Origin of the sequence: Rhodoplanes roseus (assembly GCF_003258865.1) — a bacterium.
Taxonomy (GTDB): domain Bacteria; phylum Pseudomonadota; class Alphaproteobacteria; order Rhizobiales; family Xanthobacteraceae; genus Rhodoplanes; species Rhodoplanes roseus.
The window spans coordinates 1-53,380 of the sequence record NZ_NPEX01000009.1 but is presented as its reverse complement, the minus strand read 5'-3'; the positions used below and the strand labels follow the sequence as shown (position 1 = coordinate 53,380).

Here is a 53,380-nt window from a genome sequence, read left to right as displayed (position 1 = left end):
GGCGCCGACCGTGGCCGGCGCCGGCCGCCTCTACCGGGCCGCGCTAGAGACTCTCGATGTAGAAGCCCTCACCCTTGACGTCGCCGTCGCAGAGCTTCTGGAGCTTCTGGACGAGACCGCCGCCGTCCTTGGCGCGCGGATTGAGCGACATCTTGTCGAAGGCCGCCTCGTTCTCCCAGACCGTCGCGATGCCGTACATCGTCGGGTCCTTCTTGGACTTCATCAGGCCGAAGCCGACGAGCCCCTCGATGACTTCCCTCGGCTTCTTGCCGTCGCTGGGAAGCATCTCCTTTTCGAGAAGCGCGCGCGCCTCTTTCTCGCTGCCAGCTTTGACGTGACAGCGCGAGATAGTCATGAACATGCAAGCCACGGATTGATCTCCAGCCACAGGGACGGGTTTTCACTTACCACGACCACAAAAACGCCGCAAGACTTTCCACTCCTGTCTCGAAATATTTATTTATCCGGATATGAAAGACGAAGAATAGTTTCCCGATCTTAACTTGCTGCCTAAAATCCTCGCATGCAGAGACGCGCTCCGCCTACCGAAACACTCGAACAAGTACTTGATCACGCAATTCGAACCAAGTATGCATGCCCGCACGATTCGATTCGTGTGAGTCTCCTTCCAAAAGTATGGTCGACGTCCGATGCAACGGAGTCGGTCGCGGGACAAGGTTTCGGATGGACACATCCGAGATAGCGGCGTCCTATGGTCTGGTAACCAGCAGGTTAATTCCAGGATAGCCGCCCCTATGCCGAGCCCGATGCCCCAGAATAAGAGTGCCGCGCTGTTCTTCGCGGATGGACACTGTTTTTACGACGATGACGCGAAAACCCCTCGCCCGGGCGACGGCCGGCGGCCTTCCGGGTCAGGAGAAGGGCTCGACGAGGGGGAAAAGGCTGCCCCGAATCGGGCTGCCGACGGCGAGGTCGACGTCGAACCCCTCGGCGGCCAGACGCTCGACCACCGAGCCCCCGTGTGGCGCCAGCACCGCGGTCTCGTCGACCCAGCGGGTGACCATGCGGCGCGTATCGTGAGTCAGCCTGTTGCCGGGCGATCCGTGCAGCGTGCGGGCGTGGAACACCAGGCAGTCGCCGGGTTCGAGATCCCAGCCCAGAATCTCGTAGTCGTCGCGGTTGGCCTCGATATCGGGCACCAAGGAGAAGACGGCCTTCTCCGACAGGTCGAAGCGGCCGTGATACTTGTCGTAGAACTGCTCCACGGCGGGAAGCGAAGCGTTCCCGTTGTCGAAGTAGCTCGCCGGCATGAACAGGCGGTCCCAGCGGTGCGAGCCGCGCACGAACTCCAGCGTGGCGTCACGCGGGATCGGATCGAGGGCGACCCAGATCGAGCAGAACGGCCCGAGCACGACATTGTCGTGATGCCAGGGCGTCCGCACCGGCGTGCCCGGGACCTTCACGAACCAGGTGTCCTGCAGCAGCCTGACCTTGTCGACGCCCAGGCACTGCGCCGCGATGGCTGCCGCCGGCGACTCGAGCGCAAACCGCTCGAACTGCGGGATCTGACGGCGCGCCCAGAGGTCGGAGTAGAAGCCGCCCTGCCCCTCCGCCGCGAAGCGCTGGAACATCGTCGTCGGATGCTCGAGATTCCGGCGAATGCCTTCAGCCGCGAGATCGATCCAGACCGGATCGAAGGCACCGCGCAAGCAGATCGCGCCGTCCCGGTCGAGTGCTTCGATCACGTCACGAGGAAGGCGTGCCGCCTGGGCCGGCATGGATCGTGCTCCGATGAGAGGCGTGAAGAAGACGCATTCGAGGCAGTGAGGCCATTGATAACTCGGCACTCACCAATCACTCGTTACTCAGAGCAGACACAGGCCATAGGACACGCGTGACGGGACCATGAGAGCAAAGATTCGACACGCCTGCGCGATGCGACATCTCGTCGCGGTCGAGTGCTGGTTCCGCTGCGGAGGGCCGGCGTGACCGACCCGATCCGGACTTTGCATACAACCCAGCCCCCACCACACACGGCGGCGGCGCCGCTGGTGCGGTGGATGCGCCGGCCCCATGGTGCGGCGCATCTGATCGTCGCCTTTCCGCATGCCGGAGGCTCGGTCCTCTCCGGCGCCCGGCTAGCCCGGTCTCTACCGGATCGGGTCGGTTTCGCCACGGTCGCGCTTCGCGGTCACGATCCGCTGATGTCCGACGAACCGGACCGCGACCTGAACACCATCGCCCGGCAGATCGCCGAGGAGATCGCGGCGATCGCGCCTGCTTGTCCTACAAAGCTCGTCCTGCTCGGGAACAGCTTCGGCGCCCTGCTCGCTTTCGAGGTGGCGCGGGAGCTCGAACTGCGGCCCGTGAACGCTCACGACCGGCCCGACCTGCATCTGGTCGTGTCGGGTTTCAGGTCGCCGAGCCTGCCGCCGTCCGACCCGCCGTTGCACCGACTGCCGATGACGCATCTCCGGGCCGAGCTGAACGAGCGGGTCGGACAGATCTTCAAGGATCTCGATCCGGTCGCGTCGGATCGCCAGGACGCCGCGCTGCGGGCGGATCTCGAGATGTGCGAGACCTATCGGCTGTCGACGCCGACCCGGCTGCATTGCGCCGTCACGGCGATCCACCTGCTGCGCGACGTTTCGGTCTCGGCCGAGGAGCTCGCGGCCTGGCAGGAGGTCGGTGCGACGCCGATCCGGATCGTCGCGCTGGATGCCGGCCATTTCCCCTGGCTCGACGCCGCCCCGGCCCTGGGCACCCTGCTGACCCGCCTGTTCGACCTGCGCGACATGGAGCTGCGCGACACGGACCTGCGCGACACGGACCCGCGAGAACCGGACCGGCCGGAGACCGACGCGCCTCTCGCTTTCGGCGACACGGTGAAACCGGCCGCGTCGGCATCGCTGCAGCGGACACGCGGGCGGTTCGGCGAGGCCCCGGGGCCGTGACGGCGTCAGGTGCCCCTCACCGTTCATACTTTGGCTTGAAACCTCGAAGGGCGTCCATGTCCATCCTGCAACTCGACTGGCTCAGGAAGCACGACACCGCGGATGAGCTCCAGCACAGGCTGCGGCGCCTTTACGGGCTGGTCTGCGACCGTCTCGCCTTGACCAACGACGCGAGCTTCATCGAGGCCGCGATGGCCGCCGATCCCGACGAGGCGCGGCGCGACCCGGTGCGCCGCCTCGTCCGTCACGTGTTCACCTACAAGCTCGCGCTCCCGAGCGGCGCCTGGGGTCTGCTCGGGCTCGGCCTTCTGCATTCCGTGCTGCTCGAGGTCACCCGCGAGGACGGCCGCAAGCCCCCACCGGTGCGCATTCGGCGTGAGGACGCCCGCGATCTCGCCGGGCTCGCCAGCCGGCTGCAACTGCCCGAGGTGAGTCCGGAGGACGTCCGCCGGGCCGCCGCCTTCGTGGAATACCTCCTCGCCACGCAGGGACCGAGTGGGCTCCTCGGCTTCGGGCACGCCATGGGAGTCGACGGGTCGGTCGACATGGCGAGCCGGGCTGTGGTCGGCATCTCGGCCGGCGCGCTCGAGGTCGCCTGGCAGGAAACCATCAAGTCCGGCCACTCCGACAAGTCTCCGGCCTACCTGATCATGTGGGTGACGCGGGCCGCGACGCGCTACAAGACCCTCCTCGCCCTGTTCCTGATCGCCAACGCGGTCCAGATTCTCTACGCCGTCAAGGTGCCGGTCTGGCTGCAATCGCTGTTCGACGAGGGCATCAAGGTCAGCAACGTCCACGTCATCGAAACCTACCTGATGTACCTGACGGTGGGCTTCCTGTTCTCGTCCGCCTTCGGCGTGCTGCTGGACTACACGGTGGCCCGGCTCGGACCGCGCATCGTCAACGACATGCGGTCCCGCATGTTCGACAAGATCAACAACATCGACGCCCGCGAGCTGGCCAGCTCCGACACCGACGAGATCATCGCCGACTTCTCCAACGACCTCACCGTGGTGGAGAAAGCTGTCATCTGGGCGGTGCCGGGCCTGTTCTCGAAGGGCCTGATCCTGATCGGCTCCGTCGTGGTCGCCTTCACGCTCGACCGGCAGCTCGCCGTCGCGACACTCGTGTCGCTGTTCCTCGCCTTCTGGCTGCCCCGGGAGTTCAGCCGCCGCGCCGTGCGGCGCAACTACGAGCGCGGCGCCGAGGACGCCAAGCTCGCCCATATCGTCAAGGAGACCCTGCTCATGCAGCGGGTCGTCCGCATCTTCGGCCTGCGGGACATGCAGTCGAGCCTGTTCTCGGCCCAGCTCGGCCAGCTGTTCACGTCGAGCTATCATCAGTATTTCTCGTCGGGGATCGTCGGCCGCATCACCAGTTTCGGCGTCAGCGCGGCGCAACTGCTAGTGATCGGCCTGGGCGCCGTGCAGTCGGTCGAGGGCGTGGTGTCGTCCGGCACGATCGTCGCCTTCATCACCCTGCTGCTCACGATCGGCGGGGCGGCCGGCTTCATCGGGGCGCAACTCCCGTTGCTGATTCAGGGCATCGGCGGTCTCGAACGCGTCGAATCTCTCCTGCGCAAGCCCGACGCCATCCCGGACCCGGAGAAGCCCGAGCGGCTCGACGGCCCGGTGCGGACGGTCAGCTTCGACCGCGTCAGCTTCAGCTACGACGGCGGCAGCAAGGCTCTCGACCAGATGTCCCTGTCCTTCGACTGCCCGAAGCACGTGATGATCGTCGGTCCTTCGGGGTCCGGGAAGAGCACGGTGCTGCGCCTGATCGAGAACCAGTTCTCGCCCTCGAGCGGGCATGTCAGGCTGAACAATGTCGACCTGCGGATGCTCGGCGAGGAGCAGATCCGCTCGCTGATCTCCCTGGTGCCGCAGGACACGCTGCTGTTCCAGGCGTCCGTGCGGGAGAACATCCGCCGCGGCAAGCTCGACGCCACCGACGACGAGGTCGTGGCGGCCGCCAAGGCCGCCGACCTGCACGACATCGTCATGGCACTGAGCGACGGCTACGACACCGATGTCGGCGAGGGCGGCAGCAAGCTGTCCGGTGGCCAGCGCCAGCGCGTCGTCATCGCCCGCGCGCTGCTTCGCAACCCGCAGATCCTGCTGCTCGACGAGCCGACCTCGGCACTCGACCCGACGAGCCGCGCCGCCGTGCAGGAGACGTTGCGGAAGATCGGAGTCGGCCGGACCGTCCTCGAGGTCACGCACGACCTCACCCAATGCGAGCACGCCGAGCTGGTTTGCGTCGTCAAGGGCGGGCATCTGGTCGAGACCGGGACGCACGCCGCGCTGCTCGCCGCCGGTGGCGTCTACGCAGACCTCTGGCAGCGCAGCGTCATCGCCGGATCGGAGGCCGCGGTACCGCGCGCCGTGCTGCTCGAGCGGATGCGGACGCGGCCGCTGCTCAAGAGCGTGCCGGAGACTTTCCTGGAGACACTGCTCGACGCCATGACGGTCGGATCGATCCCGGCCGGGACGGTCCTGGCCGAGGAGGGTCGGCCGGCCGAGCGCCTCGTCTTCATCACCCAGGGCGAGGCCCAGGAGAGCATCCACATGCCGGACGGCACCGTGCTGCCGGTCGCCGTGCTGGAGGCCGGCGACGCGGTGGGAGACTATGCGGCGCTCGAAAACGCCGAGGAGCCGACTAGAGTCGTGACGCGCACGCCGTGCCGGGTGCTCACCCTCGATCGGAAGTCGCTTCGCACACTGCTCGACCAGTCGCCCGAGGTGGAGCGCCTGATCGTGCCGGCACTGACCACCCGCTACGACGCGATGATGGAGCATTTCGCATGGCGGAAGCTGCAGGATCTGGCCCAGCAGCAATGAGTGCGGCCATCGCGGGCGACACCGGACGCGAGGCTCGCTCGATCGCCGCCCGGCTGGCGGCGCTCGCCGCGGATGCGACGGGCGGCTGGTCGATCACGTTCCTCGACAGCGTCGGTGCCGTCGCGGAGCGCCGGTCGGCACCCGCCCTGGCGGCACGAACCGCGAGAGTCGCGGCCTTCCTCGAGCAGGCGAGCGCACCCGGCGACCCGTTGCTGCTGGTGTTTCACCCCTGCGTCGACTTCCTGGTCGCATTCCTCGCCTGCCAATGGTCGGGGCGCCTCGCCGTGCCGATCAATCCGCCTCGCCGGCATCGGCTGATCGAGCGGCTCCAGGGCGTCGCCGCCGACTGCGGCGCCCGTCTCGCCCTCACCGGCGGCGGCGTCGCCGAGTCGGTCGGACGATGGCGGGCCGACAGCCCCGTCCTCGGCGCCCTCCGATGGCAGGATCTCGACGCGCTGGCGGATGGGCCCGATGTGATCGGCCCGGATGCCGGGACCGCCGCCCTCGCGGCCCCGCTGCGCGACGTCGACCCGGACGCCATCTGCTTCCTTCAATACACGTCCGGCTCGACGGCGCTGCCCAAGGGCGTCGAGGTCAGCCATCGCAACCTGATCGCCGACCTCGTCCGCATGGAAGCCGTATGGGCGATCTCGCCCGCCAGCACCATGGTCACGTGGCTGCCGGCCTTCCACGATCTCGGCCTGATCTTCGGGCTCCTGCAGCCGCTGTTCTCCGGCTGTCCGGTGGTGCAGATGGCGCCGAACAGCTTCCTGCAACGGCCGTCGCTGTGGCTGGAGGCGATCACCCGGTTCCGCGGCACCCATACGGCGGCGCCGAGCTTCGCCTATGACCTGTGCAATCGCCGGATCACGCCGGACCAGCGAAACGGTCTCGACCTGTCGTCGCTGACGATGGCGATGAACGCGGCCGAACCGATCGATCCGGGGGTCGTCGAGAGCTTCGTCGCCACCTTCGGCCCGCACGGCTTTCGCCGCGAGGCCTTCGCACCGGCTTACGGGCTCGCGGAATCGACTCTCGCCGTCACGGCGAGCCCGACCGGAGCGACGCCGCGGATGTTCGGGCTCGATCCCGCCGCCCTCGAGCAGGGCCGCATCGTCGAAGCCGAGCCGTCCGCCCCGAAGCGGCGCCTGGTCGCCGGGTGCGGCGCGCCGCTGGCCGACGTTCCGGTCGCCATCGTCGATCCGGAGACGCGGCGGCGGCTGCCGCCCGACCGGGTCGGCGAGATTTGGGTCGGCGGACCGACGATCGCCCGCGGCTACTGGCGCCGCAGCGAGGAGACCGCGGCCACCTTCGGGATCCGCATCGCCGGCGAGGGCGATCGGGACGGCTATTTGCGCACCGGCGACCTCGGCGCACTGATCGGCGACGAGCTGTGCGTCACCGGACGCATCAAGGACCTGATCATCGTCAACGGCGCCAACCATTATCCACAGGACATCGAGCGAGTCGCGCAGGCGGCCCATCCCGCCCTGCGGGTGGGCAACGGCGCCGCGTTCAGCGTCTCGGACCCGCACGGCGCCGAGCAGGTCGTGCTGATCCAGGAGCTCGAGCGCACGCAGCGCCGTGCCGATCCGGCGCCGCTGTTCAGCGCGATCAGCACCGCGGTCTGGCAGGAGCTCGAGTTGCGGCTCGCCCGCATCGTGCTGGTGGAGCCGGGTGCCGTGCTGCGGACGTCGAGCGGCAAGATCCAGCGCTCGGCGAACTGTCGTGCATGGCGCGACGGCAAGCTCCCGGTCGTCGCCGAGTGGCAGCCGGGCACGAACCAGCGGCTCGACACGGCGCCGGCGCCCGCGCCGGCGCCACCGGACGTCGCGGCTGACGATCGCATGGCCATCGCGGCGGACGACCGGGCGGCGCTGCGGCCCTGGCTGCGCACCTGGCTCGCCGACAGGCTCGGGCTCCCGGCGGGTGACCTCGCGCTTGATCGCGGCTTCGGCGAGCTCGGGCTCTCCTCGATCGACGCGGTCGAGCTCGCGGCCGCGCTGGGACGGCGTTGCGGCCGCACGCTGCCGCAGACCTTCGCGTTCGACTGCCCGACCGTCGAGGCGATCGTCGTCGAGCTGTGCGGGCCGGCGCATGCCTCCGATTCTCCAGTGGCCGCGATGGCCGCCGAGCGGCCCGCGCGTCCCCGTGGCGATGGCGCGGCCGAAGCCGCCGCCGTCGCGATCGTCGGACTGAGCGCACGGGTGGCCGGGGCCGCGTCGGCGGTGGACTTCGCCGCGATGCTGTTCTGCGCCGGGACCGGGGTTCGGCCCGCCCCCGCCGATCGGCCCGACGCCGCCGGGCTGCCGCCCGCCGGCTATGTCGACGGCGTCGACCGGTTCGACGCCGGCTTCTTCGGTTTGCGCCCGGACGAGGCCGACGCGATGGACCCGCAGCATCGCCTTGCGCTGATGCTCGCCTGGCACGCCCTGGAGGACGCCGGCTACGCCGATCCGGCGAGGCGCCCACGCCGCACCGGGATCTTCCTCGGGCTCGGCGCCAACGACTACGAGACGCGCTTTCGTCTCGACGAGGCGCTGTCGCCGTCGACCATCCTGGGCAATGCGGGTAGCGTCGCCGCGGGGCGCATCGCCCATTGGCTCGACGTGACCGGGCCGGCGCTGGTCATCGATACGGCGTGCTCGTCGTCACTCGTCGCCGTGCACGCCGCCTGCCGGGCGCTGCGGACCGGCGAATGCGACCTCGCGCTCGCCGGCGGCGTGAACCTCGTTCTCGATCCGGCCGTCACCGACGCGCTCGCCGCCGCCGGCATGCTCGGGCCCGGCCATGCCTGCAGGACTTTCGACGCCGCCGCCGACGGCTATGTGCGCGGCGAAGGCGGCGCCCTCGTCGTGCTCGAACGCCTCGCCGACGCCGAGCACCGGAGGGACCGCATCCGCGCCGTCCTCCGCGGCAGCGCCGTCAATCACGACGGGCGGGCGAGCGCGCTGACCGCGCCGAGCCGCACCGCTCAGCATGCCGTCGTCACTGCCGCGCTGGCGGATGCCGGTCTCGACCCGGCCGACGTGCAGGCGGTCGAATGTCACGGCACCGGCACCCCGCTCGGCGACCCGATCGAGGTGCACGCCCTGGCGGACGCCTATGGGCCGGGCCGCACCGCGCCGCTGCTGATCGGATCGGTGAAGACGAATATCGGCCATCTCGAAGCCGCCGCCGGCATTGCCGGCCTGGTCAAGACGGTGCTGGCGCTGGAGGCCGGCCGCCTGCCGGCGACCCTGCACCAGTCCCGCCCCAATCCGCGCATCGCTTGGGACGACCTCCCGGTCCGCGTGGTGGCGGAGACGACCGACTGGCCATCCGGCGCCCGCCGCCGCGCCGGCGTGAGCAGCTTCGGCTTCAGCGGCACCAATGCGCATGTGATCGTCGAGGCGGCACCCGAACAGGCGGTGCGGTGCGCCGACCTCGACGATCCGGCCGACCGCACGGGTGGCGTCCTACCGTGCATCCTGCCGCTGTCGGCGCACGATCAGGACGGGCTGCGCCGTCTCGCGGCGGCGCTCGTCGACCACATGTCGGCGCATCCGGAGATCGGCTTGGCGTCGGTCGCCACGGCACTCGCGGTCGGGCGCGGTCGGTTCCGCCATCGCGGCGCCGTCCTGGCGCGGCGGCGCGACGAGGCGATCGATGGGCTGCAGGCGATCGCCGACGGCGGCGAGCCGGCGGCCGGCGCGATCGGAACGACGCTCCCGGAGCGACCTCGCGTCGCCTTCCTGTTCTCGGGCCAGGGCAGCCAGTGGCCCGGCATGGCGGCGGACTATCATGCGGCGGACCCGGCGTTCAGGGCCGCCGTCGATTCCGCCGGTCGCCGGCTCGGCATCGATCTTCCGGGCCTGATGACCGATCCCGCGGCCGGCGACCGGCTGACCGACACGGCCCACGCCCAGCCTGCGCTGTTCCTGCTCGAGCACGCGCTCGCGGTCCGGCTCGCGGCGTGCGGCGTACGGCCCGATATCCTCGCCGGGCACAGCCTCGGCGAATGGTCGGCGGCCTGCATCGCGGGAATGGTGTCCTTCGACGACGCGCTCGACGCGGTGGCGACGCGGGGGCGGCTGATGGGCGCGCTGCCCCGGACAGGCGCGATGGCCGCCGTCTTCGCGCCGCCCGAGCGCGTCGCTCCGCTCGTCGAGCGCCATCGGCCGCATCTCGACATCGCCGCCGTCAACGCGCCGGACGAGACCGTCGTGTCGGGCGACCACACCGCCGTCGAGGCGCTGTGCGCCGAACTGAGCGCGGCCGGCATCGGCGTCCAGACGCTGCGCACCAGCCACGCCTTCCATTCGCATCTGATGGACCCGGCCGTGGCGCCGTTCGTCTCCGCGGTCGGCCGCCTCCCCCTCGGCCCGCCACGGGTGCCGGTGGTGTCGAACGTCACGGCGACGACCGAGGCGGCGTTCACGGACCCTGCCTATTGGGGCCGCCAGATTCGCGCCCCGGTGCGCTTCGCCGACAGCCTCCAGGCGATCGCGGCGCACGGCGCGACCATCGTGGTCGAGATCGGCCCCGCCGCGAGCCTGCTGACCCTCGCACAGCGTGCGCCGGGTTTCGCCGGCAAGGACACCCGCTTCGTGCCGACCATGCGGCGCAACCGCGCTGCGACCGAGACGATGGCGCTCGCTCTGTGCCGGCTGTTCGTCGCGGGTCTCGACATCGCCTGGCCGACGCTCGCTCCCGCCTCGGCGCGGGCGTCCCTGCCCGGCTATCCGTTCGCCGACGAGCGGCACTGGATCGCGGCCGTGCCGCGCGCCGGCCGATCACGCCCGGAGCCGCGCATCGCCGTCGCGGCGCCGGCGTCGACGTCGTTCGCCGCACCGGCGCATCCCCTCGCCGAGGCGGAGGTTCGGGCTGCCGTCGTGGCCGGACTGAAACGCAGCCTGCAGCTCGACGACGCGGCGGTCACGAGCGACACCGGCTTCTTCGCGCTCGGCGTCGACTCGCTCGCCCTCACCGAAGCGCTCGCGAGCATCGAGCGCCGCTGGAGGATCGGAATCCCGCGCCGCGAGCTGTTCGAGAACCTCGGCACGCCGCGGGCGCTGGTTGACCGTGTCGTGCGCGAGGCGCTGGCCAAGGCTGCCGCGGACCCGACCGCGCCGGCGCCGGGCCAATCGACCGCGCTGCCGTCCGCCCTGCGGCCGCACCCGATCGTGCCGCCGCAGCCCGAGCCGACACCGCCGCCCCAGGCGCTCGACGAGCGGGCGCGCGGGCTCGTCGCGGATTTCGCCGCTCGCTACGTCGCCCGCAGCGCCGCGTCCCGCCGCCAACGCGAGCATTTCGGCGGCGTGCTGGCGGACGCCCGCGCAGTCGCCGGCTTCCGCCCCGACACCAAGTCGATGCTCTACCCGATCATCGGTGTGAAGGGCGCCGGCAGCCACGTCGGCGACGCCGACGGCAACGACTATGTCGACCTGACCATGGGGTTCGGCGTCCAGCTCCTCGGGCACAATCACCCGGTGGTGGTCGAGGCGATCGGCCGGCAGCTCGCCGAGCAAGGCCTGTTCCTCGGGCCGCAGGCCGATAAGGCCGGCGAGGCCGCGGCGCTGATCGCCCGCGTCACCGGCAACGAGCGCGTGGTGTTCTGCAACACCGGCACCGAGGCCGTGATGACGGCGCTGCGGCTCGCCCGCCACGCGACCGGCCGCAGCCGCGTCGCCATGTTCGCCGGCTCCTATCACGGCCATTTCGACGGGACGCTCGCCCGGACCGGACCGGACGGGGTCGGCGCGCCGCTCGCCGGCGGCACGCCGCCCGGCATGCTCCACGACGTGATCGTGCTGGACTACGCCGACCCGCAGGCGAGCCAGGCCGCCCTCGAGGCCGTCGCCGGTGATCTTGCGGCCGTCATCGTCGAGCCGGTCCAGAGTCGGCGGCCGGGTCTCCAGCCGCGCGATTTCCTGCAATGGCTGCGCGACTTCACGACACGGGCCGGGATCGCCCTGATCTTCGACGAGGTGCTGCTCGGCTTCCGCGTCGCGCTCGGCGGCGCCCAGGCCTGGGCGGGCGTGCGCGCCGACATCGTCACCTACGGCAAGATCGTCGGCGGCGGCCTGCCGATCGGGGTGGTCGCCGGACGCCGCACTTTCCTGGACGGCATCGACGGCGGCGTGTGGCCCCTCGACGGCGCCGGCGGACCCGCCATGGAGCGGACCTTCTTCGCCGGCACGTTCAACAAGAACCCGCTCACCATGGCGGCAGCCGTCGCCGTGCTGCGTCACCTGGAGGCCGAGGGTCCGGCCCTGCAGGAGCGGTTGAACGCGCGCACCGCGGCCTTCTGCCGGCGCCTCGACACGGCCCTCGCCGCCGAGGGCCACGCGCTGCGGGTCGAGCAGTTCGCGTCGCTGTTCCGTTTCAACGGCGGCGGCGACCTGTTCTACAACCAGCTCGTCGCCCGCGGCGTCTATGTCTGGGAGGGCCGCACCTGCTTCCTCTCGACGGCGCACACGGACGCGGATCTCGATCACGTCGCCGCCGCCGTTCTCGACAGTGCCCGTGCGCTGCGCGAGGCCGGGCTGATGCGCTCCGCGGATCGGCCCGCCTCGGGCGCGCCCGCTGGTCCGTCTCCCGGCCCGTCCGACATCACCGTCGCGACGTCGCCCGGCCAGCAGGCGCTTTGGGTTCTCGCGGCCTTCAGCCCGGAGAGCGCCGCGGGCTACAATCAGTCGCTGGTCCTGAGGCTGCCCGGCGTGCCGGACGCGGCCGCGATGGGCGCCGCGCTCGCCGACCTGATCGCCCGCCACGAGTCCCTGCGCATGGGCTTCGCCGACGGTGGAGCGGAGGCGACGATCGCCCCGGCCGCCGTCGCGACCCTCGAGGAGGTCTCGCTCCCCGACGCCGGCGCGGCCGCCGCCTGGGTGAGCGACGCGGCGACACGGCCGTTCGATCTCGCCCACCCGCCGCTCCTGCGGGCCGCGCTGCTGCGGGTCGGAGGCGACCGCGCCGACATCGTGCTCATCCAGCCCCATATCGCGACCGACGGCTGGTCGATGCAGGTGCTGGCCGACGAGCTCGCGAAGCTCTACGTGGGCCGTCTGGCCGGGGTTCCGGCCGACCTGCCGACGCCCGTGCCCTATCGACGCTTCGCCGACGCCGCCCGCGCCGTCGCCACGGATCCGGCGGCCGAGGCTCATTGGAGAAGCGTATTCGCGACGCTGCCGCCCGTCCTGGACCTGCCGTCCGACCGCCCGCGCCCACCGCTGCAGACCTTCGCCGGCGGACAGGTGCGCCACCGCGTGCCGGCGGCGCTCGCCACGGCACTCGGCGAGCAGGTGCGGGCGAACAGCTGCTCGCTCTTCACGCTGTGCCTCGCCGCCTACGGACGTTTGCTGTCGGAGCTGTCCGGAGCCGACGATCTCGCCGTGGCCATCTTCGCCGCCGGACAGCCGATGGTCGGTGCACCGGGGCTGACCGGCTACTGCGTGTCCACGGTTCCGGTGCGCCTGACCGGCATGAGCAGCGCGAGCCGAGCGGACGTGATCGCCATCACCCGCACCGCAATGGCGCAGGCGATGGCCTATCCGGCCTTTCCGTTCGCCTCGATCGTCAAAGCATGCGGCGTGCGACGCGATCCGTCGCGGCCGCCGCTCGCGAGCGTGGCGTTCAATCTCGACCGCGTCGCGCCGCTGGCTCCGTTCGGCGACCTGCATCCGACCGTCAGCGTCAACGCTCACGGCAACGTCCGGTGGGACCTCGCCTTCAATCTCCAGGCGGAGCAGGACGGCATCACGATCGAGGCGAACTTCAACAGTGACCTGTTCGACCCTGTCCGGGTCGAGCGTTGGGTCGTCCGCTATCGCGACATCCTCGAAGAGGTTGCCGGCCTCGTGGCGTCCTGGCCGGCGCGGCCGCCCGGGGCAGCCGGCGCAAGGACCATCGCCGATCTCGTCGCGGCGTCCGCCGCGACACGGCCCGATGGCGCCGCCGTGGTCGATCGCGACGGCCCGCTTTCCTGGTGCACCCTGGAGCAGGCGAGCGGCACGCTCGCGGCGCGGCTGGCCGCGCTGGGGGTCGGGCGCGGCGACCGCGTCGCGTTCTGCCTCGCGCGTGGCGCCGGCCCGGTGGTCGCGATGGCCGCCACCAGTCGTTTGGGCGCGGCGTTCGTGCCGCTCGATCCCGACTACCCGGCCGGCTACCGGCTCGCCGTGCTCGCCGACAGCGGCGCCAAGGTGCTGATCGTGGACGAGACGGCGGGCGACGAACCGATGCCGGTCCCCGCGGTCGCCTGGAGCCGCACCTCCGTGCGGGATGCCGCGGTCCTCACGCCGCCGCCGCGGGACGAGGCTGCGGCGTCCGATCTCGCCTACATCCTCTTCACCTCCGGCTCGACCGGCCGGCCGAAGGGCGTGATGGTCTCGTGTGCCGCGATCGATGGATACGCCGGTGCCATGCTGGACCGGCTCGCCTTGCCGGCCCCCGCCGTGTTCGCGATCGTCACCTCGTTCGCCGCCGATCTCGGCTACACCTCGGTGCTCGGCGCGCTCGCCTCCGGCGGGACCCTCGCCGTGGTGGATGCCCCGACGGCGAGCGACCCGGCGGCGCTCGCCGCCTTCGTGCGGCGGCACCCGATCGACGTCATGAAGATCGTGCCGAGCCATCTGGCGGCGCTGCTCGCCACCCCCGAGGCGGCCGACCTTCTGCCCCGCCGAGCCCTGATCTGCGGCGGCGACGTGCTCGGCTTCGATCTCGTCGATCGCCTGCGGGCACTGAAGCCCGGGCTTCGCATCTTCAACCATTACGGCCCGACCGAGACCACGATCGGCTGCACCATGGTCGAGGTCACCGACGCGCTGCCGCGTCCGGCCGACGGCCGAGTGCCGATCGGCCGAGCGCTCGACGGCGCCCTGATCGACATCGTCGATGCGGCGGGAGACCCGGTGGCGCCCGGTGAGACCGGAGAGATCCGGGTGCAGGGCACGGGCGTGGCGCTCGGTTATGTCGGGAACGATATCGCGGGTCGATCCGGATTCCGTACGGGACCGGACCGACGCGCCTATCTGACCGGCGATCTCGGCCGGATGACCGACGACGGCCTGGTGCACTTTCTCGGCCGCAAGGACGACATGGTGAAGATCCGGGGGCACCGGGTCGATCCGAACGGCGTCGCCACCGCCATCCGCGCCTGCCCCGGTGTCGGCGACGCTGCCGTCCTGGTGGACCGGAACGACGACGGAAGTGCCCGGCTGGTCGCCGCGGCGGTGGCCCCGGGCCACACCACTGACTCTCTGGGCGCGCTGATCGCCGAACGGCTGCCGCCGGCGCAGCGGCCAGCGGTCCTCGCCATCGTGGCGGCCTTGCCGCTCACCGCGAACGGCAAGGTGGACCGCGCCGCCCTCCTCGGTCTGCTCGCGCCGGCCCAGCGCCGGTCGGCCGCCTCCCCGACCGGCGCCGCGGCACCATCGACGCGCACGGACGCGGGCCTCGGCCCACTCGCGACGCTGCTGGCCCTCTGGCAGGAGCTGTTCGGGGCGCCCGGCGGCAGTGCCGAGGTCATCGGACCCGACGACGATTTCTTCGCTCTGGGCGGCGACTCGATCATGGCCATTCGACTCGCCGGAAAAGCCAGGGCCGCGGGGTGGCTGGTCTCGCCGGCGCAAATCTTCACGTGCCCGACCCCGTCTGCGCTGGCGGCCGTGGTGCAGCCGGTGCCGGGCGCCGCCGCCGCCGATCGCGCGCCGCTCGCCGATCCGGTCCCGCTGACACCGATCCAGCGCTGGTTCATGGCGATCGGCATGCCCCATCGCGGCCGCTGGGCCCTGACCGCGGTGTTCGAGCTGCCCGACGGCGCACACGAGGACGCGGTCCGCGGCGCCCTGTCGGGCGCGGTCCGGCGTCATGATGCGCTTCGCACGCGTCTGCTTGCCGAGGAGCCGCCGCGGCAGCAGGCCGCGCCGGGCGACGCCGAGCCGGTGTTCGAGGTCGTCGTCCTCGACGAGGCGGCTGATCTCCACGCCGAAGAGAACGCGATGGCGGACCGGCTCGTCGCACGCCTCGATCCGGAGGCCGGCGTCGCATGCGGCGCCGGAATGATCGTCGCCGGCGCGGCGCGACGAATTGTTCTGGCGGTGCATCACCTCGTCTTCGACGTCGTCTCGTGGGGCATCCTGGCGGACGATCTCGCCGCCGTGCTCGCGTCGCCGCCGCGCCCGGTTCCCGCCCCGGCGACCGCCTGGACATGGTGGTGCCGCCATCAGGCCGACGCCGCCGTCGCATTCGCGGCGGAACGCCCCTATTGGCAGCAGGTCGAGGCGCGCGGGTCCGCCGCCGTCCCGCTCGACCGCGCGGCCGTGCCGGACCTGGAAGGCGGAGCGTGGAGCCGAGAGGACCGCTTCGATCGGGAGCTCGCGGCCCCGCTGCTCGGCGGTCTTTTCGACCGCTTCGGACTGCAGCCCCACGAGGCCGTGCTCGCGCTGGTCGCCAAGCCGCTGTTCGCCTGGGCCGGCGGCCCGGTGACGATCGACCTGGAAGGTCACGGACGGGAGGCCCCGGATCCCGCCATCGATCTCTCGCGCACCATCGGCTGGTTCACCACGCGACACCCGGTGGCGCTGCCGACCGCGACGACGGCCGATCCGAAAGGCTGGCTGATCGCCGTGAAGGAGGCCTTGCGCGCGGTCCCGCGGCGCGGCATGGGCCACGGCGTGCTACGTCATGTCGGCGGTCTCGGGAGCGGATCGCGCCCGCAGGTCTCGTTCAATTTCGTCGGCGATCTCGGCCGGTTCGGCCACCACGGCCTCAAGCTCCTGCGGCTCGGTGCGGGCCGGGAGCGAGACCCCCGGGCCGAGCGCCCGCATCGCCTCGCGTTCAACGCCTGGCTGGACGACGGCGCCCTGGTCGTCCGCTGCGAATTCGGCGCGGGCCACGAGGCGGCGACCGGAGACCGGCTGCTGGAGGCGATCCGAAGCGAGGCGACCGCCTTCCGGGCGCTGGCGGCGGCATCGGAGAGCCTCTACAGCCCGAGCGACTTTTCGGGAATCGACATGAGCCAGGACGAGCTCGACGCCCTTGTCGCCGATCTCGGAGGCTGATCGCGGCGGGCGGCGAGCGGCGTCCCGGGGTCGTACTCGAGAACGCGGCGGCAGCCGAATTTACCATTGCGCCGATCGACGCGAGCGATGATCGCCATCGGCCTCGAATTCGGCGGCCGAAACTGTATCCTGGGACGGCGCGCGGATCACTCGGTGACCGTGGCGCATCGGCGAGATCTTTCGCCCCGGATCGTGCTTGTCCGCCAGCTCGCACCAGGGAGCACGCCATTTCCGCGAACCACCACCGGGAGACCGAGCCGCACCATGTCTTCATGGGGCTCGATCTCGTCCTTTCGGGTAACGTGCTGGTGCCGCGCGCCGAGACGGAGCTGTTGTGCCGGCACGCCGTGGCCCTGCTGGCGGCGGCGGAGCAGGACGATCCGCTCGTCGTCGACATGTGCTGCGGCTCGGGCAATCTCGGGCTGGCGATAGCCTCCGCGGTCCCCCGGGCCCGGGTGCTCGCCGCCGACCTGACCGCCGATGCGGTGAAGACGGCGGCCCTCAATGCCGCCCGGCTCGGCCTCGCCGACCGCGTCAGTGTCCGCCAGGGGGACCTCTTCGGAGCCCTGGCTCAGGACGGCGCGGAGAAGCGCGCCATCATGATCGTGTGCAATCCGCCCTATATCTCCAGCGCGCGGCTCGCGGACGAAAGCGCCCACCTCCTGGAGAACGAGCCGCGCGAAGCCTTCGATGGCGGCCCGTACGGCATCTCGATCCAGCAGCGCCTGGTGCGCGAGGCCCCGGCCTTCCTGAGGCCGGGCGGCTGGCTGCTGTTCGAGTTCGGCGTCGGGCAGGAGCGGCAGGCCGCCGCATTGCTGGCGCGGGCCGGTGCGTACGAGCCCCTCCCCCCGCTACGTGACGACGACGGCCGGCCCCGCGTCGCCGTCGCCCGGCTCCATCCCGATTCCGCCACCCAGGCCCGGGAACGGCCGTCATTGGGCTAATCCCAGGGAACGATGATGCCGCGCGGGGTGTTGCAGTCACGCAACCGCTGACAAGCCCGGTGACATGTCGATACCCTTTCTGAGCCAAAAGCCCCGCCGACAAAAGGCCCCCGCCTCACTGCCCCCCGCCGAGGTGGCGCCGGCGATCCGCCCGAATCCACAGTTCGGCCCCCGACTGGAGGGCGACGCCACGCGCTTCCGCCTGTGGGCGCCGAAGCACGAGCAGGTCATCCTGGATATGCCGGCGATGCGGCGTCAGACGCCCATGCAGCGCACCGAACAGGACTGGCACGAGGTCGTGGTGGACGACGCGGGTCCCGGCACGCTCTATCGCTTCGTGCTGCCGGACGGGCTCGCCGTCCCGGACCCGGGCTCCCGCTTCCAGCCCGAGGACGTGCACGGGCCGAGCGAGGTGATCGACCCCACCGCCTTCCCCTGGACCGATGCCGGCTGGCGCGGCCGCCCCTGGGAGGAGGCCGTGGTCTACGAGCTGCATGTCGGGACCTTCACGCCGGACGGCACGTTCCGGGCCGCCATCGACAAGCTCGACCATCTCGTCGCGCTCGGCGTCACCGCCATCGAGCTGATGCCGGTCGCCGACTTCCCGGGGCAGCGGAACTGGGGCTACGACGGCGTTCTGCCGTTCGCCCCCGATGCGGCCTACGGCCGGCCCGACGACCTGAAGGCGCTCGTCGACGCGGCGCACGCCAAGGCTCTCATGGTGCTGCTCGACGTCGTCTACAATCACTTCGGGCCGGACGGAAACTATCTCGCCGCCTATGCACCGATCTTCACCGAGCGCCACCACACGCCGTGGGGCGCTGCGGTGAACTTCGACGCCGACGGCGCCGACACGGTGCGGGCCCTGGTGCTGGAGAACGCCGTCTCCTGGATCGACGAGTATCATTTCGACGGGCTGCGGCTCGATGCCGTGCATGCCATCCTGGACGACAGCGAGCACCACATCCTCGACGAGATCGCCCGCACGGTGCGGGCCGCCGCGCCGGACCGGCACGTCCACCTGATGCTCGAGAACGAGGAGAACGACGCGGAGCTGTTGACGCGCGACAATCACGGCCGCCCGGGACTCTATACGGCGCAGTGGAACGACGACGTCCACCACGTGCTGCATTGCGCCGCCAGCGGCGAAAGCGGCGGCTATTACGCCGACTACGCCGGCGACACCGACAAGCTGGGCCGCGCTCTGGCCGAAGGCTTCGCCTTCCAGGGAGAGACGATGCCGTATCGCGGGTCCGCCCGCGGCACGCCGGCGACCGGTCTTCCGACCACGGCCTTCGTCGCCTTCATCCAGAATCACGACCAGGTCGGCAACCGCGCCTTCGGCGACCGGATCACGGCCTTCGCTCGGGCCGACGCCGTCCGGGCGATCGTCAGCGTCTATCTGCTGCTGCCGCAGATCCCGATGCTGTTCATGGGCGAGGAGTGGGGCGCCGCGCAGCCGTTCCCGTTCTTCTGCGATTTCGCCGAGCCGCTCGCCAGCGCGGTGCGCGACGGACGCCGGGCCGAGTTCGCGCGGTTCCCGGAGTTCCAAGACCCGGCGCAGCGCGACCGCATCCCCGATCCGACCATGCCGGACACCTTCCTCTCGGCGAAGCTCGACTGGACGGCTCCGTCCAGGAAGGAGCACGCCGCGTGGCTCGCGCTCTATCGCGATCTGCTCGCGATACGGCACCGCGAGATCGTGCCGCGGCTTCGAGGCACCGGCGCCGGCCGCTATGCCGTGCTCCGCCAGGGCGCCGTGCAGGTCGAGTGGTCGCTCGGCGGTTCCACGCTCCGGCTGGTCGCCAACCTGTCCGCCGATCCGCTCGACGGCGTCGCGGTACCGCCAGGGGACCAGCTCTGGGCCGAAGGCACCGTCCAAGTCCACGGCCTCGGTCCGTGGACCGTCGTGTGGACCCTGGACCCTAATACCGAAAGCTGAGCGCCTCGTCCCTGTCACCCGCCTCGATTCCAGAGCTCCGGCGGAACGTCTCCGCCGGCCTGGTGTTGGAGAAAGCCGCGCCGGAACGATCCGGAGGGCGGCCGTCCGACAGCGGACGGCGGTGCTGGGCGAACAGCTGGACCAGGCATGTGCGGACTGTGCGGTGAACTGAACTTTCGCGGACCGGCGGATGCCGCCGCGATCGCGGCCATGGCCGGAGCGATGACGCCGCGTGGTCCCGACGCGGGGGGCGCCTTCGTCCAGGACCGGATCGGCCTCGGCCATCGCCGGCTCAGCATCATCGATCTCGCGACGACGTCGCAGCAGCCGATGGTGGATGCGGAGCTCGGCCTCGCCATCGTGTTCAACGGCTGCATCTACAACTACCGTGAGCTTCGCGCCGAGCTGATCACGAAGGGCTACCGCTTCTTCTCCGAGGGCGACACCGAGGTGATCCTCAAGGCCTATGCGGCCTGGGGCACGGCCTGCGTCGAGCGCTTCCTCGGCATGTTCGCCTTCGCGATCTCGGAGCGCGACAGCGGGCGCCTCGTGCTGGCGCGCGACCGGCTCGGCATCAAGCCGCTCTATCTGGCCGAGACGCCGGGGCGCCTGCGCTTCGCATCCACGCTGCCGGCGCTGCTCGCGGCCGGCGACGTCGACACGTCGATCGACGAGGTCGCGCTCCATCACTACATGAGCTTCCACGCCGTCGTTCCGCCGCCGCGGACGATCCTGAGAGGCGTCAAGAAGCTGCCGCCCGCGACCGTTCTCACGATCGAGCCGGACGGGACCCGGCGCGAGCACACCTATTGGCGCCTGAGCGTCGGCGCGCGCCCGGCGGACCGGCGGCTGACCGAGCTCGACTGGCGCGACGCGGTGCGCGACGCGCTCACCCAGTCGGTCCGCCGCCGCATGGTCGCCGACGTCCCGGTGGGCGTGCTCCTGTCGGGCGGCGTCGATTCGTCGCTCGTCGTCGCCCTGCTCGCCTCGCTCGGCCAGTCCGACCTGAAGACCTTCGCCATCGGGTTCGAGAGCGTCGGCGGCCTGGCGGGCGACGAGTTCCGCTGGTCCGACCTCGTGGCGCGGGAGTTCGGCACCCGGCACGAGCGCATCCCGATCGCCTCGTCCCGCACCATCGAGGCCCTGCCCGGCGCCATCGCGGCCATGTCCGAGCCGATGATGAGCCACGATGCGGTCGGCTTCTATCTCCTGTCCGAGGAAGTGTCGCGTCACGTCAAGGTGGTGCAGAGCGGCCAGGGCGCCGACGAGATCTTCGGCGGCTATCATTGGTATCCGCCGCTGCTGGCGTCGAACGAGCCGGTCGAGGACTATGCGCGCGTCTATTTCGACCGCGATCACGCCGAGATGGCGGAGGCGATCGCGCCCGCGCACATGAACGGCGATGCGAGCCGTGCCCTCGTCGAATCCTATTTCGCCGACGCGCCGGAGGCGCGTCCGATCGATCGCACGCTGCAGCTCGACACCGAGATCATGCTGGTCGACGACCCGGTGAAGCGGGTCGACAACATGACGATGGCGTTCGGCCTCGAGGCGCGGGTGCCATTCCTCGATCACGAGCTGGTCGAGCTCGCGGCCCGCGTCCCGGCCGAGCTGAAAGTCTCCAGCGGGGGGAAGCACATCCTGAAGGAAGCGGCGCGAGGCGTCGTTCCGGATGCCGTGATCGATCGCCCGAAAGGATATTTCCCGGTCCCGGCGCTCAAATACATTCGCGGCCCGATGCTCGATTTCGTCCGCGACATCCTGCATCAACCGGCGGCGCAACGGCGCGGGCTGTTCAACGAGTCCTACGTGCAGCGGCTGCTCGCGGCACCCGACAAGGCGCTGACACCAAAAGGCCATTCCAAGCTGTGGCAGGTCGCTCTGCTGGAGTCGTGGCTGCAGACCCACGGCGTCTGAGTGCTGCCTCTCTGCCTTTCCTGAAGGCGGAGCTCTGCTCATGGAACGGTTTCGGTGACTGAACGTTAATCAGCGATCTCCCCGACCGGCCAGCCACGTCCCGCATCGGAATACGCGCCGCAGAGGCGATTGCCTCGGCTGCGGGACAAGCCAGCAGCTCCGCCCGCTCCGACCTCACGACGGAGCACACGCCGGAATCCTGGGCCGTCCATCGATCCGACAGGACCGTCATGACCAAGTTCCTCATCGCTCCGAAGCTTCGACGCCAAGCCAAGCCGCGGCGTGCCCTGCGCCCGCTCGCCGGCACCCCGATCGCGACAGCGACGAACGGGTTCACGGTCGGGCTGGAGGAGGAGCTCTTCCTCGCCGACGCCCACACCTTTGCGGCCCCGTCGCACGTGCCGGAGGCCTTCTTCGCGCGCGTGGCCGAGGCGACGGGCGACCGCGCCAAGCCCGAGTTCCTGCAGGCCCAGGTCGAGCTGGTGAGCGGCATCCATTGCGACCTTCAGGAGGCACGCCGCGAGATGGCCGAGCTGCGCGAGACCGTCTCCGAGGTCGCGGCCGAGCACGGCCTCGTGATCATCGCGGCCGGCACCCATCCGACCGCCGACTGGCGTCGCGCCGAGCAGACCGACGCGCCGCGTTACGACCAGGTGATGGACCAGCTCCAGATGATCGGCCGGCGCGACATGATGTCTGGCCTGCATGTTCACGTCGCCCTGCCCGATCCCGGCCGCCGCGTCGAGGTGATGGCCCGCATGGTGCCCTACGTGCCGCTGTTCCTGGCGCTCTCCACCTCGTCGCCGTTCTGGAGCGGCATCCGGACCGGCCTGAAGGGCTACCGGTTGGCCGCCTACAGCGAGCTGCCCCGCACCGGCCTTCCAATGCCGTTCGCCGACGAGACCGAGTACCGCACCTATGTCGATGCGATGACTCGCGCCGGAGCGATTCCCAACGCCACCTATCTGTGGTGGACCTTGCGTCCGTCGGAGAGCCATCCGACCCTGGAGCTGAGAGCCCCGGATTCCTGCACGCGGCTCGACGATGCGATCGCGATCGCGGCGCTCTACCGGGTGCTGGCTCGCCGGCTGTACACCTGCGCACCGAGAGCGGACGTCACCCCCACGCTCGCCTCGGCCTTCGCGGCCGAGAACATGTGGCGCGCCCAGCGCTACGGCGTGCAGACCAGCTTCGTCACGGTGGACGGTGCGGAGCCGGTCGGGGCTTTCCTGGAGCGGGTGCTGCACGAGACCGCAGAGGACGCCGAGATCCTCGGCTGCCGCGACGAGGTCGAGCTGTGCCGGACGATCGTCACCGAAGGCACGTCGGCCGATGCCCAGCTCGCCACCTACGAGCGGCACGCCGAGACCGGCGGCCATCGCGATGCGTTGCGCGCCGTCGCCCGCTTCCTGGCCGAGGAGACCCGGAATGGACACCGGGCCGACATCGACAGCCTGCCCGCGGTCGCCTCCGGCTCCATCCGGCCGCACACGTCGGTGCCGGGCCGCGACTGGAGCTGAGACGGCACGATCGCAGGCGGGGCCGCGAATGCGCGTCCACGTGACGTGCTCGTGACGTGCTCGTGACGGGAGCGTGACGGCCGGCAGGCAGGATCCGGCCGAGGGGCGGCCTGACTGTGGGCACGCGTTTTCCGAATCTCGCGCGCAGGCTAGAAGGGCGGCGGACCGGAGCCTCCGCATGCGCCTCGCCGCCTTCAGCAACCTCGATCTGCTGCAGTTCCTGGACACGCTGATCAGCCTGACCACGGCGTTCGTGCTCGGCACCCTGATCGGGGCCGAACGACAGTGGCGCCAGCGCACGGCCGGTCTGCGCACCGCTGTCCTGGTCGCCGTCGGCGCCGCCGCCTTCGTCGACATCGGCATGCGGCTGAACGGCAATGCCTCCGCCGTCACGGTGCTGTCCTATGTGGTCTCCGGCGTCGGCTTCCTCGGCGCCGGAGTGATCATGAAGGAGGGCTTGAACATCCGCGGCCTCAACACGGCCGCGACGCTGTGGGGCTCGGCGGCGGCCGGTGGCGCCGCGGGGGCCGATCTGATCGGCGAGGCCGTGACGATCGCAGTCTTCGTCCTGGCGGCCAACACGGCGCTGCGCCCGCTCGTCGACCTGATCAACCGCCAGCCCCTCGACGAGACGACCACCGAGGCCACCTACGAGTTTCGCGTCACCGTGTCCCCCGAGGAGATGCCGGTGGTCCGCACCGCGCTGCTCGATCACCTCGACGCCAAGAGCTATGCGGTTCGCCAGACCGAGACCGAGGAGCAATCCGAGGAGGCGTTGGACCTCTCGGTCACGCTCGCCGGATCCTCGGCGAAGTCCGATGAGCTCGACGCGATCGTCGCGGCCATCGAGCAAATGCCGGGGGTCGAGCACGCCGCCTGGTCGATGCGGACGGCCGACTAGAGTTCGGCACTCCGGGGCGGGTCCGTGGGCACCAGCTCCGCGGGTTCCGGCGCCGTCCGCACCAGGACTTCGAAACATGCGCCGGAGTCGCTCGGCACCAGCGCGAGGGTGCCGCCGATCCGCTCGATCGCGGCGCCCGCCAGCCGCAGGCCGAGGCCCCGCTGCGACGCCGGATCGAAGCCGGGCGGAACCCCGCGACCGTTGTCGGCCACAGTCAACACCAGGGCGCCGTTCCGCCGGCCGGAGCGAACCCGCACGATCGGGCGTGCGCAGCCCGCATGAGTCAGCGCATTGGTGACGAGCTCGGTGGCGGCGAAGACCACCGGCACGGCCAGGTCGCTCCGCAACCGCACCTCGGCCTCGCCGATGATCTCCATGTCGGCCGGTCGGCCCGCGAGGCCGACCAGATCGCCGACGACCTGGCGCAGCACAGCGCCGATCTCGACCGTGCCGAAATCGGCGCTGCGATGCAGATGGTCGTGAATTCGAGAGATGGCGGCGACCCGCTTCTCGAGCCCGAGGATCTGCCGACGGCCGGTCTCGTTTTCGAGCTGCCGGGCGCAGGTGGCGATCAGGGCCGCGACGATTTCGAGGCTGTCGCGCATGCGCTGATGGATTTGCGACAGCAGCAACACGTTGCGCCGGTTGGCCTCGCGCAGGGCCTGCTCGGATGCCACCTCGCGGCTGATGTCCCGGACGATGGCGGCGACGCCGATCCATTCCCCGTCCGGCATATGGACCGGTCCGGTCGTCACCGCGACGTCGATCCGGCGCCCGCTCCTGTCCGTCCAGACGGACGTGAACCGGGCGCTGTCCTTGGAGAGCAGCTTGGGCGCGGCGGGCAGGCTCCCGTCGCCCACCGGGGAGAGCAGCACCGCCCCCGGACGGCCGGTGATCTCGTCGGCCGTGTAGCCGAAAAGGCGCTCGGCGCCGGCGTTCCAATCCTCGACGGTGCCGCTGCGGTCGAAGCCGATGATGGCGTCGGCGCTGTTGGTGACGATCGAGGCGAGCCGCGCGGCCGCCGCCGCATTGCTCTCCGCCCGCCGACGCGCCTTCTCGTAGACACCGGCGGCCCACAGCACCATGCCGGCCAGGAGACCGTATGCGATCAGATTGCCGACATCGGTGAACGACGGCACCCCGAACACGTAGTACGGCTCGACGAAGGCCCATTGCGCGACGATGCCACCCAGGACCGTCGCGATCAGTCCGGCACCCGGCCCCCCGGCGAGAGCCGCGACCATGATGGCAGGGAGCATCGCCGTGAAGGACAGGTCCGTCGGGAGGACGAGGCCGAGCAGGACCCGAAGCCCGGCAGCGACAGCGACGGCCGCAGCCGCGACGAACAGCGCCCGGCCAAGCGACATCATGGCGCTACGAAATCCCGCGAACGACATCGCCAACGAGCCCCGGACTGCACAGGCGTGCAGCAAACGGAGGGTAACACATCAGTATACCGCGCACGATGCCCGCCGAAACAATCATCAATGATCGCGAAACAATGCGGCGGACAGCAGGCCGGGCCGCGCTTCGGCTTGAAGCTGATCGAGGGTGCACTGATGCGGCGCCTTGTCCGGACGCCAGCGGACGACCGTGGTGCCGTGCCGGAAGCGATCTCCGCTCACCTGATCATATGCGACCTCGACGACCAGAGTCGGACGCAGCGGCTGCCATTCGGTGACCTTGCCGCTGCTCCACCGGCTCGGGCCGGGCGACCGGCCCGTGAACCCCGGCGGCGCCACGAGACCTTCGAGACGCCGCGTGAGATCGACACGTTCATCATTGGGAATGGCTGAGGTGAAGCCGACATGGTCGAGCCGCCCGTCCGTGTCGTACAGACCGAGCAGCAGCGATCCGACCACGGGTCGGCCCGTCGCATAGCGGAAACCGCCGACGACGCAGTCGGCCGTGCGGTGCCGCTTGATGTTCAGCATGGCGCGTTCGCCCGGCCGATAGACCTCGTCCAGCGCCTTGGCGACGACGCCGTCCAGCGCCCCGCCGGCGCGGGCGAGCCAGCCCTCCGCCTCGCGGCGCTCGCGCGTGACGGGCGACAGGCGCAGCGCCGGTCCGGCATGGGCGGCATGAAAGGCCTCCAGCCGCTCGCGCCGCTCGCGAAGCGGCATGTCGACCAGGCTCGTGCCCCCGGGCGCCACCAGCATGTCGAACAGGATCAGGATCGCAGGCGTCTGGCCGGCCAGCATGCGAACCCGGCTGGCGGCGGGATGCAGGCGCATCTGCAGGGCTTCGAACGAGAGGCTGTCGCCCTGGGGAATGACCAGCTCGCCGTCGAGCACGACGCGCTCCCGCGCCAGCGGGGCGAGAGCTTCGAGCATCTCGGGGAAGTAGCGGCCGAGGGGCTTTCCGGAACGGGCCCGCAGGTCGATCGTGCCGTCGCAGAAGGCGAGACACCGAAAGCCGTCCCATTTTGGCTCGAACTGCCACCCCGGCCCCTCCGGCAGGGCATCCACCGCCTTCGCCTCCATCGACACGAGGGTCGTCGGAGACACGGCGGCGGTGGAGGGCCGGGAAGACGGGTGGGACGACGGATGGCGCGAGGCGCCTTGTGCTTTCAGCGGGTCGGTGCTGTCACGGCGCGATCCCGACCCTGCGGTCCGCGCGCCTGCACCAGGTCCGGCACGTGCCGCGCCGGGGCGTTTCGTCCCTTCTCGCCGCATCGCCATGCTGGTCCCGCTCGCCACCGCCCGCCGACTCGACCAGGCGCCCGCACGAGCGTCCCGCCCGGCTGTTGCACTGCCGCGGACGCCGACCCGGCAGCGGCCGCAATGCGAGAACGGCGGACCGTCGGGCCCGCCGTTCTTGCTCGCCTCAAACTGGAGCTCTGACCAGCGCGGTTACTGGCCGGCGGCCATCACGGGGATCTCGGCGGCGATCGGGCCGCGGAAGTCGTCGGGCCGCGGATCGTCGTTGAGCGCGATGGTGAGGTCCTGGGCGCCCTGCCCTTCGAAGGCGGCCCGGATGGTCGCCGAGTCCGCCTGCGCGCAGGTCCAGGTCTCGGCCGCGGGCGTCACCGCCATCCAGCGCTGCTCGATGAGCTGGCGCACGTCCATGGACTCGGCATTGGCGACGCCGATTCCGGCGATGGTGAGCAGCAGGGTCAGGGTCTTCATGTCGGCCTCCCGTTCGAACGCGTCGCTGTCGCGCGGGCGCACCAGACGGCACGGGCCGGACAGCATCGGCGTGGGTTCGAAACTTCCCCTGCCGGCTCGCGTCCAGGGGGCACGCATGCCCCTGACGGGCGAACCGGCTCCATCTACAACCGGCGAGCCGGGAACCGGTTCCACCGCCTTAACCGAAAATTTGGATGTGGCGAGGGCGCGAGAGACTCCCGGAACGGGCCGACGTCCGTCATCGAACACGACGCTGACGTGATCACGTCGCTCGCGGCCCAAAGCCGGATCCGGTCAGTAGCTCGCCTGCCCGCCGGTCAGGTCGAACACCGCGCCGCTGTTGAACGTGCAGGCGTCCGAGCACAGCCAGGCGACCAGCTCGGCGAACTCCGCCACGGTCCCGAGGCGCTTCATCGGGCTTCGCGCGATCATGGCGTCGATCGCGGCTTGCGGCATGACCCGCACGAATTCGGTGTCGATGGCGGCCGGCGCGATGCAGTTCACCCGGACCGGCGTATCGGCCAGCTCCTTGCCCAGTGCCTTGCTGAAGGCGACGATTCCGGCGCTGGCGGCCGAGAAGGCGGCGAGGCCCGCCCTCCCCTCCTTGGCGGCCAGCGAGGCGACCGTGACGATGCGGCCGCCCCCGGCCCGGCGCATCACCGGCACGACGGCGCGGCAGACATGGAAGACGCCGGTCAGTGTGACGTCGAGCACCTGCCGCCATTCGGCGTCCGTCACGCTCTCGAGCGGGCGACGCGATCCGCCGTAACCGGCGGCGACCACCAGGATGTCGATGCCCCCGAGGGCAGCCGCCCGGGCGACCGCGGCCTCGACCTGGGCGGCCGAGGTGACGTCGACGGCGACCGGGGCGATCCCCGCGACCGCGACAGGATCGATGTCCCAGGCCTCGACCGTCGCGCCGGCATCGCGCAGCCGCTCCGCCGCAACACGCCCGAGCCCCCTGGCGCCGCCCGTCACCACGGCCCGACGCCCGGCGAAGTCGTAGGTCACCGTCACGCCCGGCCCTCAGGCAGCGCCGGACTCGCGGGCCCGCGTCTCGGCGTCCGAGGCGTAGCGGTCCGACGCGTCGCGAAGGATGCGGGCGACCTGGCGGGGCCCACGGGTGCGGGCGAGCTCCTGTGCCGCCACCTCGAGCAGCACCACGGCGCCGTCGCCGACTCCGTGCGCCTCGGCTTCCGCCGCGAGCCGCCCGAGCCCATCACGCCAGAAGGCGTCGGTGCGGGCGCGTTCTGCCGCCAGGACGTCGGTGATCGGGGCTCCGTCGCCGGCGGTCGACGCGGCGGGCGGAGCCGCCGCGGGAACGAGCTGAACGGTGCGAGCCGAAACCGCGTTGCGCTTGGGCGTGCCGCGCGGCGGCGCCCACTGATCCACCGCCCGGCCCTCGCGCATCGCCTGGGCGGCCGCCTTGCTGCGGCGGATGTCACCCGCGAGACCCCAGAGCCCGACCGCGAGCGCCAGCAGGGCAGCCCCGAAAATCAACAGGTTGCCGCCGTCGCCTCGAACCAGCATGAGGCCCTGAATGGCGACCAGCGCACCGCCCATCGCGGTCGCGCCGACCGTAAAGAAAAACGACACCAAACGGATCATCGGATCGTCCTATCGAGCCAGGCCGGTGCATGTTTTCGGGCCGGCGGGCTGCGGATCCTCGCGCTTTCGGGCTCCTCCTTGTCAAGCTGGGAAGACCCGCAATGCGAGCGCCGGCGGCTCGGGAACGCGCCCGCGCAGCGCTGCTGCACCGTTCAAGGCGAAGCGGTTCGGTCGACCCGAACGGCCGGCCCTGCGGCAAGCCGCAGTTGCGCCCCACTGCTGCCGCCTTGCCGGCGTGAAACCGCGGCGACGGGCTGGGAGACACATCGATGCGATACCTGATTTCGATCTTGCTGTGCCTGGCGACGGCCGGGGCCGCATCGGCCCAGTCGGGCGGCGGCTTCGGTGCGTCCGGACTGCCCGGCGTCGGCGAAGGGCCGCCGCCGGACATCCACTCCGCCAACCGGCCCGGCGCGGATCCCGTGCGGCAGTCGGCGCCGGCCTGGGACGCCAACCGCGACGGCATCTTCACTTGCGACGAGTGGAAGCAATACGCCACCCGCATCTTCATCTCGGCCGACCTCAACCGCGACGGCTATGTCGACGCCAAGGAGTTCGACGGCATCCGGCGGGCCGACCCGTCGTTCAAGAACGCCGAGCTCGGCTATTTCGACGACAACCACGACGGCCGTCTCGCCCGTGCCGAGTTCGTCGACAAGAAGAGCCCGCTGTTCGCACGCTACGACCGCAACAACGACTGCCGGGTGACGGCCGAGGAGCTGCGCGGCGGTGGCGGCGGCGATGGTCCCCGGGCGCGCCCCACCCTCGGCTCGGACGGCGGCATGGGCGGCAGCATCGGCGTGCCGTTCTGACCGGCCGGTCGAAGCCCCCACGACGTCGTCTCCGTCCGGGACGCGGCAGCCCGTGGTTGCCGCGTTCCTCCACGTCTGCAATACGAGACGATCGCGAATGTCGGACCACCCTGCCGGTCGCACCGTCCGTCCTCCCCCGATAGAGCCCGAGCCCCCCATGAGCGCTGCCCTGTTCGCCCCGATCGAGATCGCCGGCCAGACCTTCGACAATCGGATCGTGGTCGCGCCGATGTGCCAGTACAGCGGCAACGACGGCTGCGCGAGCGACTGGCACATGACCCATCTCGGCATGCTGGCGAATTCCGGCGCCGGGCTCGTCGTCGTCGAGGCGACGCATGTGGAGCGGCAGGGCCGCATCACCCATGGCTGCCTCGGCCTTTATTCCGATGCCGACGAGGCCGCGCTCGCCCGCGTGGTCGACCACTGTCACCGGATCGGCACCGCGAAGATCGGCGTCCAGCTCGCCCATGCCGGCCGCAAGGCGTCCTCCCAGCGCCCCTGGGAAGGCGGCAAGGCGCTCGGCCCCGACCAGGATCCGTGGCCGACCGAGGCGGCCTCGGCGCTGCCCTTCGGCCCCGGCTGGCATACGCCCCGGGCGATGACCGAGGACGACATGGAGCGGGTGGTCGCCGCCTTCGCGCAGGCCGCGGCGCGCGCCGTGCGCATCGGCTTCGATGCCGTCGAGCTGCACGCCGCGCACGGCTATCTGGTGCACGCGTTCCTGTCCGCGGTCTCCAACCAGCGCACCGATTCCTACGGCGGCTCGCGTGAGAACCGGATGCGCTTCCCGACCGCCATCGCCCAGGCGGTGCGGGCCAGCGTGCCGCGCACCGTGCCGCTCGGCGCCCGCGTCACCGGCAACGACTGGCTCGACGGCGGCATCGACGTCGAGGAGGCGATCGTGTTCGCGCGCGCCCTCAAGGACATCGGCTACGACTATGTCGACGTCTCGTCGGGAGGCCTCACGGCCGAGGCCCGCAATCCGACGACGCCGGGCTACAATGTGCCGCTCGCCGAGGCGATCCGACACGCCACCGGCCTCGTCACCCGCGCGGTCGGCCTGATCGTCGATCCCAAGCAGGCGGACGCGATCGTCTCTGAGGGCAAGGCCGACATGGTGGCGCTGGCGCGCGCCATGCTCGACAATCCGCATTGGGGCTGGGCCGCGGCCCGCGCGCTCGGCACCGAGACGCGGCGGCCGCCGCAGTATCTGCGGGCCGGCCCGAGCCTGTGGGCCCCGGCGGCTCGTGGCGCCTGACCGCCGCCGCGCAATCCGACACGAGCAGCGGGCCCGGTTAGCAACTCGCCAACCCGGCCCGGCTATGCTGGGCGGATGCAGCCCGAGCAGCACACGACCGAACCGACGACCCCAGCGCCGACCCGGCGCGCCCTCCTCGGCCTTCTCGCCGGCGGCACCGGCGCAGGCCTCGCGCTGGCGGCTCTTCCCGCCGCCGCCCAGTCCCGGCCCTCCCGGGCCGCCACGACGGGCGGTCCGGTGTCCGCTTTCGGCATCGACGCGGCGACGCTCGGCCTGCGGCCCGGCAGCCCGGACGACCAGACCTTCGTGTTCCAGCGCGCCCTCGACCGCGCGGCGTCGGCCGGCGCACCGCTGGCGCTGCCGCCCGGCGTCTACCGGGTCGGCGGTGTGCGGCTGCCCGACGGGATCCGTCTGGTCGGCACGCCCGGCGCCTGCCGGCTGCTGTTCCTCGGCGGCGCGTCGCTCCTCTCCGCCGAGCGCCTCGCCCGCGTCTCGCTGGACGGCCTCGTCCTCGACGGCGGTGGCCGCCCGCTTCCCGAGGACCGTGCCCTGCTTCATTGCGAGCAGGTCGACGCGCTGACGATCACCAACTGCACCGTGGCGGCCGCCGACGGGACTGCGATCTACGCCTCCGCCTCGGGCGGGACGATCTCCGACAACCGCGTCACCGACGCGGGCGACGTCGCGATTCAGACCCGCAACGCCCGCAGTCTCGTGATCGCCCGCAACGTGATCGCCGGGGCCGGCAACAACGGCATTCAGATCATGCGCTTCGAGGCCGGCGAGGACGGCACCCTGGTCCTCGACAACCGCATCGGCAACATTCGCAACCGGGCCGGCGGCACCGGCCAGTTCGGCAATGCCATCAACGTATTCCGCGCGAACGGCGTGATCGTCCGCGGCAACCGGATCGGCGACTGCGCGTTCTCGGGCGTGCGCGGCAATTCGGCCTCCAACCTGCAGATCGTCGGCAACACCGTGACCAATGTCGGCGAGACGGCGCTCTATTCCGAGTTCGAGTTCGAGGCCGCCGTCGTCTCCGGCAACATCGTCGACGGCGCCCAGATGGGCGTGTCCATCGCCAATTTCGCGAGCGGCGGCCGCGTCGCCGTCGTCCAGGGCAACATCCTGCGCAACCTGTCGCCGCGCGACGCCAATCCGGATCCGGAGTTCCTGCTCGGCGTCGGCATGTCGGTGGAGGCCGACACGGCCGTCACCGGCAACGTGGTCGAGCGCGCCAGCGCCGTCGGCATCGCGGCCGGCTGGGGACAGTATCTGCGCGACGTCGCGCTCACCGGCAACGTGGTGCGGGACTGCGGGATCGGAATCGGGGTGACGGTCGTGCCGGGCGCCCGGAGCACGCTGGTGGCCAACAATGTGATCTCGGGAAGCCGCCGCGGGGCTATCGTCGGCCTGGATCACAAGCGGCCGGCGACCGGGGACTTGGCGACCGGCGGAGCCGAGCGGTATCCACATCTGTCAGTAAGTGGAAATAAAGTCTCGTAGCGCCAGGTTTCCGGAAGTCGGCGGCGGGCGCGCTCACCCAATTCGCACTGCACAATTGACCCGAATAGCCTTGATGACCGAGGCGGACGCGGGAATCCGCGTTCAGCCGTGAATTATTGCTGGCACAATCAGCGGTTCTTCTGTTAGACTTAAGTCCAAGCTGCAGTCGACATCGCCTCGGCTGGCAGTCTTCCAAAAACAGGCAAGCACCTACGGGGGGTTTCGGCGTCGCAGGTTTGCGACGGTCGAGATCCGCACTGTGTCCGCACGGCCGAGGGGCCGCAATCGGATGCCGAAGCGTGGCCCGCGCCACGCCGGCGGTGACAGGGAGGAAGACCATGATGAACAGCGGCGGCCTCGATCCGAGGGGGCTGGAAAAGACCAATTTCGGCAAGCAGCACTGCCCGCGTTGCGCCTATCTTCTGGTGGCGCCCGACGAGTCCCACCATGTGAGCGACCGTGTGGTCCGCCACCTGTGGACCTGCGAAGCATGCGGGACCGGTTTCAGCACCTGGGTGAAGTTCCAGCCCGAGCTCGGCGAGCTTCACTGCGCCGAAGCGGCCTGACCGCACCGACGACATCGCCAGGCAGGCCGTCGGCCTGCCGCGTCGGCCCGCCGCGTAAATCCCGCTGCATGACGTCCGCTGCGTGGATCGCCCCCGTCGCATGTCGTCGCACGACGCCGGCACCGGTGTCGGCCACGTGCTGACCGCGGCGCGTGTCACCGTTCTGGTCGGCGTCACTCGCGTTTCCACCCCCGTCTCGTCTTGCCTCCGGCCGGCGACCCGCTCGAAAGCATCCGGTCGCGACGCGGTCCGCATCCGGCGACGGACGTGCGCCGGTTCGTGCCTCGCCGGTTCGTGCCTCCGTGCGCGCTTTCCCCGGAATGCGTCGAACCTTTTCGGTCTCCGAAACACTATCTCGAACATCGGCCGGACGGTGGCGCTCGCTCGTGACCGGGCGCAGCGTCGTCGCCGGCGTACGTCGCTGTGCGACCCGGAGACGGGCCACCGCGCGGTATTGCCGAACGCCGTAAAACCCGGCTAACTCCACGACCCGACCAAGAGCCCGGCCGCGCCCGACCGGCGGCCGCGCCAGTGCACAGGACCGCCGATGTTCTCCCACTTGATGACCACCAGACGGTTCGCCCCCCTGTTCTGGTGCCAGTTCTTCAGTGCCTTCAACGACAACTTTCTCAAGAACTCGCTGGTCTTCCTCATCCTCTACCGGATGACGGGCTCCAACTCGGAAGCCTTGATCACGCTCGCCGGGGCGACGCTGATCTTTCCGTTCTTCATCCTGTCGTCGCTCGGCGGCGAGATCGCCGACCGCTACGACAAGGCGATCGTCGCGCGCTGGCTGAAGCTGGTCGAGATTCCGGTCGCGCTGTTCGCCATCCTCGGCTTCTGGCTGCATTCGATCGCGCTGCTGTTCGTCGCGCTGTTCCTGATCGGCGTGATCGCGGCGCTGTTCGGCCCGATCAAATACGGCATCCTGCCCGATCACCTGAAGCAGACGGAGCTGCCGGCCGGCAACGCGCTGGTCGAGGCCGCGACCTTCCTGGCGATCCTGCTCGGCACCATCGTCGGCGGCCTCGCCTCCAAGGACGGCGGCGACCCGGCCTCCTTCGCCGGGCTGATGCTGATCGTCGCAATGCTGTGCTGGTTCTCGGCGCTGCTGATCCCGAAGACCGGCCAGGGCGCCCCCGGCCTGCGCATCGACCCGAACATCGTGCGCTCCACCAGCCGCCTGATGGGCGAGCTGCGCGCCGACCGCCGCTTGTGGTGGGCCGCCCTGGTGGTGAGCTGGTTCTGGCTGACCGGCGCCATCGCCCTCTCGCTGATGCCGCCGCTGATCAAGACCACGCTCGGGGCCGCCGAGGAGGTGATCACGGTCTATCTCGCCATCTTCTCGGTCGGCATCGCGGTCGGCTCGATGGTCGCCGCCTGGCTCGCCTCCGGCCGCATCGTGCTGCTGCCGACCGTGCTGGGCGCCGCGCTGCTCGGCATCCTGTGCATCGATCTCGGCTGGTGGATGTCCGGCGTCGCCAGCCCGGTGACGGGCCGCGGCCTGTCCCAGGTGTTCGGCTCGGTGCGCGGCATCCATGTCGGCTTCGACCTGTTCGGCATGGCGATCGCCGGCGGCCTGTTCATCGTGCCGGCCTTCTCGGCCATGCAGGCCTGGGCCGGGCCCGACCACCGCGCCCGGGTGATCGCCGCCAACAACGTGCTCAACGCCGCCTTCATGGTGGCGGCCGGCATCTTCGTCGCTGTCCTGCAGATCGCCGGACTGAAGCCCGCCACGCTGTTCATTCTGCTCGGCGCCGCCAACCTGGTGGTCGGCTGGGTGATCCTCAAGACCCTGCCGACCAATCCGGTGCGCGACTTCCTCTCGACCGTGTTCCGCGCGTTCTTCCGGGCCGAGGTGCACGGGCTCGAGAACATCGAGAAGGCCGGGCCGAACGCCATCATCGCGCTCAACCATGTCAGCTTCCTGGACGCCCCCTTCGCGCTCTCGGTGCTGCCGCGGGATCCGGTGTTCGCCATCGACTGCAACATCGCGCAGCGCTGGTGGGTGAAGCCGTTCCTGCGCTTCACCCGCGCCATGCCGATCGACCCGACCAATCCGTGGGGCACGCGCCAGCTCATCCACGCCGTGCAGGGCGGCGACAGCCTGATCATCTTCCCCGAAGGCCGCATCACGGTCACGGGCAGCCTGATGAAGGTCTACGACGGTGCCGGCCTGATCGCCGACAAGTCGGGCGCCATGGTGCTGCCGGTGCGCATCAAGGGGCTGGAGCAGACGCCGTTCGCCCGGCTCAAGGGCCACCAGATCCGTCGCCGCTGGTTCCCGAAGATCTCGCTCACCATCATGGAGCCGGTGCGCCTGCACGTTCCCGAGGAGCTGCGCGGCAAGAAGCGCCGCGTCGCCGCCGGCGCCGCCCTCTACCAGGTGATGTCGGATCTGGTGTTCCGCACCACCTCGATGGACCGCACCATTCCCGAGGCGATGATCGAGGCGGCCCACGTCCACGGGATGAACCGCATCGCCGTGGAGGACCCGGTCTCGGGCGAGCTGAGCTACCGCAAGATGCTGATCGGCGCCGCGGTGCTGGGCCGCAAGCTGGGCGCCCATTCGGCGCCCGGCGACATCATCGGCGTCCTGCTGCCCAACGCCAACGGCGCCGTGGTGACCCTGCTCGGCCTGATGTGGGCCGGCCGCGTACCGGCGATCCTCAACTTCTCGGCCGGCCCGACCAACATCCGGGCCGCCTGCAAGGCCGCGAACCTGACGACCGTGGTGACGTCGCGGGCCTTCATCGAGAAGGGCCGGCTCGGCCACGTGATCGCGGCGCTCGAGCCGGACTACCGCATCGTCTATCTCGAGGACATCCGCAAGACCGTCACGACGCTCGACAAGCTGCGGGCCTTGCGCGAGTTCAAGACCCCGCTGGTGCCCCGCCGGCCGACCGACCCGGCCGCCGTGCTGTTCACCTCGGGCTCGGAGGGCGTGCCGAAGGGCGTCGTGCTGGCCCATCGCAACGTGCTCGCCAACGCCGCCCAGGCCAAGGCGATCGTCGACTTCGGCTACGGCGACAAGGTGTTCAACGTGTTGCCGGTGTTCCACGCCTTCGGCCTGACGATCGGCTTCATCCTGCCGATGGTGCACGGCGTGAACGTCTACATGTATCCCTCGCCCCTGCACTACCGGCTGGTGCCGGAGCTGATCTACGCGACCAACGCGACCATCCTGTTCGGCACCGACACGTTCCTCAACGGCTATGCCCGCACGGCCAACGCCTACGACCTGCGGTCGCTGCGCTACATCTTCGCCGGCGCCGAGGCCGTGAAGGAGGCGACACGGCGCACCTACATGGAGAAGTTCGGCGTCCGGATCCTCGAGGGCTACGGCGTCACCGAGGCGGCGCCGGCGCTCGCCCTCAACACGCCGATGTTCAACAAGTTCGGCACGGTCGGCCGGCTGTTTCCCGGCATGGAGGCGCGGCTCGACCCGGTGCCGGGCGTCGAGGAAGGCGGCCGGCTGTTCATCCGCGGCCCCAACGTCATGGTCGGCTATCTGCGGGTAGAGAACCCGGGCGTGATCGAGCCGCCGCCGGACGGCTGGCACGACACCGGCGACATCGTGACGATCGACGCGGACGGCTTCATCGCGATCAAGGGCCGGGCCAAGCGCTTCGCCAAGGTGGGCGGCGAGATGATCTCGCTCGCCGCCGTCGAGACGATCGCGTTCGACCTGTGGCCCGATGGGCTGCACGCCGTGGCGACCATTCCGGACGCCCGCAAGGGCGAGAAGCTGATCATGGTGACGACGCAGGCGAACGCCAACCGGTCGGACTTCATCGCCTTCGCCCGCTCGCGCGGCGCCTCGGAGATGCTGATCCCGGCCGAGTTCGTCGTCGTCGAGAAGATGCCGCTGCTCGGCTCGGGCAAGGTCGACAACCTCTCCGTCGTCCAGCTCGTGCGCGAGCGCTACAAGCTGGAGGGGGCGGCGTAGCCGAGAACGTCATTCCGGGGCCGGCCCGCAGGGCCGAGCCCCGAACTCTTCGTCATGGCCGGGCGTGTCCCGGCCATTCACGTTCCTGATGCCGGTCCGCGCAAGGCGTGGATGCCCGCGACGAGCGCGGGCATGACGAGTCTGCGCTGTGCCGGCGTCGCCACTCAGAAATTAGCCCCGACCCGCAGCAGGAAGGTCCGGCCCGGCTGCGGATAGGCGTTGTAGACGCCCAGCTTGCTGCCGAAGCCGTCCGGATAGGGACTGGCGATCGCGTAGTCGAAATAGTCGGCGTTCAGGATGTTCTGCACCGCGACCGACCAGAAGTAGCGCTGCCACTCGCCGCCGATCTTGGCGTCCAGGATCGAGTAGTTCGGCGTCATCGGCTGCACGTTGCGCTGGTCGTTGTCCATGCGGCGCGAGCCGACGAAGCGGACGTCGCCGGAGAACACCAGTCGGGTGTCGACGATGTTCCACACCACCCCGACGCCGGCGGTGTTGCGCGAGACCAGCGGCACGTCGTTGCCGGCGTACACGCCTTCGCGGAACACGGCGCGCGTATAGGCGACGCTGCCCTTCAGCCGCACCGTCTCGGAGACCTGCACGGTCGCGAGTGCCTCGGAGCCGTAGCGCCGGGTCGGATCGAGGTTGACGTTGGTGGTGGTGTACGGGCTGTAGAAGATCTCGTTCTCGAGATACATGTCGTAGATGCTCCACTGCAGGAACATCGGACCGGCCGTCACCTTCACGCCGCCCTCCAAGTCGCGCGACGTCTGCGTCTTCAGTCCGAAGTTGCTCGGGATACCGTACGGCGCGCTGCCGATGCGCTCGTCGACATTGGGCACCCGAAAGCTCTGCGCCGCCCGGCCGAAGAAGGTCAGATACTGATTGAATCGATGCTCGATGCCGAGATGCCACGCGTGGTTGGTCTGCGTGTCGTCGAGCGGAGTCGCCTGGACGGCGGTGGGAAAGCCCCACGGATCGAGATAGCCGGGTGCCCCGGTGTTGACGGCGTCCCGCGCCGAGAGCGAGGTGCGCTGAACGCGGCCGCCGGCCGATACGTCCGTGTTCGAGAACAGCGTGACCGTGTTCATCGTGTAGGCGGCGAGCGAGCTCTGGTCGAGATCGTACTGATGGATCGGGGCCGCGCCGTCGAACAGGGCGCGCGGCGATGCGTAATCGGTGTGATAGAAGTCGACACCGGTCAGCGACTTCAGCGGCAGCCCGAACACCGTCGTGTCCACCTTCAGGCGAGGCGTCACCGACGAGGTGACCAGCGACGACTTGAAATACGAGGTGTCGTAGGCCGTTCCGATCTGCTTCTGGCAGCTCGTGTTGAACACGCCCGTGAAGGTGTCGAGGCAGTTCGGGAAGTAGGCCGCCTGCTGCTTGCGCACCCGAACGCCGCCGTCGACGATCAGCTCGGCGCCCGGCAGCAGGTCGTAGGTGACGCCGGTGGTGGCGCTCGCCTGCTGCTGGTTGGCGTAGTCCCACGGCGTGTTGGTACCGCGGCGGTCGGTGGCGAGCTGGTTCAGGCCGAGCGTCGGGTCGACGCGGCGCCCGCCCGGCAGCCCGAGAACCTGGTCGCTCGCCGTCGTGTTGAAATAGAAGCTGCCCCAGTCGCGCGTGTAGCGGTAGTCGCCGCCCGCGTTCATCTGATGGTACTGGCTGTTGTCCCGATAACCGTCCGAACGCACCGCGTTGGCATAGACGGCGAGCGCATGCGGCCCGCTCGATGCGAAGGCCGTGCCGCGCCCTTCGACTTGGTTGAACGAGCCATAGGCGACCTCCGCCTTGGCCCCGTTGGGGCGGCCCGTCCCCTTCTTGGTGACGATGTTGATGACGCCGCCGACCGCGCCGTCGCCGTACAGGACGCCGCCGGAATTTCCGCGCGTCACCTCGATCCGCTCGACCGAGTTGAGCGGCACCGAGCCCCAGTCGAAGGTCTGCAGGTCCGGCAGGTCGACCCGGCGGCCGTCGATCAGGACGAGGGTGTTCTGCGCCCCGGTGGCGCCGAAGCCGCGGATGTCGACCGTGGCGCGCGCCCCGTTGACCCCGCCATAGAGGTTGGAGACCTGCACCCCGGGCTCGCGGGCCAAAATTCCGGGAATGGTCTGCTCGGGCGACCGCTCGATCTCCTCGGACGTGATCACCGTGGTCGAGGCGCCGGTGATGCCGAGCGCGCCGCCGGCGCCGCCGCCCAGGCGGGTCGCCGTGACGTAGAGGTCGGGAAGCGTGGTGGTGTCGGTGGATTGCGCCTGCGCGGCGGTGCCGAGCAGCACCGTGAGGCCGACGGCGAGCGCCGCCCTACCCTTGCGCGTGTCGAGGCATGTCATGCCCGAGTTCCTTCGCTGACTGGTCATGCGGTTGAAGCTGCATGAGCCGGCGCGAAGAAGCGGCGAGCGGCCGGACGGGCCGATCGTCGTGCAGGTGCTGGTCGAGACGAACGAGCATTGCGGTCCTCGCGCCGGTCACGGTGTCACCGCTGCGAAAGACCGCTCCGTATGGGGCTTCCCGCCCACCGGTTGGGTGACCGCGCCGGCAGGTCTCCTGGCTCGCGGGTCGTCGCTGCATCCGGCCTTCCCGGTTTCCCAGTGGCCGTCGCGGATGCGGCTCGCCGCTCACAGTTGCGGGACCAGCCACGGCTTCGCGGCCTCGCGGCCACGTCCCGTGTTCCCTCTTTCCTCCCCGCGGTCGCCCGCGGAGAACCAGCGCGTGGGGAAGACTTCCCGCGCGGGTAGCGGCTAGTCAATCCGGATGCCTGCGCGCGACGCGAAAAGGCCGGCGAGTGTTGCCGGCCTCCCACACGATTTCGCGATGCCGTACGGTCAGTTGACCTTCGCCGGAGCGCCGATCGCCGGGGCAGCGTCGGTCCGCTTGTGGTGGGCCGGAGCGCCGGGACGAACGTCGCGGCTCACCTGGACGCGCCGGGAGTCGATGGTCCGCATGTCGCGGACCTGCTTGGTCCGGACGATCGTTCCGTCCGCCCGCACGTGGCGCACATGCTTGATCCGCTTGACGTGCTTCACGTGCTTGACGTGGCGGACGTGCTTGACGTGGCGCATATGCGTCGCGGCCTTCGCCTGGACGGGCGCCGGCGCGGCCGCGGCCGGACCGGCGGCCGCCGGCACGGTGGGAGCCGGACCGCCCTGGGCGAACGCGGCACCGCCGAGGACGCTTGCGGACAGGAGGGCGACGGCGAGGGTCTTGAACATGGCGATCTCTCCGACATGGGCCTCGGGGGACGAGTTCCCGGGAGCCGCTCCGGCCGACGACCTTTCTCGGTCCGGCCTTGTCGCGAGAGTGCCTCCGCGCTGTTGAACCGCGGCTGAAACCCGATGGAGGTTTGTGTTCACCTACGTGAAACTTACGTCATGTTCTTCACGCGGTGCATGCGGATTCGGCGAGCGTCCGCCGGTCAGTCGCCCGTCATGGGCTCGGTCTCCGCCAGCAGCCAGCCCAGATAGGATTGGTCGACGCTCTCGATCGGCAACACGACGATGGCGGGCGTCGTGTAGGTGTGGCGCTCCTTCACGGCCGCCCGGACGTCCTCGGCCAGCGACGCCCGTGTCTTGACGATCATCACCACCTCGTCGGCGCGCTCGATCGCCCCCTCCCATCGGTAGAGCGAGACCATGCCGGGCAGAATGTTGACGCAGGCGGCGAGCCGCCGCTCGATCAGGGCCCGTCCGGCGTCCTGCGCCTCGACAAGGCCCGGAAAGGTCGTATAGACGAACACCGCGCGTTCCATCGCCTCCTCCCTTTCGCTGGCGACGACACGGCGCCGCCACCGCGAGAGCTGACCGCATGACCCGCCTGCCTGCCGAGATCGAGCGGATCGCCTTCGTGGCCAGCCCGACACCGGAGGCGAACGCCGCCCTGGACAAGCTGGTCCAGCGCTACGGCAATGTCGACCCGGAGGACGCCGACGTCATCGTCGCGCTCGGCGGCGACGGGCTGATGCTCAAGACCCTGCACGTCTTCATGAGCACCGGCAAGCCGATCTACGGCATGCATCGCGGCACCGTCGGCTTCCTGATGAACGACTACCGCGAATACGGCCTCAAGGAACGGTTGCGCGAGGCGGAGGCCACCGTCATCCATCCGCTGGTGATGCGCGTCGTCGACGCCGACGGCCACGGCCACGAGTACCGCGCCATCAACGAGGTGTCGCTGTTCCGCCAGACCTACCAGGCGGCGCGGCTGAACGTGATGGTCGACGGCAAGCAGCGGCTGCGCGAGCTCACGGCCGACGGCATCATGGTCGCCACCCCGGCCGGCTCCACCGCCTACAATCTCTCGACCGGCGGCCCGATCATTCCGATCGGCTCGCCGCTGCTGGCGCTGACGCCGATCAGCCCGTTCCGGCCGCGGCGCTGGCGCGGCGCCCTGCTGCCCGACAGCGCCATCGTCACCATCGAGGTGCTGGAGGCCGACAAGCGGCCCGTCGCCGCGGTCGCCGACCACGACGAGGTGCGCTCGGTCAGCCATGTCGACATCCGCATGGACCACGCGATCGAGATGCTGATGATGTTCGATCCCGGCCACAGCCTCGACGAGCGCATTCTTCGCGAGCAGTTCAGCCACTGATCGTCGACCGAAGCCCGCGCGAGAGCGGGCCGATTAACCTAAACCCTTCCTTAAGCGTTCCGGGCCAGGATGGCGGCAGCCTTCCTGCATCGTGTTCCGCGTGCGTGAGCCATGGTCCGCATCGATTTCAATCGGCTGCGTTTTCTTCTGATCGACGACAACGCGCACATGCGGCGGATCCTGCGCACCCTGCTGCACGGCTTCGGATCGCGCGAGGTGTACGAGGCGGAGGACGGCGCCGCCGGCCTGGAAGCCTTCACGCACAACATCCCCGACATCGTGATCACCGACTGGGCGATGCCGATCTTCGACGGCCTCGAGCTGACCCAGATGATCCGCCAGCCGGGCGCCAACGCCAACCCGTTCGTGCCGATCATCATGCTGACCGGCCATTCCGAGAAAAAGCGCGTGATGGCGGCGCGGGACTGCGGCGTGACGGAATTCCTGGTCAAGCCGATCTCGGCCAACGCCCTCTACCAGCGCATCCTCACGGTGGTCGTGAACCCGCGCCCCTTCATCAAGACCAAGACCTTCTTCGGCCCGGACCGGCGTCGGCTGGTCAATCCCAACTATGTCGGCGTCGAGCGCCGCAAGGGCTCGGCCAAGGCCGAGATCATCCCGCAGCAGGCGCTGCTCGAGCGCGTGAAGACCACCGAGTGAGCGGCAGATGAGCCCCGGTCGACGCGACGGAACCAGGAAGACCGGCAAGTCCGGCGGAACCAAGGTCACGCAGTTCCGCGACCATGCCGTGATCGAGCCGCAGAACCCGCTTCAGAAGGCCTGGGCGCGGCAATCGATCGAAGGCATCGGCAGCGATCCGGTGGCGGACGCCGAGCGCGCGCTGGCGGCCCTGTCGGGCGAGTTCGCCGGCTGGATGGACAGCGAGTGCGAGCGCCTCGACGCCGCCCGCAAGGCGGTCCGCGCCAAAGGCTTCGACGCGGAGACCCGGCAGGCGCTCTATCACGCCGGTCACGACATCAAGGGCCAGGCCGCCACCTTCGGATTTCCGCGCGCCGCCACCGCGGCGGCGAGTCTGTGCCGGCTGATCGAGCGCACGCCCGACGCCCGGCGCATTCCGGTCGACCTCGTCGACCAGCATGTCGACGCGGTGCGGGCGATCGTGCGGGAGCACGGCACGGCGCGGGCCGACATCGTCGCCGAGGCGCTGTCGACGCGGCTTCGCGAGGTGACCGACGAGTTCCTGCGCGCCGAGAACGGCGGCCTGCTCCCCGACGAGGACGAGGTGCTGAGCCCGCCGACCGTGCCGCGTCCCGGCGCCCGCTGAGATCATCTCCGCTCGGCAGTCATCCGTCAGACGCCCAGGATCCCCGAGGCGGCATCCGGCGTCGCATCGGGCGGCGCGGATCGTCACGCCGCGAGGCGGATCCGCATCAGCTCCGCGACGGCTTCCTGCTCGATCTTCTCGCAGACCATCAGGGCTTCCTCGCGCGCCGCCTCGGCGGCGAAGCGGCGCAGCAGCGCGAGCAGCGGCTCCACCTCGCCGATGTCGGACTGTCCGCAGGCGGTGAGCACGCGCTCGACCATGCGGCGGCGCAGGCGGTTGGCTCCGTCGAGATCCGGTCCCTCGCGCCACGCCTCGAGCGCGTGACGGAACGCCGCGAAGGTCGAGCTCGGCAGCCCCGCGCGCGAGAACACGGCCCGGAAGCCGACCCCGGTCTTGTCGTGGACGAGCAGACGCACGCGCCGCAGCGGCAGGTCGGCCAGCTCGGCCAAGGCCTCCTCGAACAGGGCGATGTTCCCGGAGAGGAGCGCGCGGAGAATCAGCCCCGCGGTGAGCTGCCCGCTCTGGCGCAGATGGCGGACCAGCGAGGCGCCCTCGCCCTCCCCGGCCGATGCGGCGAGCGCGATGGTCGCCTTCTCGCACGCCTCGCGGGCGATGTTGCGGGCGTGGTCGTCGTCCATCCAGGCGCGGCCGTGGACGAAGGTCGCCAGCGTCGCCGACAGCCGCGCGATCAGCGACTGACGGCTCTCGACAGGCAGGTCGCGGCGCGCGAACAGCGCCTCGCGCACGGCGCCGAGATGGCCGAAGCGCTCGACCAGCCGGGCGAACGACAACGGTGCGATCTCGGCGTCTGGATTCTCGATCAGCACCAGGCAGGCCTCGGCGCAGGCCACCTCGGCGATCGCGGCGGCGACGGCGCGCGGCAGCGGCGTGCGGCCCGCGATGGCGGTCTGCACTGTCCCGCCGCCGGTGGCGACGAGGTCGACCAGCTCGGCGTCGATGAACAGCGGCGAGCGCGCCAGCACCACGGCCGCGATGTCGGGCCGGTCGTTCGCCAGCATATGCAGCACCGTCGCGGGCGCCTCCTCGCTGGGCGCCAGAACGCCCGCCAAGGCGCCGCGCACCAGCGGCGACACGTCGTCGGCCAGCATCACCATGACGCCTTCGATGGCGCCGCGCTCCTCGTCCGGCAGATCGGAATAAAGATAGGCCCGCGCGAGTGCGCTGGTGGCCTCGGCCCGCTCGCCGGCGGGCGCGGTACGGACCCACTGCAAAAATTGGCGGACGATCATGTCTCGACCCGACGCGACTGAGGACAGGACTTGTCCGACGGGATGGGCCCGATCGGACCGGAACTCGGGATCGGCACCGGATTCGGACGCCTCTCTCCCCACGTGCATCAGCCTAACCGCCGGGCCTTAACAAAGGGTTCACCATAAATCTTTGTCTTTGTTGCTGAAATGTTAACGCCCGTAAGCCCGCCCGACGATGCGGCGGAGCCGATCGCAGGCCTCGGAGGCGACGGCTTCGGTGGGATCGCGGCTGATCAGAAACGGTGCCGAGGTCGAGGCTGCCCCTGGCCGCCTCACCCGCGTTTGCCGAACAGGCCGGCGACGTTTCCGGCCGGCGCGGAGAACAGCTCGCCGGCGCGGCTCGGCTCCGTCGCCGTGATCGAGCCCGTGGCGGACTGGCTGACGGCGCCGCTCAAGGCCGCCGCCACATGCGGCCGCGCGGTCCAGAGATCCGTGATGAAGCGCGATACGCCCGGCCGCTCCGGCTCGTTCTGGAACAGGCTGTGGAACAGCGGCGACGACACCGCGCGGGCGGCCTCGGGCTGGTATGTGGCGCTCGCGAACTGATCCGGGTCGAGGCGCTCGGTCGCGGCAACCGCCTTGGCTGGCTGCACGGCGGAGGCGATCTGGGTGGCGCTCGCGCGCGCCTGGTCGAAGCGGCCGACCAGCACGCCGTAGACCTGGGCGAAGCTGCGCGGCTCGCCGCTGCGGTCGTAGAAGATCGAGTGGTTGGCGGTGGCCGCGTTGGGAAAGGCTTCGGCCGCGATGCCGCTCGGATTGCGGCCGGCCTCGGTGATCATCCGGGCGGCGCCGCCGGGTCCGAGAAAATGGGCGATGTAGAGCTCGCCGTCGGTCGGCGCGCGGCCGATCAGCGACTCGACCTTGTTGGCGTTGCGCTGCGTGAAGGCGCCCGCCATCGCGGCGTTGGCGTTCGCATCGGTGCGCAGGTTCATCACGTCCTGCTTCAGGCTCGCATCCGTCACCTCGTAGCGACCCGACGGCGCCTTGGTGATGGCATCGGCGTAGCGCCCCAGGCCGAGCGACGGTCCGGCCTCCTTCAGCATCATCAGCCAGGTCTGATCGATGAACTGAAACAGTCCGCGCGCCGACGAGCTCGTCGACGCCGCATTCGGATTGAGGTCCGACTCGACCTTCGCAGTCGCCAGCAGATAGCTGAAGCTCGCACCCGTGGACCGCGAAGCGCTGCTGATCGCGTCGTTGACGGCCCATCCCGAGGTCGATGACGTTGCGCCGAGAACGGTCAAGATCAGCCTGCGAAGCGTGGCCCGAGTCGGCCCATGACGACGCCTGGAAAGGTGGGCCATTATGGTAAACAAAGTATGAATCGACCCGCTTCCGGACCGCTCCCGCGCGCCCCCGCCCAACCGCTTGCAGGAGACGAGATGACGCCGCCCGAACGCACGCCGCGCGCCTATCTGGCCTGGCGGATCGGCGTCGCCCTGATCGTGCCGATCGGGTTCGGCCTCTACGCCGTCCGGCTCGGCCGCGACGCCAACTGGGACCTGCAGAACTATCACTGGTACAGCGCCTATGCCTTCCTGACCTGGCGCTACGAGCATGACGTCGCGCCGGCGTTCGGGACGAGCTTCTTCGCGCCGATGCTCTATGTCCCCTGGTACGTGATCGGAACGCTGCTGCCCGCCCGCGCCCTCGGCTTCGTCATCGGCGCCGTGCAGTCCGCCAACCTGCTCGTGCTGTACGGGCTGGGACTGGTGACGCTGCCGATCGCACGGCGCCTTTGGCGCGAGATAGTCGCGCTGGGGCTCGCGTTCGCCGGGATGTGCGGCGGCATGTCGCTCGGGCTGCTCGGCACCACCTTCGTCGACAGCATCGTCAGCATCGGCCTTCTCGGCAGCCTGTGGGCCGTGGTCGCTGGATTGCCGGTCCTGGCAGACGGGCCACCGGCGCAAGCGGCCAGGCGCGCCGCGCTCGCCGCCGTCCCGGCCGCACTCGCGATCGCCGGCAAGCTCGCGATCGGTCCCTTCGTGATCGGCCTGGCGGCCGGCCTGCTGGCGATCCGGGCCCCACTGCGGCGGCGCCTTTGGGTGCTGCTGTGGTTCGGAATCGGCGGGGCGCTCACGGCGGCGGTCGCACTCGGGCCCTGGCTCGTTCATCTGTGGTCGACCGTGGGGGCGCCGTTCTACCCGTTCTTCGCCCGCGCGTTCGGCTCGCCCTATGCCGGCGGCGCCTGGAGCTTCGACCGCTGGCATCCGGACCGTTTCAGCGACGTCTTCGTCTACCCGTATCTGTTCGCCACCCGCGGCATGCGGGTCGCCGAGATCTGGTTCCGGGACTTTCGGGTGTGCGTCGCCTATTTCCTGATCCCGGTTGCGCTCGCCCTGCGGCTTCTCCGGCCGCCGGCGCAGCGCCCACCTCTCCCGGCCGGGCTCGGCGTCATTCTCGTCTTCATGGCGGTCGGCTACGTGCTGTGGCTGGCGATGTTCTCCTACTATCGCTACGCCGTCGTCCTGGAGCTCGTCGCACCGCTCGCCACCGCGCTCGCCCTCATGGCCGTGCCGGCGCCCTGGTGGAGCCGGGCCGCCGCGGTCGGCGCCATGCTGGCCGGCGTCGTGATCACGACCCAGCCGGCCGACTGGGGCCACCTGCCCTGGACCGACCGCTTCATCGAGGTGGAGGTTCCGCCGATCGAGAGCCCGCGGAGCGCGACCGTGCTGCTGAGCGATCAGCCGACCACCTTCCTGGTCCCGTCGCTGCCGCCCGATGTGGCCGTGATCGGCATCGACATGGCGGTTTGGACGGGCGGCAACCCGCCAGCCTGGAGCGACCTGATCCGACGCCGGCTCGCGGCGCGCTCGGGCGCCGTCTACGCCGTCATGCTGGCCGGCCGAGAGACCGCCGCCGCCGACCTGATGCGGCCCTTCGGGCTCGCTCTCGACAGGGCGCGCTGCCGGCCGATGCGGAGCAACCTGCCGGCCGCCGGGCTGCCGGCGGTCGCCACGCTGATGTTCTGCGCGGCCGACCGCCGGTCGCCTTGACGGTATTTTGGCGCACCGCCACAGTGCGGCCTGCCCGGCCGTCGGCCGGATCGCGCTTCACCGCCGCCGTTCCGGAAGTCCCCGCGTCATGACCGACCCGCACCGGCTGCGGCTGCTCGTCCTGATCGTCGCCTACGAGGCGGAAGCGACCATCGCGGGCGTGCTGGAGCGCATCCCGCCCGGCTTGGCGGAGCGCTTCGACGTCGAGATCCTGGTGATCGACGACGCCTCGCACGACGGCACCTTCGCGCGCGCGCAGGCGAGCCGCGGGCCCGACACGCCGTTTCCGCTGCACGTGCTCGTCAATCCGCAGAACCAGGGCTACGGCGGCAACCAGAAGATCGGCTTCCACTTCGCGCTGGAGCGCGGCTTCGACGCCGTCGCGCTGGTGCACGGCGACGGCCAGTACGCGCCCGAATGCCTGCCCGACCTGCTGGAGCCGCTGCGCGCCGCTACGGCGGACGCCGTGATGGGATCGCGGATGATGACGCGCGGCGGCGCCCGGGCCGGCGGCATGCCGCTCTACAAGCGCGTCGGCAACCGCCTCCTCACCGCGCTGCAGAACGCCATCCTGCGCGCCCGGCTCAGCGAGTATCATTCCGGCTACAGGCTGTACGCCACCGCGGCCTTGCGCCGGATCCCGTTCGACCTGAACAGCAACGGCTTCGATTTCGACACCGAGATCATCGTGCAGCTGCTGATCGCCGGCCAGCGCATCCGCGAGCTGCCGATCCCGACCCATTACGGCGACGAGATCAGCCGCGTGAACGTCTTCGGCTACGGCTGGCGGGTGCTGGTCGCCGCCGCGGTGGCGCGACTGCAGGAGGTCGGGCTCTTCTACGACCGCAAATACGATTGCCGTCCCGGCGACCCCGAGGCGCGGCTCGACCTGCCGCGGCTCGACTACGACAGCCCGCACCGCCGTGCCCTCGCCCTGCTGCGGCCCGGCGCACGCGTGCTGCTGCTCGGGCGCGGCCACCGGTTCGCCGACGTGCTGCGCGAGCGCGGCTGCTCGGTCACGGCGATCGACGGCCCGGCCGGTCTGGTGCGGCGGCGCCCGGCGGAGCTCCCGAACGACGACGGCCCGGGGCCCGAGGACCTGCCCGGCTCACTCGACGCCTTCGACGTCGTGCTGCTGCTCGACGGGCTCGACCGGGTCCATGCGCCGGAGCGCTTCGTCGACCGGCTGCGCGAGGCGGCGCGCCGCGCCCCGCACGTCACCGTCATGGTGAGCAGCGCCAATGTCGGCTTCGTCGTGACCCGGCTGATGCTGCTCGCCGGCCAGTTCAATTACGGCCTGCGCGGCATTCTCGACATGAGCCACCACAGGCTGTTCACGGCCCGCAGCCTGCGTCGCCTGCTCGAGCAGGGCGGCTTCATGGTGACGGCGGTGCACGGCGTGCCCGTGCCCTTCCCGGTCGTGTTCGGCGACGGTCCCGCTGGCCGCCTGCTGCTGGCGCTCAACCGCGTGCTGATCCGTCTCAGCCGATCGCTGTTCGCCTATCAGATCGTCGCCGTCGCGACACCGCGGCTGTCGCTCGACCAGTTGCTCGCCGCCGCGGAGACCCGGTCGCAGGACCGTCTGGCCGCCGAGCCGGAGGCAGCGGCGGTCGACGATGACGGACGGTCGACGCCGTCCGACCGGAGAATGCCTGACGCGGGAGCCGCCCGTCCCCGTTATGATGGACGCTCCTGAACAGGCGCAGGCCGCCGGGCCGTGCGCTCCCAGAGCCAGGAGGAGCGAGAGGAATGTCCCACGCAACGGCCGTCAGGCACCCGCGCGGCGGACTCTTTTTCGAGGATTTCGTCGTCGGCGAGGTCGTGGAGCACCGCTATCGGCGGACCGTGACCCAGATGGACAACATGCTGTTCTCGAACATGACGCTGAACCCCCAGCCGCTCCATATCGACCGGCATTTCTGCGAGAACGAGACCCAGTGGGGCCGCCCGCTGATGAACTCTCTGTTTACCCTGGGGCTGATGATCGGCATGTCGGTGTCGGACCTCTCCTGCGGGACCACCATCGCCAATCTCGGCATGACCGACGTGGTGTTCCCGCACCCGCTGTTCGAGGGCGACACGCTGCGGGCCCAGACCGAGGTGATCAACAAGCGTGAGTCGGCGTCTCGCCCGAATGCCGGCATCGTCGAGCTCCACCACCGCGCCTTCAACCAGAACGACAAGCTGGTGGCGGAATGCCGCCGGCAGGTCTTCATGGTCAGGCGACCCGCCTGAGGAACAACCCATGCGCTCCCTGCTGTTCGTTCCGGCCGATGCCGAGAAGAAGCTCGCGAAGGCCATGGAGTCCGGCGCCGACGCCGTCATCGTCGATCTCGAGGACTCGATCTCGGCGGACCGCAAGGATGCGGCGCGCGAGGCCGCCGCCGAGTTCGTCGCCGCCGTGTCGGAGTGGCCGTCCCGCCCCCGCATCCTGGTGCGTGTGAACGGGCTCGAGACCGGCCTCACCGACCAGGATCTCGACGTCGTGATCCGGGCCCGGCCGGACGGCGTCATGCTGCCCAAGGCCGAGGGCGGCCAGGCGATCATCCATCTGGACGCGAAGCTCGCGGTCCGCGAGGCGGTCGCCGGCCTTTCGGACGGCCATGTGGCGGTCTACGCCATCGCCACCGAGACGGCGCATGCGCTGTTCGTCGCCGGCAGCTATCGCGGCGCGAGCCGCCGCCTGGCCGGCCTCACCTGGGGCGCCGAGGATCTGGCGGTCGAGCTCGGGGCCGAAGCCAACCGTGACGCCGACGGGCGTTTCCTCGACGCGTTCCGGCTGGCCCGCACCCTCTGCCTCGCCGCCGCGGCGTCGGCCCGGGTGCAGGCGATCGACACGGTCGCGGTCGACTTCCGCGACGAGGCGCGGCTGCGGCGCGAATGCGAGGAGGCACGGCGCGACGGCTTCACCGGCAAGATGGCGATCCATCCGGGCCAGGTGCCGGTGATCAATGCCGTGTTCACGCCCGCCCCCGAGGCGGTGGCGAAGGCCGAGGCGATCGTCGCCGCCTTCGCGGCGCAGCCGGGCGCCGGCGTGGTCGGTCTCGACGGCGTCATGTACGACCGCCCGCACCTCGTCCGCGCCCAGGCGCTGCTGGCCCGGGTGAAGGAGCTCGAAGGCGCGGCGTAGCGGCGGGTCCGGCTCACCCGGGTAGGGTCGCCTCGAGGATCTGTCCGCTCTCGGATTCGGTCATCAGCAGCGTGCGTCCGTCCGGACGCAGCACCGCATTGGTGAGGGTGCGGCCGGCGCAGGAGCGCACCCGATACAGCGGCTCGCCGAGCGGCGAGAGCACCCAGGCGCTGCCGTGGCCGGGATCGCAGACGATCACCCGGCCGCCGCGATCGACCACCAGCCCGTCCGGCCCGGAGACTCCGCCGGGAAGCTGCGCGAACACCTGAGTCTTCGATGCCAGCGCCGAAGGCGCCAGTGGCACCCGCCAGACCTGGCAGGCGCGGGTGAGCGCCAGATAGGCGTGCGTGCCGGCCGGGTTCACGGCGACGCCGTTGGGCGAGGCGGCGTTGCCGATCAGCCGGTCGAGCCGGCCGTCGGGCCACAGCCGATAGAGCCGGCCGCTCGGATCGTGCATGCCGGTCTGGCCCTGGTCGGTGAACAGCACCGAGCCGTCGGGCAGCAGCGCGAGGTCGTTGAGCCCCTTGAAGCTCTCGCTGTTCACACTGGTGGAGACGGGATGGATGGTGCCGGACTCCGGATCGATCCGCAGCAGCCCGCGACGATAATCCGCCACCAGCAGGCTGCCGTCGGCCCCCACCTTCATGCCGTTCGGCCAGCCGTCGTATTCGTGCACGAGGCTCCAGCGTCGGCTGGCGTCGATCGAGAAGATGCGGCCGTAGGGAATGTCGGCGACGTAGAGCGTGCCGTCGGGGGCCAGGCACGGCCCCTCCAAAAAGCTGTCGACCACCGCGCCCGGCTTGTTGGCGGCACCCCAGTCGGTCGGGCGCGGCCGACGGAAAATCTCGGGCAGGCTGGAGAAGACGCGGCTCTCGATGTCGGTCGGCGGCGTGAACCAGGTCATGGGGGCGGCTGCGCTGGACGGCTGGCGGGAGCCGCAGCCTAGCCGAGACGGGCGCGTCCCGGAAGCAGCGCCGTCACGCCGGCTCGATGTGGCCCCACAGCTCGTCCCAGATGGCGCCCGTCATGTCGGTGACGCGCCCGTCCTGCTCGAAGAACTTGTTCGGCACCTGGAGGAAGGCGAGCGTGATTCCCCCCTCGGGAGACCAGGCGGAGTGGCGGCTGCCCGCCTCGCGCCAGATGAACTCGCCCTGCTTGGCCTCCAGGCCTGTCGCCGGCCCCTGCTTGTCGACCAGATGGCCTTCGAGGATGAAGGTCTGCTCGATCGCGACGTGCTCGTGGTCCGGCAGGGTGGCGCCGGGCGCGAAACGGAACAGCGTGGTGATCAGGCCGGTGCGCCGGTCGATCATCAGTGGCTTCACCTCGCAGCCGGGAAAGCGTGTCTTCCGCCACTCCATCTCGGCGGGCTTCACGACGTGCGAATGCGCGTCGACCGCGGCCGTTTGGTCCATCCGTCTCTCCTCTCGCTCCGGGGGTCGGCTCACGCCGAGCGCAGGCCAGCGTCTCACTGTCCCCGTGAGCGGGCAAGCCACATGCCGCGGCGCCCTGCCCGATGTCGCGCCGGCGCGTTCCGCGCTAGGATTCGCCAGCGGCGGTCCGGCCCGACCGCGAGCGTCGGAGGACATCCGTGCCGATCATCGACCCCAAGCGCTCGACCCTCGTGGTGATCGACTTCCAGGAGCGACTGATGCCGGCGATCGCCGAGGGCGACGCGGCGGTCGCCAATGCGCGCCGCCTGCTCGACGCCGCCGAGATGATGGGAATCACGGTGGTGTACACCGAGCAGAACCCCAAGGGCCTCGGCGGCACCGTCGCGGCGCTGCGGGCCGAGCGCAATCCCGTCGTGCACAAGGCGACGTTCGATTCGGTCCGGGCTCCCGGCTTCCTGGCCGCGCTCACGCCGGCCCACGCCCTGGTGGTCGCCGGCTGCGAGGCGCATGTCTGCGTGTGCCAGACCGTGCTGGGCCTGCTGGCGATCCGGCGCCAGGTCTATGTGGTGCGGGACGCGATCGGCGCACGCCGGGCGGAGAGCAAGGAGACGGCGCTCCGCCGCATGGAGCGCAACGGCGCCGAGATCGTCACCACCGAGATGGTCCTGTTCGAGTGGCTGGAGACGGCCGAGCACCCCCGCTTCCGCGACGTCGTGGCGATGGTGAGGTAGAGCCCGGACCGTCGGCGGTGCGCCCGTTCGGACTGGCGCCATACTCGAGTATCCAGGAATTCGCTGCCCGGGTAAGCCGTTGGAGTCACGGCGCGGACTCTGGTGCCGGCGGCGCCGGAGAAAACCTCCCCGAACAAGCCACGTCCGTGCCGTGATCCATCATGGTGCCGCCGGACTTCCTCCCGACCATGCCATGGTTAACGAGTCACGCTCGTCGGGGGGCTGAGCATGATCGTGCTGGACTGGCTGTTGCTGGCTTGCGTCGGCGGCTTCGTGGCGACGGCGGCGGCGACGAGCGTCTTCGAGCGAAGGCGCGAGACGACCGCGCCATCCCAGGCGTCGCCGCACCACGGCGGGTTGTGGAGCATCGCGGAAGCCGGCTGGGTGGACCCCCGGCGGGCGCGCCGGCTCCGCTTCGAGCGGTCGATGGAGACGGGCGGCCCTGCGGCCGTCCCGGCCTATGTGGTGCAAGTCCGTTGGTGCGACGAGGTCCGTTGGTGCGACGAGGTCCGCTGGTGCGACGAGGTCCGCTGGTGCGACGAGGCCCGCTGGTCCGACGACGCCGGGGAAGCCGAACCGGCGCAAACGACCTGATCCGGGCCGCCCGTCGCTCCGCGCCGCCCGTCGCTCCGCGCCCGGCTCGTAGCGGCCCTGCCGGGCCGCCCGGCCGGTTGGCAGGGCCGGCAAAATCTGGCATGGAAACGCCATGCATATCCGGATGTTCTGGTCCAAGATCCACCGCGCGACGATCACGCATGCCGACCTCCATTACGAGGGAAGCTGCACGATCGATGCCGACCTCATGGACGCGGCGAAGATCCTGACGAACCAGGAGCTGCACGTGTGGAACGTCACGCGCGGCACCCGCCTCGTCACCTATGCGATCGAGGGCGAGCGCGGCTCCGGCGTGATCTGCATCAACGGCGCGGCGGCGCACGGCAACAAGCCGGGCGACCTGGTGATCCTGGCGACCTTCGCCGAGATGACCGCCGACGAGGCCGAGCGCCACGTTCCGACCGTCGTCCAGGTCGATGCCGAGAACCGCATCGCCCATATCCGCGACGAGCTCCCCGGCCCGGCCCTGCGGGCGATCTGAGGTCGCCTCCTGGTCGCGTGGGCAAAGGCGCGGAACGCGCCGTGCCCA

General features: G+C 70.4%; 37 protein-coding genes and 1 riboswitch. Of the genes, 23 read left to right on the top strand and 14 right to left on the bottom strand.

Features of this window, described 5'->3' with window-relative positions; all coding sequences use genetic code 11:
- Window positions 1-43: 43 nt before the first annotated feature.
- Window positions 44-355: a putative quinol monooxygenase gene (locus tag CH341_RS02650; protein WP_111417483.1), complete on the bottom strand. Its 312-nt coding sequence runs from the start codon at window positions 353-355 to the stop codon at window positions 44-46.
- Window positions 356-872: 517 nt separating this feature from the next.
- Window positions 873-1,739 carry a phytanoyl-CoA dioxygenase family protein gene (locus CH341_RS02645; RefSeq protein WP_111417482.1) on the bottom strand — a complete coding sequence of 289 codons (867 nt, stop codon included), beginning with the start codon at window positions 1,737-1,739 and terminating at the stop codon, window positions 873-875.
- A gap of 282 nt (window positions 1,740-2,021) precedes the next feature.
- On the opposite strand from CH341_RS02645, the gene CH341_RS02640 reads away from it, so the two are divergent.
- The 8 genes from CH341_RS02640 to CH341_RS02605 all read left to right on the top strand — a co-directional run bounded on the left by CH341_RS02640 (window position 2,022) and on the right by CH341_RS02605 (window position 24,018).
- Window positions 2,022-2,915 (top strand): thioesterase II family protein, encoded by an 894-nt coding sequence (locus CH341_RS02640; protein ID WP_111417481.1) that lies wholly within the window; start codon window positions 2,022-2,024, stop codon window positions 2,913-2,915.
- 56 nt (window positions 2,916-2,971) lie between these two features.
- The gene (locus tag CH341_RS02635; protein WP_111417480.1) at window positions 2,972-5,755 is read left to right on the top strand and encodes an ATP-binding cassette domain-containing protein; all 2,784 of its coding nucleotides are present in this window, start codon (window positions 2,972-2,974) and stop codon (window positions 5,753-5,755) included.
- Window positions 5,752-16,794, top strand: coding sequence for a non-ribosomal peptide synthetase/type I polyketide synthase (locus CH341_RS02630; protein WP_245430834.1), 11,043 nt, complete (start codon window positions 5,752-5,754; stop codon window positions 16,792-16,794). The genes CH341_RS02635 and CH341_RS02630 overlap by 4 nt, the downstream gene beginning before the upstream one ends.
- A 272-nt stretch (window positions 16,795-17,066) precedes the next feature.
- Window positions 17,067-17,738, top strand: coding sequence for a N5-glutamine methyltransferase family protein (locus tag CH341_RS02625; RefSeq protein ID WP_111417478.1), 672 nt, complete (start codon window positions 17,067-17,069; stop codon window positions 17,736-17,738).
- Between the two features lie 64 nt (window positions 17,739-17,802).
- A complete protein-coding gene (treZ, locus tag CH341_RS02620; protein WP_111417477.1) occupies window positions 17,803-19,680 on the top strand; it encodes a malto-oligosyltrehalose trehalohydrolase in 1,878 nt (625 codons plus the stop codon).
- Between the two features lie 147 nt (window positions 19,681-19,827).
- Window positions 19,828-21,597 (top strand): N-acetylglutaminylglutamine amidotransferase, encoded by a 1,770-nt coding sequence (locus CH341_RS02615; protein WP_111417476.1) that lies wholly within the window; start codon window positions 19,828-19,830, stop codon window positions 21,595-21,597.
- A 230-nt stretch (window positions 21,598-21,827) separates the two neighbouring features.
- Window positions 21,828-23,117, top strand: coding sequence for a carboxylate-amine ligase (locus CH341_RS02610; RefSeq protein WP_111417475.1), 1,290 nt, complete (start codon window positions 21,828-21,830; stop codon window positions 23,115-23,117).
- A 178-nt stretch (window positions 23,118-23,295) separates the two neighbouring features.
- Window positions 23,296-24,018, top strand: coding sequence for an MgtC/SapB family protein (locus CH341_RS02605; protein WP_111417474.1), 723 nt, complete (start codon window positions 23,296-23,298; stop codon window positions 24,016-24,018).
- Here the strand turns inward: CH341_RS02605 and CH341_RS02600 are convergent.
- The 5 genes from CH341_RS02600 to CH341_RS02580 all read right to left on the bottom strand — a co-directional run bounded on the left by CH341_RS02600 (window position 24,015) and on the right by CH341_RS02580 (window position 28,754).
- Window positions 24,015-25,388, bottom strand: a complete 1,374-nt coding sequence (locus CH341_RS02600) for a sensor histidine kinase (protein WP_170149436.1) — start codon at window positions 25,386-25,388, stop codon at window positions 24,015-24,017. The two genes, CH341_RS02605 and CH341_RS02600, sit on opposite strands and share 4 nt — an antisense overlap.
- Before the next feature lie 114 nt (window positions 25,389-25,502).
- A complete protein-coding gene (locus tag CH341_RS02595) occupies window positions 25,503-26,501 on the bottom strand; it encodes an ATP-dependent DNA ligase (RefSeq protein WP_111417472.1) in 999 nt (332 codons plus the stop codon).
- 369 nt (window positions 26,502-26,870) lie between these two features.
- Window positions 26,871-27,146, bottom strand: coding sequence for a hypothetical protein (locus tag CH341_RS02590; protein ID WP_146604350.1), 276 nt, complete (start codon window positions 27,144-27,146; stop codon window positions 26,871-26,873).
- Window positions 27,147-27,440: 294 nt separating this feature from the next.
- Entirely contained in the window at window positions 27,441-28,163 is a 723-nt protein-coding gene (locus CH341_RS02585) for an SDR family oxidoreductase (protein WP_111417470.1), read from the bottom strand.
- Between the two features lie 9 nt (window positions 28,164-28,172).
- The gene (locus CH341_RS02580) at window positions 28,173-28,754 is read right to left on the bottom strand and encodes a hypothetical protein (protein ID WP_111417469.1); all 582 of its coding nucleotides are present in this window, start codon (window positions 28,752-28,754) and stop codon (window positions 28,173-28,175) included.
- A 269-nt stretch (window positions 28,755-29,023) separates the two neighbouring features.
- On the opposite strand from CH341_RS02580, the gene CH341_RS02575 reads away from it, so the two are divergent.
- From CH341_RS02575 to CH341_RS02555, 5 genes are all read left to right on the top strand, one after another.
- Window positions 29,024-29,566: an EF-hand domain-containing protein gene (locus CH341_RS02575; protein ID WP_111417468.1), complete on the top strand. Its 543-nt coding sequence runs from the start codon at window positions 29,024-29,026 to the stop codon at window positions 29,564-29,566.
- 157 nt (window positions 29,567-29,723) lie between these two features.
- Window positions 29,724-30,824 (top strand): NADH:flavin oxidoreductase/NADH oxidase, encoded by a 1,101-nt coding sequence (locus tag CH341_RS02570; RefSeq protein WP_111417467.1) that lies wholly within the window; start codon window positions 29,724-29,726, stop codon window positions 30,822-30,824.
- Between the two features lie 75 nt (window positions 30,825-30,899).
- Window positions 30,900-32,330 carry a TIGR03808 family TAT-translocated repetitive protein gene (locus tag CH341_RS02565; protein WP_111417466.1) on the top strand — a complete coding sequence of 477 codons (1,431 nt, stop codon included), beginning with the start codon at window positions 30,900-30,902 and terminating at the stop codon, window positions 32,328-32,330.
- Between the two features lie 338 nt (window positions 32,331-32,668).
- The gene (locus tag CH341_RS02560) at window positions 32,669-32,896 is read left to right on the top strand and encodes a hypothetical protein (protein ID WP_146604348.1); all 228 of its coding nucleotides are present in this window, start codon (window positions 32,669-32,671) and stop codon (window positions 32,894-32,896) included.
- 547 nt (window positions 32,897-33,443) lie between these two features.
- A complete protein-coding gene (locus tag CH341_RS02555; RefSeq protein ID WP_111417464.1) occupies window positions 33,444-36,845 on the top strand; it encodes an acyl-[ACP]--phospholipid O-acyltransferase in 3,402 nt (1,133 codons plus the stop codon).
- 164 nt (window positions 36,846-37,009) lie between these two features.
- On the opposite strand, the gene CH341_RS02550 is transcribed toward CH341_RS02555, so the two are convergent.
- The 3 genes from CH341_RS02550 to cutA all read right to left on the bottom strand — a co-directional run bounded on the left by CH341_RS02550 (window position 37,010) and on the right by cutA (window position 40,593).
- On the bottom strand, window positions 37,010-39,178 hold the full coding sequence (locus CH341_RS02550; protein ID WP_170149435.1) for a TonB-dependent receptor: 2,169 nt from the start codon (window positions 39,176-39,178) through the stop codon (window positions 37,010-37,012).
- Window positions 39,179-39,365: 187 nt separating this feature from the next.
- Window positions 39,366-39,570: riboswitch (cobalamin riboswitch) on the bottom strand.
- Between the two features lie 100 nt (window positions 39,571-39,670).
- Window positions 39,671-40,057, bottom strand: coding sequence for a hypothetical protein (locus CH341_RS35140; protein ID WP_210208160.1), 387 nt, complete (start codon window positions 40,055-40,057; stop codon window positions 39,671-39,673).
- Window positions 40,058-40,260: 203 nt separating this feature from the next.
- Entirely contained in the window at window positions 40,261-40,593 is a 333-nt protein-coding gene (cutA, locus tag CH341_RS02540) for a divalent-cation tolerance protein CutA (protein ID WP_111417462.1), read from the bottom strand.
- Window positions 40,594-40,649: 56 nt separating this feature from the next.
- Here cutA and CH341_RS02535 point away from each other — a divergent pair, with 56 nt between their 5' ends.
- The 3 genes from CH341_RS02535 to CH341_RS02525 all read left to right on the top strand — a co-directional run bounded on the left by CH341_RS02535 (window position 40,650) and on the right by CH341_RS02525 (window position 42,717).
- Complete coding sequence (locus CH341_RS02535) at window positions 40,650-41,432, top strand: NAD kinase (RefSeq protein WP_111417461.1); 783 nt, start codon at window positions 40,650-40,652, stop codon at window positions 41,430-41,432.
- Between the two features lie 111 nt (window positions 41,433-41,543).
- The gene (locus CH341_RS02530; protein WP_111417460.1) at window positions 41,544-42,092 is read left to right on the top strand and encodes a response regulator; all 549 of its coding nucleotides are present in this window, start codon (window positions 41,544-41,546) and stop codon (window positions 42,090-42,092) included.
- A gap of 7 nt (window positions 42,093-42,099) precedes the next feature.
- On the top strand, window positions 42,100-42,717 hold the full coding sequence (locus CH341_RS02525; protein WP_111417459.1) for an Hpt domain-containing protein: 618 nt from the start codon (window positions 42,100-42,102) through the stop codon (window positions 42,715-42,717).
- A gap of 83 nt (window positions 42,718-42,800) precedes the next feature.
- On the opposite strand, the gene CH341_RS02520 is transcribed toward CH341_RS02525, so the two are convergent.
- Together CH341_RS02520 and CH341_RS02515 are read right to left on the bottom strand one after the other, a co-directional pair.
- Entirely contained in the window at window positions 42,801-43,967 is a 1,167-nt protein-coding gene (locus CH341_RS02520) for a DUF2336 domain-containing protein (RefSeq protein ID WP_111417458.1), read from the bottom strand.
- A 293-nt stretch (window positions 43,968-44,260) separates the two neighbouring features.
- Entirely contained in the window at window positions 44,261-45,232 is a 972-nt protein-coding gene (locus CH341_RS02515) for a transglycosylase SLT domain-containing protein (protein WP_170149434.1), read from the bottom strand.
- Window positions 45,233-45,370: 138 nt separating this feature from the next.
- On the opposite strand from CH341_RS02515, the gene CH341_RS02510 reads away from it, so the two are divergent.
- The 4 genes from CH341_RS02510 to CH341_RS02495 all read left to right on the top strand — a co-directional run bounded on the left by CH341_RS02510 (window position 45,371) and on the right by CH341_RS02495 (window position 50,114).
- Window positions 45,371-46,984 carry a hypothetical protein gene (locus CH341_RS02510; RefSeq protein WP_111417456.1) on the top strand — a complete coding sequence of 538 codons (1,614 nt, stop codon included), beginning with the start codon at window positions 45,371-45,373 and terminating at the stop codon, window positions 46,982-46,984.
- An 88-nt stretch (window positions 46,985-47,072) separates the two neighbouring features.
- Window positions 47,073-48,680, top strand: a complete 1,608-nt coding sequence (locus CH341_RS02505) for a bifunctional glycosyltransferase/class I SAM-dependent methyltransferase (protein WP_111417455.1) — start codon at window positions 47,073-47,075, stop codon at window positions 48,678-48,680.
- Window positions 48,681-48,733: 53 nt separating this feature from the next.
- Window positions 48,734-49,219, top strand: coding sequence for a MaoC family dehydratase (locus CH341_RS02500; RefSeq protein WP_111417454.1), 486 nt, complete (start codon window positions 48,734-48,736; stop codon window positions 49,217-49,219).
- A gap of 10 nt (window positions 49,220-49,229) precedes the next feature.
- Complete coding sequence (locus CH341_RS02495) at window positions 49,230-50,114, top strand: HpcH/HpaI aldolase/citrate lyase family protein (RefSeq protein WP_111417453.1); 885 nt, start codon at window positions 49,230-49,232, stop codon at window positions 50,112-50,114.
- A gap of 13 nt (window positions 50,115-50,127) precedes the next feature.
- Here the strand turns inward: CH341_RS02495 and CH341_RS02490 are convergent, their stop codons facing one another.
- Together CH341_RS02490 and CH341_RS02485 are read right to left on the bottom strand one after the other, a co-directional pair.
- Window positions 50,128-51,018 (bottom strand): SMP-30/gluconolactonase/LRE family protein, encoded by an 891-nt coding sequence (locus CH341_RS02490; protein ID WP_111417452.1) that lies wholly within the window; start codon window positions 51,016-51,018, stop codon window positions 50,128-50,130.
- A gap of 73 nt (window positions 51,019-51,091) precedes the next feature.
- Window positions 51,092-51,526 carry a cupin domain-containing protein gene (locus CH341_RS02485; RefSeq protein ID WP_111417451.1) on the bottom strand — a complete coding sequence of 145 codons (435 nt, stop codon included), beginning with the start codon at window positions 51,524-51,526 and terminating at the stop codon, window positions 51,092-51,094.
- 176 nt (window positions 51,527-51,702) lie between these two features.
- On the opposite strand from CH341_RS02485, the gene CH341_RS02480 reads away from it, so the two are divergent.
- The 3 genes from CH341_RS02480 to panD all read left to right on the top strand — a co-directional run bounded on the left by CH341_RS02480 (window position 51,703) and on the right by panD (window position 53,332).
- Window positions 51,703-52,236, top strand: a complete 534-nt coding sequence (locus CH341_RS02480; protein WP_111417450.1) for an isochorismatase family protein — start codon at window positions 51,703-51,705, stop codon at window positions 52,234-52,236.
- A gap of 228 nt (window positions 52,237-52,464) precedes the next feature.
- Window positions 52,465-52,830 (top strand): hypothetical protein, encoded by a 366-nt coding sequence (locus CH341_RS02475; RefSeq protein ID WP_111417449.1) that lies wholly within the window; start codon window positions 52,465-52,467, stop codon window positions 52,828-52,830.
- 112 nt (window positions 52,831-52,942) lie between these two features.
- Window positions 52,943-53,332 (top strand): aspartate 1-decarboxylase, encoded by a 390-nt coding sequence (panD, locus tag CH341_RS02470; RefSeq protein WP_111417448.1) that lies wholly within the window; start codon window positions 52,943-52,945, stop codon window positions 53,330-53,332.
- Window positions 53,333-53,380 lie beyond the last annotated feature (48 nt).

Bases quoted from the DNA above. Each gene is read 5' to 3' on its own strand.
- CH341_RS02610 (WP_111417475.1), top strand. From the start codon at position 21,828: ATGACCAAGTTCCTCATCGCTCCGAAGCTTCGACGCCAAGCCAAGCCG.
- CH341_RS02565 (WP_111417466.1), top strand. From the start codon at position 30,900: ATGCAGCCCGAGCAGCACACGACCGAACCGACGACCCCAGCGCCGACC.
- CH341_RS02520 (WP_111417458.1), bottom strand. From the start codon at position 43,967: ATGATCGTCCGCCAATTTTTGCAGTGGGTCCGTACCGCGCCCGCCGGC.
- CH341_RS35140 (WP_210208160.1), bottom strand. From the start codon at position 40,057: ATGTTCAAGACCCTCGCCGTCGCCCTCCTGTCCGCAAGCGTCCTCGGC.
- CH341_RS02590 (WP_146604350.1), bottom strand. From the start codon at position 27,146: ATGAAGACCCTGACCCTGCTGCTCACCATCGCCGGAATCGGCGTCGCC.
- CH341_RS02535 (WP_111417461.1), top strand. From the start codon at position 40,650: ATGACCCGCCTGCCTGCCGAGATCGAGCGGATCGCCTTCGTGGCCAGC.
- CH341_RS02495 (WP_111417453.1), top strand. From the start codon at position 49,230: ATGCGCTCCCTGCTGTTCGTTCCGGCCGATGCCGAGAAGAAGCTCGCG.
- CH341_RS02580 (WP_111417469.1), bottom strand. From the start codon at position 28,754: ATGATCCGTTTGGTGTCGTTTTTCTTTACGGTCGGCGCGACCGCGATG.
- CH341_RS02615 (WP_111417476.1), top strand. From the start codon at position 19,828: ATGTGCGGACTGTGCGGTGAACTGAACTTTCGCGGACCGGCGGATGCC.
- CH341_RS02630 (WP_245430834.1), top strand. From the start codon at position 5,752: ATGAGTGCGGCCATCGCGGGCGACACCGGACGCGAGGCTCGCTCGATC.
- CH341_RS02550 (WP_170149435.1), bottom strand. From the start codon at position 39,178: ATGACATGCCTCGACACGCGCAAGGGTAGGGCGGCGCTCGCCGTCGGC.
- CH341_RS02605 (WP_111417474.1), top strand. From the start codon at position 23,296: ATGCGCCTCGCCGCCTTCAGCAACCTCGATCTGCTGCAGTTCCTGGAC.
- CH341_RS02595 (WP_111417472.1), bottom strand. From the start codon at position 26,501: ATGGAGGCGAAGGCGGTGGATGCCCTGCCGGAGGGGCCGGGGTGGCAG.
- CH341_RS02505 (WP_111417455.1), top strand. From the start codon at position 47,073: ATGACCGACCCGCACCGGCTGCGGCTGCTCGTCCTGATCGTCGCCTAC.
- CH341_RS02510 (WP_111417456.1), top strand. From the start codon at position 45,371: ATGACGCCGCCCGAACGCACGCCGCGCGCCTATCTGGCCTGGCGGATC.
- CH341_RS02500 (WP_111417454.1), top strand. From the start codon at position 48,734: ATGTCCCACGCAACGGCCGTCAGGCACCCGCGCGGCGGACTCTTTTTC.
- CH341_RS02635 (WP_111417480.1), top strand. From the start codon at position 2,972: ATGTCCATCCTGCAACTCGACTGGCTCAGGAAGCACGACACCGCGGAT.
- CH341_RS02490 (WP_111417452.1), bottom strand. From the start codon at position 51,018: ATGACCTGGTTCACGCCGCCGACCGACATCGAGAGCCGCGTCTTCTCC.
- CH341_RS02650 (WP_111417483.1), bottom strand. From the start codon at position 355: ATGACTATCTCGCGCTGTCACGTCAAAGCTGGCAGCGAGAAAGAGGCG.
- CH341_RS02570 (WP_111417467.1), top strand. From the start codon at position 29,724: ATGAGCGCTGCCCTGTTCGCCCCGATCGAGATCGCCGGCCAGACCTTC.
- CH341_RS02475 (WP_111417449.1), top strand. From the start codon at position 52,465: ATGATCGTGCTGGACTGGCTGTTGCTGGCTTGCGTCGGCGGCTTCGTG.
- CH341_RS02625 (WP_111417478.1), top strand. From the start codon at position 17,067: ATGGGGCTCGATCTCGTCCTTTCGGGTAACGTGCTGGTGCCGCGCGCC.
- CH341_RS02485 (WP_111417451.1), bottom strand. From the start codon at position 51,526: ATGGACCAAACGGCCGCGGTCGACGCGCATTCGCACGTCGTGAAGCCC.
- CH341_RS02600 (WP_170149436.1), bottom strand. From the start codon at position 25,388: ATGATGTCGCTTGGCCGGGCGCTGTTCGTCGCGGCTGCGGCCGTCGCT.
- CH341_RS02645 (WP_111417482.1), bottom strand. From the start codon at position 1,739: ATGCCGGCCCAGGCGGCACGCCTTCCTCGTGACGTGATCGAAGCACTC.
- CH341_RS02555 (WP_111417464.1), top strand. From the start codon at position 33,444: ATGTTCTCCCACTTGATGACCACCAGACGGTTCGCCCCCCTGTTCTGG.
- CH341_RS02575 (WP_111417468.1), top strand. From the start codon at position 29,024: ATGCGATACCTGATTTCGATCTTGCTGTGCCTGGCGACGGCCGGGGCC.
- treZ (WP_111417477.1), top strand. From the start codon at position 17,803: ATGTCGATACCCTTTCTGAGCCAAAAGCCCCGCCGACAAAAGGCCCCC.
- panD (WP_111417448.1), top strand. From the start codon at position 52,943: ATGCATATCCGGATGTTCTGGTCCAAGATCCACCGCGCGACGATCACG.
- CH341_RS02530 (WP_111417460.1), top strand. From the start codon at position 41,544: ATGGTCCGCATCGATTTCAATCGGCTGCGTTTTCTTCTGATCGACGAC.
- CH341_RS02525 (WP_111417459.1), top strand. From the start codon at position 42,100: ATGAGCCCCGGTCGACGCGACGGAACCAGGAAGACCGGCAAGTCCGGC.
- CH341_RS02640 (WP_111417481.1), top strand. From the start codon at position 2,022: ATGCGCCGGCCCCATGGTGCGGCGCATCTGATCGTCGCCTTTCCGCAT.
- CH341_RS02560 (WP_146604348.1), top strand. From the start codon at position 32,669: ATGATGAACAGCGGCGGCCTCGATCCGAGGGGGCTGGAAAAGACCAAT.
- cutA (WP_111417462.1), bottom strand. From the start codon at position 40,593: ATGGAACGCGCGGTGTTCGTCTATACGACCTTTCCGGGCCTTGTCGAG.